56 protein-coding genes, 3 pseudogenes and 1 riboswitch (2 of these 60 cut by a window edge) are annotated in these 55229 nt (G+C 71.5%); of the genes and pseudogenes, 28 read left to right on the plus strand and 31 right to left on the minus strand.

Annotated features, from left to right (window positions below):
* Positions 1 to 366, minus strand: partial view of a DoxX family membrane protein gene (locus OG514_RS38280; RefSeq protein ID WP_266902947.1) — the 5' portion only. It extends 156 nt beyond the left edge of the window; only the first 366 of its 522 coding nucleotides appear in the window; its start codon is at positions 364 to 366; the stop codon falls past the left edge of the window.
* Between the two features lie 5 nt (positions 367 to 371).
* Complete coding sequence (locus OG514_RS38285) at positions 372 to 1034, minus strand: hydrolase (RefSeq protein ID WP_266902949.1); 663 nt, start codon at positions 1032 to 1034, stop codon at positions 372 to 374.
* 288 nt (positions 1035 to 1322) lie between these two features.
* Between OG514_RS38285 and OG514_RS38290 the strand changes: the two genes are divergently transcribed.
* The 4 genes and pseudogenes from OG514_RS38290 to OG514_RS39440 form a co-directional block, all read left to right on the plus strand.
* A complete protein-coding gene (locus OG514_RS38290; RefSeq protein ID WP_266902951.1) occupies positions 1323 to 4205 on the plus strand; it encodes a LuxR family transcriptional regulator in 2883 nt (960 codons plus the stop codon).
* Positions 4206 to 4255: 50 nt separating this feature from the next.
* Positions 4256 to 5242 carry an alpha/beta hydrolase gene (locus tag OG514_RS38295; protein ID WP_266902953.1) on the plus strand — a complete coding sequence of 329 codons (987 nt, stop codon included), beginning with the start codon at positions 4256 to 4258 and terminating at the stop codon, positions 5240 to 5242.
* Between the two features lie 129 nt (positions 5243 to 5371).
* Positions 5372 to 6328 carry a helix-turn-helix domain-containing protein gene (locus OG514_RS38300; protein ID WP_266902955.1) on the plus strand — a complete coding sequence of 319 codons (957 nt, stop codon included), beginning with the start codon at positions 5372 to 5374 and terminating at the stop codon, positions 6326 to 6328.
* A 445-nt stretch (positions 6329 to 6773) separates the two neighbouring features.
* Positions 6774 to 6909, plus strand: a pseudogene (locus tag OG514_RS39440) (NUDIX hydrolase); the annotation flags it as partial.
* Between the two features lie 184 nt (positions 6910 to 7093).
* On the opposite strand, the gene OG514_RS38305 reads toward OG514_RS39440, so the two are convergent.
* Positions 7094 to 8581, minus strand: a complete 1488-nt coding sequence (locus OG514_RS38305) for an MFS transporter (RefSeq protein ID WP_266902957.1) — start codon at positions 8579 to 8581, stop codon at positions 7094 to 7096.
* Positions 8578 to 9780, minus strand: coding sequence for a M20 family metallopeptidase (locus tag OG514_RS38310; RefSeq protein ID WP_266902959.1), 1203 nt, complete (start codon positions 9778 to 9780; stop codon positions 8578 to 8580). Before OG514_RS38310 ends, OG514_RS38305 begins: the two co-directional genes overlap by 4 nt.
* A gap of 104 nt (positions 9781 to 9884) precedes the next feature.
* On the opposite strand from OG514_RS38310, the gene OG514_RS38315 reads away from it, so the two are divergent.
* From OG514_RS38315 to OG514_RS38330, 4 genes and pseudogenes are all read left to right on the plus strand, one after another.
* On the plus strand, positions 9885 to 10985 hold the full coding sequence (locus tag OG514_RS38315) for an Lrp/AsnC family transcriptional regulator (protein ID WP_266902961.1): 1101 nt from the start codon (positions 9885 to 9887) through the stop codon (positions 10983 to 10985).
* Positions 10986 to 11069: 84 nt separating this feature from the next.
* Positions 11070 to 11354: pseudogene (locus OG514_RS38320) on the plus strand (transposase); the annotation flags it as partial.
* Between the two features lie 912 nt (positions 11355 to 12266).
* A pseudogene (locus OG514_RS38325) lies at positions 12267 to 12884 on the plus strand (hypothetical protein).
* Complete coding sequence (locus OG514_RS38330; RefSeq protein WP_266902963.1) at positions 12836 to 13348, plus strand: asparagine synthase-related protein; 513 nt, start codon at positions 12836 to 12838, stop codon at positions 13346 to 13348. The pseudogene OG514_RS38325 and the gene OG514_RS38330 overlap by 49 nt, the downstream one beginning before the upstream one ends.
* 170 nt (positions 13349 to 13518) lie before the next feature.
* Here OG514_RS38330 and OG514_RS38335 read toward each other — a convergent pair whose 3' ends face one another.
* Positions 13519 to 14094 carry a TetR/AcrR family transcriptional regulator gene (locus tag OG514_RS38335; protein ID WP_266902964.1) on the minus strand — a complete coding sequence of 192 codons (576 nt, stop codon included), beginning with the start codon at positions 14092 to 14094 and terminating at the stop codon, positions 13519 to 13521.
* Between the two features lie 118 nt (positions 14095 to 14212).
* On the opposite strand from OG514_RS38335, the gene OG514_RS38340 reads away from it, so the two are divergent.
* From OG514_RS38340 to OG514_RS38360, 5 genes are all read left to right on the plus strand, one after another.
* Positions 14213 to 14905, plus strand: a complete 693-nt coding sequence (locus OG514_RS38340) for an SDR family oxidoreductase (RefSeq protein ID WP_266902965.1) — start codon at positions 14213 to 14215, stop codon at positions 14903 to 14905.
* A gap of 56 nt (positions 14906 to 14961) precedes the next feature.
* The gene (locus tag OG514_RS38345; RefSeq protein WP_266902967.1) at positions 14962 to 16017 is read left to right on the plus strand and encodes an aldo/keto reductase; all 1056 of its coding nucleotides are present in this window, start codon (positions 14962 to 14964) and stop codon (positions 16015 to 16017) included.
* A gap of 137 nt (positions 16018 to 16154) precedes the next feature.
* Complete coding sequence (locus OG514_RS38350; RefSeq protein ID WP_266902969.1) at positions 16155 to 17159, plus strand: NADP-dependent oxidoreductase; 1005 nt, start codon at positions 16155 to 16157, stop codon at positions 17157 to 17159.
* Between the two features lie 171 nt (positions 17160 to 17330).
* Positions 17331 to 18197, plus strand: coding sequence for an alpha/beta fold hydrolase (locus tag OG514_RS38355; protein ID WP_266902971.1), 867 nt, complete (start codon positions 17331 to 17333; stop codon positions 18195 to 18197).
* Between the two features lie 56 nt (positions 18198 to 18253).
* The gene (locus tag OG514_RS38360; RefSeq protein WP_266902973.1) at positions 18254 to 19063 is read left to right on the plus strand and encodes a strictosidine synthase; all 810 of its coding nucleotides are present in this window, start codon (positions 18254 to 18256) and stop codon (positions 19061 to 19063) included.
* Between the two features lie 662 nt (positions 19064 to 19725).
* On the opposite strand, the gene OG514_RS38365 is transcribed toward OG514_RS38360, so the two are convergent.
* Positions 19726 to 19851, minus strand: coding sequence for a hypothetical protein (locus OG514_RS38365; protein ID WP_266903097.1), 126 nt, complete (start codon positions 19849 to 19851; stop codon positions 19726 to 19728).
* Between the two features lie 196 nt (positions 19852 to 20047).
* Here OG514_RS38365 and OG514_RS38370 point away from each other — a divergent pair, with 196 nt between their 5' ends.
* Both OG514_RS38370 and OG514_RS38375 read left to right on the plus strand, forming a co-directional pair.
* Entirely contained in the window at positions 20048 to 20506 is a 459-nt protein-coding gene (locus OG514_RS38370) for a group II truncated hemoglobin (protein ID WP_266902975.1), read from the plus strand.
* An 83-nt stretch (positions 20507 to 20589) separates the two neighbouring features.
* On the plus strand, positions 20590 to 21330 hold the full coding sequence (locus OG514_RS38375; RefSeq protein WP_266902977.1) for an adenosylcobinamide amidohydrolase: 741 nt from the start codon (positions 20590 to 20592) through the stop codon (positions 21328 to 21330).
* Positions 21331 to 21607: 277 nt separating this feature from the next.
* Here the strand turns inward: OG514_RS38375 and OG514_RS38385 are convergent, their stop codons facing one another.
* From OG514_RS38385 to OG514_RS38415, 7 genes are all read right to left on the minus strand, one after another.
* Positions 21608 to 22255 (minus strand): alpha/beta fold hydrolase, encoded by a 648-nt coding sequence (locus OG514_RS38385; protein WP_266902979.1) that lies wholly within the window; start codon positions 22253 to 22255, stop codon positions 21608 to 21610.
* A 233-nt stretch (positions 22256 to 22488) separates the two neighbouring features.
* Entirely contained in the window at positions 22489 to 23217 is a 729-nt protein-coding gene (locus tag OG514_RS38390; protein WP_266902981.1) for a DUF6230 family protein, read from the minus strand.
* A complete protein-coding gene (locus OG514_RS38395; RefSeq protein WP_266902983.1) occupies positions 23214 to 23846 on the minus strand; it encodes a hypothetical protein in 633 nt (210 codons plus the stop codon). Before OG514_RS38395 ends, OG514_RS38390 begins: the two co-directional genes overlap by 4 nt.
* Positions 23843 to 24238 carry a DUF6114 domain-containing protein gene (locus OG514_RS38400; RefSeq protein WP_266902985.1) on the minus strand — a complete coding sequence of 132 codons (396 nt, stop codon included), beginning with the start codon at positions 24236 to 24238 and terminating at the stop codon, positions 23843 to 23845. The genes OG514_RS38395 and OG514_RS38400 overlap by 4 nt, the downstream gene beginning before the upstream one ends.
* On the minus strand, positions 24232 to 25017 hold the full coding sequence (locus tag OG514_RS38405) for a DUF6230 family protein (protein WP_266902987.1): 786 nt from the start codon (positions 25015 to 25017) through the stop codon (positions 24232 to 24234). The genes OG514_RS38400 and OG514_RS38405 overlap by 7 nt, the downstream gene beginning before the upstream one ends.
* Positions 25014 to 25556 (minus strand): DUF6114 domain-containing protein, encoded by a 543-nt coding sequence (locus OG514_RS38410; RefSeq protein ID WP_266902988.1) that lies wholly within the window; start codon positions 25554 to 25556, stop codon positions 25014 to 25016. Before OG514_RS38410 ends, OG514_RS38405 begins: the two co-directional genes overlap by 4 nt.
* A 187-nt stretch (positions 25557 to 25743) precedes the next feature.
* Positions 25744 to 26424 (minus strand): DUF6230 family protein, encoded by a 681-nt coding sequence (locus tag OG514_RS38415; RefSeq protein WP_266902990.1) that lies wholly within the window; start codon positions 26422 to 26424, stop codon positions 25744 to 25746.
* A 191-nt stretch (positions 26425 to 26615) separates the two neighbouring features.
* Between OG514_RS38415 and OG514_RS38420 the strand changes: the two genes are divergently transcribed.
* On the plus strand, positions 26616 to 27233 hold the full coding sequence (locus tag OG514_RS38420) for a TetR family transcriptional regulator (RefSeq protein ID WP_266902992.1): 618 nt from the start codon (positions 26616 to 26618) through the stop codon (positions 27231 to 27233).
* On the opposite strand, the gene lepB is transcribed toward OG514_RS38420, so the two are convergent.
* Together lepB and OG514_RS38430 are read right to left on the minus strand one after the other, a co-directional pair.
* Positions 27230 to 27841, minus strand: coding sequence for a signal peptidase I (gene lepB / locus OG514_RS38425; protein ID WP_266902994.1), 612 nt, complete (start codon positions 27839 to 27841; stop codon positions 27230 to 27232). The genes OG514_RS38420 and lepB overlap by 4 nt on opposite strands.
* Before the next feature lie 121 nt (positions 27842 to 27962).
* Positions 27963 to 29171 carry an AraC family transcriptional regulator gene (locus OG514_RS38430; protein WP_266902996.1) on the minus strand — a complete coding sequence of 403 codons (1209 nt, stop codon included), beginning with the start codon at positions 29169 to 29171 and terminating at the stop codon, positions 27963 to 27965.
* A 106-nt stretch (positions 29172 to 29277) separates the two neighbouring features.
* Between OG514_RS38430 and OG514_RS38435 the strand changes: the two genes are divergently transcribed.
* Positions 29278 to 29679, plus strand: coding sequence for a Rieske (2Fe-2S) protein (locus OG514_RS38435; RefSeq protein ID WP_266902998.1), 402 nt, complete (start codon positions 29278 to 29280; stop codon positions 29677 to 29679).
* On the opposite strand, the gene OG514_RS38440 is transcribed toward OG514_RS38435, so the two are convergent.
* Entirely contained in the window at positions 29680 to 30351 is a 672-nt protein-coding gene (locus tag OG514_RS38440; RefSeq protein WP_266903000.1) for a cysteine hydrolase, read from the minus strand.
* A gap of 78 nt (positions 30352 to 30429) precedes the next feature.
* Between OG514_RS38440 and OG514_RS38445 the strand changes: the two genes are divergently transcribed.
* Positions 30430 to 30897: a pyridoxamine 5'-phosphate oxidase family protein gene (locus OG514_RS38445; RefSeq protein ID WP_266903002.1), complete on the plus strand. Its 468-nt coding sequence runs from the start codon at positions 30430 to 30432 to the stop codon at positions 30895 to 30897.
* Positions 30898 to 31055: 158 nt separating this feature from the next.
* Here the strand turns inward: OG514_RS38445 and OG514_RS38450 are convergent, their stop codons facing one another.
* Positions 31056 to 31958, minus strand: coding sequence for a LysR family transcriptional regulator (locus OG514_RS38450; RefSeq protein ID WP_266903004.1), 903 nt, complete (start codon positions 31956 to 31958; stop codon positions 31056 to 31058).
* 73 nt (positions 31959 to 32031) lie between these two features.
* Between OG514_RS38450 and OG514_RS38455 the strand changes: the two genes are divergently transcribed.
* A complete protein-coding gene (locus OG514_RS38455) occupies positions 32032 to 33105 on the plus strand; it encodes a DMT family transporter (protein WP_266903006.1) in 1074 nt (357 codons plus the stop codon).
* Positions 33106 to 33257: 152 nt separating this feature from the next.
* On the opposite strand, the gene OG514_RS38460 is transcribed toward OG514_RS38455, so the two are convergent.
* Positions 33258 to 34592: an aminotransferase class I/II-fold pyridoxal phosphate-dependent enzyme gene (locus tag OG514_RS38460; protein ID WP_266903008.1), complete on the minus strand. Its 1335-nt coding sequence runs from the start codon at positions 34590 to 34592 to the stop codon at positions 33258 to 33260.
* 35 nt (positions 34593 to 34627) lie between these two features.
* Here OG514_RS38460 and OG514_RS38465 point away from each other — a divergent pair, with 35 nt between their 5' ends.
* Positions 34628 to 35341 (plus strand): pyridoxamine 5'-phosphate oxidase family protein, encoded by a 714-nt coding sequence (locus OG514_RS38465; protein WP_266903010.1) that lies wholly within the window; start codon positions 34628 to 34630, stop codon positions 35339 to 35341.
* Positions 35342 to 35370: 29 nt separating this feature from the next.
* Positions 35371 to 36015: an FMN-binding negative transcriptional regulator gene (locus tag OG514_RS38470; protein WP_266903012.1), complete on the plus strand. Its 645-nt coding sequence runs from the start codon at positions 35371 to 35373 to the stop codon at positions 36013 to 36015.
* 95 nt (positions 36016 to 36110) lie between these two features.
* Here the strand turns inward: OG514_RS38470 and OG514_RS38475 are convergent, their stop codons facing one another.
* The 3 genes from OG514_RS38475 to OG514_RS38485 all read right to left on the minus strand — a co-directional run bounded on the left by OG514_RS38475 (position 36111) and on the right by OG514_RS38485 (position 39006).
* On the minus strand, positions 36111 to 37079 hold the full coding sequence (locus OG514_RS38475) for a DMT family transporter (protein ID WP_266903014.1): 969 nt from the start codon (positions 37077 to 37079) through the stop codon (positions 36111 to 36113).
* A gap of 176 nt (positions 37080 to 37255) precedes the next feature.
* Positions 37256 to 38272 (minus strand): DMT family transporter, encoded by a 1017-nt coding sequence (locus OG514_RS38480; RefSeq protein ID WP_266903016.1) that lies wholly within the window; start codon positions 38270 to 38272, stop codon positions 37256 to 37258.
* Positions 38273 to 38313: 41 nt separating this feature from the next.
* Positions 38314 to 39006 (minus strand): Clp protease N-terminal domain-containing protein, encoded by a 693-nt coding sequence (locus OG514_RS38485; RefSeq protein WP_266903018.1) that lies wholly within the window; start codon positions 39004 to 39006, stop codon positions 38314 to 38316.
* A 196-nt stretch (positions 39007 to 39202) separates the two neighbouring features.
* Between OG514_RS38485 and OG514_RS38490 the strand changes: the two genes are divergently transcribed.
* Both OG514_RS38490 and OG514_RS38495 read left to right on the plus strand, forming a co-directional pair.
* Positions 39203 to 39427, plus strand: a complete 225-nt coding sequence (locus OG514_RS38490) for a hypothetical protein (protein WP_266903020.1) — start codon at positions 39203 to 39205, stop codon at positions 39425 to 39427.
* 69 nt (positions 39428 to 39496) lie between these two features.
* A complete protein-coding gene (locus OG514_RS38495) occupies positions 39497 to 39925 on the plus strand; it encodes an SRPBCC family protein (RefSeq protein WP_266903022.1) in 429 nt (142 codons plus the stop codon).
* A 76-nt stretch (positions 39926 to 40001) separates the two neighbouring features.
* On the opposite strand, the gene OG514_RS38500 is transcribed toward OG514_RS38495, so the two are convergent.
* Entirely contained in the window at positions 40002 to 40613 is a 612-nt protein-coding gene (locus tag OG514_RS38500; RefSeq protein ID WP_266903024.1) for a PadR family transcriptional regulator, read from the minus strand.
* Between the two features lie 143 nt (positions 40614 to 40756).
* Here OG514_RS38500 and OG514_RS38505 point away from each other — a divergent pair, with 143 nt between their 5' ends.
* Both OG514_RS38505 and OG514_RS38510 read left to right on the plus strand, forming a co-directional pair.
* Positions 40757 to 41335, plus strand: a complete 579-nt coding sequence (locus OG514_RS38505; RefSeq protein WP_266903025.1) for a hypothetical protein — start codon at positions 40757 to 40759, stop codon at positions 41333 to 41335.
* A gap of 177 nt (positions 41336 to 41512) precedes the next feature.
* Positions 41513 to 42322 carry a PhzF family phenazine biosynthesis protein gene (locus OG514_RS38510; RefSeq protein WP_266903027.1) on the plus strand — a complete coding sequence of 270 codons (810 nt, stop codon included), beginning with the start codon at positions 41513 to 41515 and terminating at the stop codon, positions 42320 to 42322.
* A 77-nt stretch (positions 42323 to 42399) separates the two neighbouring features.
* On the opposite strand, the gene OG514_RS38515 is transcribed toward OG514_RS38510, so the two are convergent.
* Together OG514_RS38515 and OG514_RS38520 are read right to left on the minus strand one after the other, a co-directional pair.
* On the minus strand, positions 42400 to 43182 hold the full coding sequence (locus tag OG514_RS38515; protein ID WP_266903029.1) for a CPBP family intramembrane glutamic endopeptidase: 783 nt from the start codon (positions 43180 to 43182) through the stop codon (positions 42400 to 42402).
* 122 nt (positions 43183 to 43304) lie between these two features.
* Entirely contained in the window at positions 43305 to 44804 is a 1500-nt protein-coding gene (locus tag OG514_RS38520; protein ID WP_266903031.1) for a glutamate--cysteine ligase, read from the minus strand.
* A 480-nt stretch (positions 44805 to 45284) separates the two neighbouring features.
* Here OG514_RS38520 and OG514_RS38525 point away from each other — a divergent pair, with 480 nt between their 5' ends.
* On the plus strand, positions 45285 to 45875 hold the full coding sequence (locus tag OG514_RS38525; protein WP_266903033.1) for a hypothetical protein: 591 nt from the start codon (positions 45285 to 45287) through the stop codon (positions 45873 to 45875).
* Positions 45876 to 46207: 332 nt separating this feature from the next.
* Positions 46208 to 46414 carry a DUF5999 family protein gene (locus OG514_RS38530; protein WP_056555545.1) on the plus strand — a complete coding sequence of 69 codons (207 nt, stop codon included), beginning with the start codon at positions 46208 to 46210 and terminating at the stop codon, positions 46412 to 46414.
* A gap of 109 nt (positions 46415 to 46523) precedes the next feature.
* Here OG514_RS38530 and gcvP read toward each other — a convergent pair whose 3' ends face one another.
* Positions 46524 to 49409 carry an aminomethyl-transferring glycine dehydrogenase gene (gene gcvP / locus OG514_RS38535; protein WP_266903037.1) on the minus strand — a complete coding sequence of 962 codons (2886 nt, stop codon included), beginning with the start codon at positions 49407 to 49409 and terminating at the stop codon, positions 46524 to 46526.
* Positions 49410 to 49585: 176 nt separating this feature from the next.
* A riboswitch (glycine riboswitch) is annotated at positions 49586 to 49685 on the minus strand.
* Between the two features lie 112 nt (positions 49686 to 49797).
* On the opposite strand from gcvP, the gene OG514_RS38540 reads away from it, so the two are divergent.
* On the plus strand, positions 49798 to 50163 hold the full coding sequence (locus tag OG514_RS38540; RefSeq protein ID WP_266903039.1) for a PRC-barrel domain-containing protein: 366 nt from the start codon (positions 49798 to 49800) through the stop codon (positions 50161 to 50163).
* 122 nt (positions 50164 to 50285) lie between these two features.
* Here the strand turns inward: OG514_RS38540 and OG514_RS38545 are convergent, their stop codons facing one another.
* The 6 genes from OG514_RS38545 to OG514_RS38570 form a co-directional block, all read right to left on the minus strand.
* Positions 50286 to 51656: a DNA polymerase IV gene (locus tag OG514_RS38545; protein WP_266903041.1), complete on the minus strand. Its 1371-nt coding sequence runs from the start codon at positions 51654 to 51656 to the stop codon at positions 50286 to 50288.
* 98 nt (positions 51657 to 51754) lie between these two features.
* The gene (locus OG514_RS38550; RefSeq protein WP_266903043.1) at positions 51755 to 52414 is read right to left on the minus strand and encodes a MerR family transcriptional regulator; all 660 of its coding nucleotides are present in this window, start codon (positions 52412 to 52414) and stop codon (positions 51755 to 51757) included.
* A 192-nt stretch (positions 52415 to 52606) separates the two neighbouring features.
* On the minus strand, positions 52607 to 53080 hold the full coding sequence (locus OG514_RS38555; RefSeq protein WP_015032172.1) for a bifunctional nuclease family protein: 474 nt from the start codon (positions 53078 to 53080) through the stop codon (positions 52607 to 52609).
* A gap of 167 nt (positions 53081 to 53247) precedes the next feature.
* Complete coding sequence (locus OG514_RS38560) at positions 53248 to 53991, minus strand: MerR family transcriptional regulator (RefSeq protein WP_266903050.1); 744 nt, start codon at positions 53989 to 53991, stop codon at positions 53248 to 53250.
* Positions 53992 to 54020: 29 nt separating this feature from the next.
* Entirely contained in the window at positions 54021 to 54962 is a 942-nt protein-coding gene (locus OG514_RS38565; RefSeq protein WP_266903095.1) for an FHA domain-containing protein, read from the minus strand.
* An 81-nt stretch (positions 54963 to 55043) separates the two neighbouring features.
* On the minus strand, positions 55044 to 55229 hold the 3' portion of the coding sequence (locus tag OG514_RS38570) for a DUF881 domain-containing protein (RefSeq protein WP_266903052.1). It continues 768 nt past the right edge of the window; 186 of the gene's 954 nt are visible here — the last part of the coding sequence; the start codon falls outside the window, past its right edge; the stop codon is at positions 55044 to 55046.

The raw sequence follows: 55229 nt of genomic DNA on the forward strand, positions 1-55229 counted from the left end.
GGCGCCGGGTCCGGTGGCGGCGAGTGCGGCGGCGGTGCCGATGAGGACGAGCGGGTACTCGTACCCGTCGTTCTGCACCCAGAGGCCGTCGTGTCGTTTCACGGTGAGGGCGACAGTCATGACCCCGATGGTCCCGGTGGCGGCGAGCGGGGTCAGGAGGCCGGCGGCGAGCAGCAGACCCGATCCGATCTGGCCACCGCCCGCCGCCAGTGCGGTGAGGGCTCCGCCGCGGAACCCGTCGGCGCGGAACTCCTCCGTGCCGCCTTCGAGTCCCCTGCCGCCGAGGTGTGAGCTGATCTTCTGCACCCCGTGGCCGGCGACGAGCAGGCCCACCAGCAGACGCAGGATCAGAATGCCGGTGTCCAAGGAGGTCAGCCGGCCGCGTGCGCGCCGATGACGCTCTGCGCGTACACGACACCCAGGCCGTAAGCGCCCGCGTGGGCCTTGACGATCTCCATGACCGCGCCGTACGACTCCTGGCGCGCCCAGTCGCGCTGCAGCTCCAGGAGCACCTGCACCCAGGTCACCGGCACCGCGCCGGCGGCGATCATCCGCTGGAGCGCGTGCTCGTGGGCGGCCGGGCTGACGCCGCCGGAGGCGTCGGAGACCACGTACACCTCGTATCCCTGCTCCAGCGCGGAGAGAGCGGGCAGCACCAGGCAGACCTCGGTCCACAGGCCGGAGAGGATGATCTTCTTGCGCCCGGTCGCCTTGACCGCCGCCACGAGCGCCTCGTCCTCCCAGGCGTTCATCGTCGTGCGGTCGATGACCTCGTTCTTGGGGAACACCTCGGCGAGCTGCGGCAGCAGGGGCCCGGAGAACGACTCGGCGGCGACCGTGGTCAGGACGGCGGGCACGTCGAATGCCTGAGCCGCCTTGGCAAGACCCACGGTGCTGTTGATGATCGCGGCGCGGTCGCCGCTCCCGGTGCCGAAGAACATCTGCGGCTGGTGGTCCACGAAGAGCATGACGGCGTTGTCAGGGGTAAGGAGGTCCGCGCTCGGGGCGGCCTGCACCTTGGTGATGTCGAACATGAGGGGTCCTTTCGGAGCAGTCGGTACCGTGCCGTCCGCGTTTCGCGGCTCGGCACACCCGAAAACTACGAGCGGCCCGACCGACCGACTTTTCTCCCCGTGCCCAGGAGTTGGCACGACAGCGCACTACTGCCCGGTCGGTACGGGGTACAGCCGGTGCACTCACGCGAAGTCGACGCCCTGCTCGCCCTCGCAGCCAGTGGGGCGGGTCGGCCGAAATTACCTGCCTTATGACAGCATCCGCGTAGGGGCGGTCACCAGCCGCCTCGCGCGGGGAGTCGGAGTGCGATGACGGAGTACGAGGCGGGACGCGCGGCTGTGCCGATCGGCCGTGAGGAGGAGATGGACCGGATCCTGCGGTGCCTGGACGTGCGCTCCGGTCCGCAGGGTCTGCTCGTGCTCGGGGAGACCGGCAGCGGCAGGTCCCGGATGCTGAGGTTCGCCGAGGAGACGGCTGCGGCACGGGGGGCCCTGGTTCTTTCGGTGCGGGGCTGGGGCGGGGAGCGGCCGACCCCCTTCGCCTCCCTGCACCAGCTGCTTCTGCCGGTGCAGGACGTCCCGGACACCGTTGCGGAGGACTGGCGGCAAGTGCTCCGTTCCGTCGTGGACCGGGGTGCGGGAGCCGGGCCGGAGGAACGGCGTACGCTCTGTGCCGCCACGCTCGCGCTCATGACCCGCCTCGCCCGGTCGAGCCAGGTGATGGTGGCGGTGGACGACGCCGAGGACTGCGACGACGCCTCCTTGGAGGTCCTGCTCTCCGTATGGCGGCGGCTCACGGATCAGACGGTGACCATGCTGTTCACCGCACGTGGCGAAGCTCCCCCGGCAGGAGTTCCGGCTGATCTTCCCGTCCTCAGGCTCGGGCCGTTGTCCCGCGGGGCGGCAGCCCGGCTGCTGGACGCCCAGCCCCACGCACCCCGGGGGCGGCACCGACTGGGCCTGCTTCGGCAGGCGGAGGGCAATCCCCTGGCGATCGTCGAGCTGAATCGGGCATCGGGCGTCGGTGCCGGGTCGGCCTCACTCGACTCGGAGGCGGGCCGCACCCTGCGGACCCCTCAGGTGTTCTCCGCGCGTCTGGACCTGCTCCCGGAGGACACGCAGCGTGCGTTGCTCTATGCGTCGGCCGCGCTGCGCGACGAGGGACTCCGCATCGTCATGGCCGCCCTGGGCACGGACGACCTGACGGTGTGGGCCCCGGCGGAGGAGGCCGGCCTGATCGGCGTCGCCGACGGCAGCCTCGCGTTCGGCCATCCACTGATCCGTACGGCGGCGTTCCACCGGCAGCCCGCGAAGCTGCGGCAGCAGGCCCATCAGGACCTGGCGACGGCGGTGGGCCAGAACCCGGCCTACAGGGCCTGGCATCTGGCCGCGGCCGCGATCGGCCCCGACGAGGAGGTGGCCGATGCCCTGGAGCGGACGACCGCTGTCCACGCCCTGCGGGTCGGGGACCGTTTCGCTTCGGCGGAGGCGTTCGAGCAGGCGGCGCGGCTCAGCGGGAACGACGAGGACCGGGCCCGCCGCCTTGCCGCGGCAATGGTCGCGGTGAGCGATCTCGGGGATCCGGAATGGGTCCGCGACCTGTACGCGGAGTTCTCCCGGGTCGCCCACGACCGGGACCTGCGGTGCGTGGCGGGCTGTGCCACGGCCGCCGCACTGTCGCTTCTCTCGTACCAGCGGGAGGCCTTCGGGCTTCTGCTGGACGTGTGGCGGCACTCTCCCCCGCATACCGCCACCACCTCCCTCGTACTCACCGCGCTCGCGGCGGCGATCGCCCACCAGTCCGGTCTGCCGGAGCACCACGAGGAGTTGCCCCGCCTGTTCGACCATGCCCGCCGGGTGGCCGGGGCCGCAGTCGACAGGGGCGACGACCGTGCCGAGCGCTGGGTGGACGCCCTGCCCGCCGGGCGTACCGATCCGGTGGCCCCGCACCCGTTCCCCAGGCTCGACGGGCCCGGAGTCCTGGCAGCCCTGGACGCCTCCGTGGCGGTAGGTCTCGATGCCGACAGCCACGGCCGCAGCCACAGAACCCCCCGCCGGGCGCACGTCCCGTCGTCCGGACCGCTCGGACCGGTCGACGGGTCGGCTGCACTGACCCGGCTGCTGGCCCATGCCTCGGTGGCCTACTACACCGACGAGTCGGAGCAGTGCGCGGAGCTGCACCGACAGGCGAGCGCGCTGCACGTCGCCCGGGGGGCCTGGGGCTCGCGGCTGTGGACTCTTCCGCATCACGTGGACACCCTCGTCGCCATGGGCCGATGGCAGGAAGCCCACACCCTGATCGAGGAAGGACGCTCGGCCGCGCTCGTCCACCCGTCGCCCCGTGTCGACATGGATCTGGAGGCACTGGAGGTGACGCTGCGAGCCCTGCGTGGCGACAGCCTTCCGGACATCCCCTTCACCGGCCGCCACTGGCGCTCCGTCAACCTCGGTGAGAACCGGGCCACTCGCGTCAGGATGCTGCGCGCCAGCGGACTTCACGCACTGGCCCTGGGGGACGCTGAGGGTGCGTTCCGTCATCTCCGGGCCCTTTTCGGGGAGGACGGAACGCCACTCGTCCGCTTCCTGTCCCCTCGCTGCATCAGTGAACTGGCCACCGCCGCACAGCGCGTCGGCCGCACGAACGAGGCAGCGCGCGTCCTCGGCGCGGTGCGGGAGTCCGTGGGCGAGCGACCGACGACCCGCATGACGCTCCTCATGCACCACGCGGCGGCCCTCGTCGACGAGGAAGCGGATCCCGAGCACCACTTCCGACTGGCTCTGGTCAATCCCGAGGGAGACACCTGGCCGCTGGAGCGGGCACATGCCCGTCTGCACTACGCGATCTGGCTGCGCAGGCGCCGAAGGCCCCTGGAGGCCCGCGCCCAGCTGACCGCGGTCCTGGAGGTGGCGGCGCGACTCGAAGCCCGGGTCCTCGCGGACGCGGCCCGCGGTGAGCTGCGCGCGGCAGGGGTCGCCGACGCCTCCGCGTCCACCTCTGACGAGCGGCTGGCCGAGTTGACCGCCCAACAGCAGCAGATCGCGCGACTCGCCGCCCGCGGTCTGTCGAACCGTGAGATCGCCGAGCGGCTGTTTCTCTCGCCGCGTACCGTGGGCTCGCACCTCTACAACGTCTACCCCAAGCTCGGCGTCAGCAGCCGTCATCAACTCCGGGATGTCCTGCGCGACAGCTGACGTGTGCAAACGACTCACACCCTGTGGGGCCCGAGCGAGAGGCGGAACGAATGCAGCCGGAGCCCGACCGGGAGGCCGACCCCGAGCAGCCGCCGCCCGCGATCCTGGATCCACTGGTGCAGCGGCTCGTCGACGCCGCTTCGACGCCCCCGTACCTCCACGAGCTCGAACCGGGCGCCGCCCGCCAGGCGTTGCAGGAGGCTCAGGGCGATCGGATGGACGACTTCGACGTGGAAGCCACCTTCCACGCGGCGCCCGTGGGGCCCACCGGTCTGGTGGGCTTCTGGGTCGTGCGGCCGACCGAGGTCACGGGCCGGCTCCCCACCCTGCTCTACGTCCACGGGGGCCGCTGGATGCTGGGCGACGGGCATACGCACGCCTGGCTCATCAGTGAGCTGGTGCGCGAAGCCGGTGTCGCGGCCGTCGTTCCCGAGTACAGCCGCACGCCCGAGAGCCGCTATCCGGTCGCCCTCGAAGAGTGTTACGACCTGCTGACCTGGGCGGTAGGACAGAGCGAGTCGCTCGGGCTCGACACCGATCGGCTCGCGGTCGCCGGGGACTGCGCGGGGGCCACTCTTGCCACGGCGCTCACGCTGCTGGCGCGGGCGCGCGGGGGTCCGGAGATCCGCGCCCAACTCCTGTACTACCCCCTTACCGATGCCCGTTGCGACAGCCCGTCACAACGGCTCTTCGCCACGGGGTATCCACTCACGCGGGAGGCCGTACAGTCATACTGGCGGCAGTACGCGGCAGATCCCCGGCAGCGGGACGAGGCGACCGCGGCCCCGCTGCGTGCGAGTACGGACGCGCTTGCGGGACTGCCGCCGGCGCTGGTCGTCACGGCGGAGGCCGACGTCGCCAGGGACGAGGCTGAGGAGTACGCGGGCCGGCTGCTCCGGGCCGGCGTCGCCGCGACCGCGGCACGGTTCCAGGGCACGGTCCACGACTTCGTGTCACTGACCGCACTGCGCAACAGCCCGTCGACGCGGGCGGCCGTACGGCTCGGCGGCCGGTTCCTCCGCGCTCGCCTGCGGTGAGAGCGGCCGGGGACGACAGAGCACCAGTCGGGTGACTGATGGCGACGACGGCAGATGGTTCGATACTGGATTTCCTGCTGTTCCGACGCTCTCCAGGTAGCGTCCGCACGACCATGACAAGAGGTCATGATGCCCGTCGTACTCTCCGTCCTGCCGCTGCCTCCGTCCGAGCGGGCCGACTACTGGCAGAGCATCGTCTCCGACACCTTGGTTCCGATGGACGTCACGCTGTACGAGCGCGAGCCCGCGACGGGGACGATGACCGTCGATACGCTCGGCCCCCTCCAGATCTCGGTCGTCGAGGCCGGCCCCGCGCGCGTGTCGCGCCACGCCCCCCTGATCTCCAGGGGCGGAGCGGAGTACATGACCATCACGCTCCAGCACCAGGGAACCGGGCGGCTCACCCAGGACGGGCGCCAGGCCCTGGTCCGCCCCGGTACCTTCACCTGCTCCGACGCCGGCCGGCCCTACGGCAGGGAACAACCGGAGAACTTCCGGTTCACATCGATCCGGGTGCCGAAGGAGGTGCTGGCCGTGACGGACACCGAACTGCGGGCGATCACAGGGACCGTCTTCGACAGCCACTGCGGCACCTCCGGAGTGGTCGCCGGCCATCTGGAACGTCTGGCGGACCAGGCGGCCGGGTTCGACCCGTACACAGGCCGGCAACTCGCGATGACCGCCGTCGATCTGCTGACGGTGCTTGTGCGCGAGCGACAAGGCCTACTGAACCCCCACGCGTCGGAGGTGGCCCGCGGGATGCTGGCCCGCATCAAGGAATACATCCTCCGACACCTGACCGATCCAGGTCTCTCTCCGGAGATGATCGCGGGCGCGCACCACATGTCCGTCCGGTATCTGCACAAGATCTTCGAGGCGGAGGGGACCACGGTGAGCCGTTGGATCCATCGCGAGCGCCTGGAGAGGTGCCGACGGGAGCTGTCCAGGCAGTCGAGGTCCGCACCTACCGTCTCGGCGGTGGCTCAGCGCTGGGGCTTCGTGAACCCGTCCCACTTCAGTCGGGCCTTTCGCACCGCGTACGGGATGTCGCCCCGGGACTGGCTGTCCAGCACGCGCCGCGTGTGAACCGGGGCGATGCTCGGCCGGGCCGCACCGAACGGACGGGCCGGCCGCCCCGTGCGAGCGCGTCGATCCCGCCCTGGCGGGTGGGCGGGATCGCACGGACCCGGCCCGGGGAGCGGGTCAGCGAGCGGTGGATCGGACCGCGTCCTGGATGAGCTCGAACATGATCTGACTCCGCTGTGGGGAGTGCCTGGGGCGTTTCCCCGGCTCCCGGGAAGTCTGTGGGGAGTTCCAGCTGCACACATCAGAAAGCCCCTGAAAGGGCCTGACATCCCTGCAGGTCAGGGGTGCCGTGGGCACTAAAGCGCCAGGTCAGCGGCCCGATCCCGTGCCTTAGATGTCGAAAGTCTGCGCGTCGCCGTGAAAGCCTGCCCGCGCCACCCCGTCGCACCGTCACTCTCAGGGGTGAATTCATGCGGAAAACCTCGGCATTTCCGCGCCATAGCCGGCAGCCCTACACCGCGAGGTGTTCGAGGAGCTGGGGGGGCAAGGTGGAGCGGGCCGAGCTCGTCCACCTGATAGCCGATGAGCTGGAGGGCGGCATCGGCGTCCAGCACATCTTCGCCGCGCGTCTGGAGTCGATGGGGCGTCGTCGGCAGCCGCCGCGCTAGCCATCCCCGCTCGCTACGTCCGCGAGCAGGCACGCGGCCTCGCCACGCGATCCGCGTGCTCCTCGATGCCGGGCCCCGCCCGCTCCCCAGCTCGGGGTGAACCAACGTGTGTGGTCTTCAGGTCGCCAGAGTGCCGCCACGCGGCGGAGCGTCGCGTTCAAGCCGCCCGAGTGGGGCCCGGCGTGGCCGCGCCGCCCGTCGTAGGCGCACCGGAGCCGAGGGCCTCCGTCGCACCCGGAACATGCACGTCACGTCCGGTCAGCATCTGGAGGACCAGCGCGCCCACGCACAGCAGCGCGCTCAGCCCCCAGATCGTCAGATACGCGGAGAGCGCCGGGACCTCCGTACCCCCGACGACAAGCGAGCCGAGGACGACCGCCGAGCCCGCGCCCGCGACACTGCCGCCCAGGGTCTTCAGGTTGTTGTAGACGGCGGTCGCACTCGCCGTCCGGTCCGTGGCGCTGCGTTCCACGATCAGAGTGGGCAGACCGCCCAAGGCCAGGCCCATGCCGAAGCCGGCGACGGCGGACGCCAGGGCGAACAGTGGCAGAGCGGTGTGAGCGGCGATCAGCCCCACGTTCCCCGCCGCCATCAGTGCGAAGGAGAGCAGCAGCACACGACGGTAGCCCGTTCGGGCCGCCACCCGGGCCACGAGGCTCGCCCCGGCGAAGGCCAGCACATGCGGCACCGCGCCCCACGCGCTGATCTCCCAGGTGGTGAGCCCGAACCCGTACCCCTCGTCGGCCGTGGACGCGGCCAGATACGAGATGCCGACGGCCTGCCCGCCCAGCATCACGGCGCCGAAGAGGAAGCCGGAGACGTAGTACAGCGCGGACTGGCGGCGGGCCACAGCCCGGACGTCGACCAGGGCGTGTGGCCGGTCCCGTTCGAGCCGGACCCACCAGGCGAGCAGGGCCAGGGAGAGCACCAGACCGCCCAGGGTGAGCGGAGAGGTCCAGCCCCAGGTCGCGCCGCGCGCCGTCGTGCCGAGGAACAGCAGCAGCGAGAGCCCGAGCAGCAGCGCCCCCGACCAGTCCATCCGGCCCGGTGCGCGCGTCCGGGACTCCGGGATCGCGCAGTACGACAGGGCCAGGCATGCACACGCGAGCGTGGCAAGGACCGAGAGAGTGGCCCGGACGCCACCGGTGAGTGCGAGCAGAGGGCCCACCAGAGCGTGCCCGAGAAGCGATCCGAGGGTGAGCGCGCCGACAAGCAGCCCCACCGCCCGTCGCCCGCCCTCCAGGTCGAGCCGGTCCCGTACGAGACCGATCTCCAGCGGCAGCAGCGCCGCCAGCGGACCCATCAGGGCACGGCCCACCAGCAGCACCGTCAGATTCGGTGCGAGGGCCACCAGGACGGTGCCCGCCGCGACGCAGACCAGCGCGATCCGGGTCAGCCGACGGTGCCCGTAGAGATCTCCGAGCCGGCCGAACACGGGCACCGCGACCGCTGCCGCGAGGAACTGCACCGCCATGTACCACTGCGCCTGTGACGCGCTGATGGACTGCCAGTCCTGAACGGCCGGTACCAGCGCCGGCGCCGAGCCCTGGAGGAAGCCGCTGAGCAACTCGAAGACGACGAGCAGGCCGACTACGGCGGTCACCCGGGGCGCCGCCGCCTCCGCCGTCCCGCGCGGGGCCGTCATACTGACGCGCCTGCGGCGAGCCGCTGCTCGGCGAGCTCGCCGAGCAGCGCCGCCTGGCGGTGGAGCACCCGGTCGTCGAAAACCGCTCGCGGGGAGTGGTTCTGGGGTGCCTTCTCCACGTCCACGCCTTCGGGCGCCGCGCCGACCAGCAGCATCGCGCCGGGCACCTTGTTCAGCACAAGGGAGAAGTCCTCCGAACCGCTGGCCGGCTGCGGCGCCTCCCACACCTCGCCCGTGCCGAACAGCTCGCGCGCCGCGTCCAGCGCGAACGCCGTCGCGGCCGGCTCGTTGACGGTGACCGGATAGAGCATCTCGTACTCCACCTCCACGTCCAGCCCGTGTGCGGCCGCGATCCCGCGCACCAGACGCGGCAGCCCCGCGGCCAGCCGCTCGTGGTTGGCCTCGGAGTAACTGCGTACGGTCGCCTCGAACTCGGCCGTGTCCGGGATGACGTTCTGCTGGGTACCGGCGTGCAGCCGCCCGACGGTCACCACCACCGGGTCGAAGATGTCGAAGGTGCGCGTCACCCAGTTCTGCAGCGCGGTCACCATCTCGCAGACGGCCGGCACCGGGTCCTTGGCGTGGTGCGGAGCCGAACCGTGCCCGCCCTCGCCGCGAACCGTCACCCGCAGGACGTCGGACGCCGTCATGACGGTGCCGGGCCGGGACGCGACCCAGCCGCCGGGCAGCCGATTGGCCGAGACGTGCAGGGCGAAGGCCGCGTCGAGCGGCTTGCCCGCCGCGCCCAGGACACCCTCGTCGATCATCGCGCCCGCCCCGTTGTGCCCCTCCTCGCCCGGCTGGAACATGAACACCACATCGCCCTGGAGGCTCTCCCGGCGGTCCGCGAGCAGCGTCGCCGCGCCGACGAGCCCGGCGGTGTGCAGATCGTGCCCGCAGCCGTGCATCCGGCCCGGCATCTCGGAGGCGTACTCCACCCCCGTCAGCTCGTCCACCGGCAGTGCGTCCATGTCACCCCGCAGCAGCACCGCCCCGCCGGGACGGCCACCGCGCAGCACGGCCGTGACCGAGGTCAGCTCCCGGCCCAGCGTGATCTCGAGAGGGAGACCGTCGAGCGCGGCGAGGACCTTCTCCTGCGTGCGCGGCAGCCGGAGGCCGAGCTCCGGCTCACGGTGCAGCGAGCGGCGCAGCCGCACAAGATCGGGCTGGAGTTCCCTGGCGCGTTCCAATACGGACATGCTGCGTCAACCTCCTGATACGGTTCCGGCCATCGGTGCGGCAAGACTGAAGTCCTGGCCCGCCCAACCGACCCGAATCGCAGGAAACGCGCAAGGGACATCGAATGACGCAGTATTCCGGCCACGGACCGGTACGGAATTCCGCGCACGGGCCGGTACGGGCACTCGACGACGTCGACCAGGCCCTGGTGCACGCGCTGCAGATCGCCCCACGCGCCGGCTGGAGCGAGATCGGCGCCGTACTCGGATTGGACGCCGTCACCGTGGCCCGCCGCTGGCACCGGCTCACCGAAGCCGGCGCTGCCTGGATCAGCTGCTCCCCCTCCCCCGCCCTCGCCGCGAGCGGACAGGGACTGCTCGCCGTCGTCGAGGTGGACTGCGCCAGCGGCAACCTGCTGACCGTCGCCCGGGCCCTCGCCGAGCTGCCCCACGTCACCGCCGTCGAACACGTCAGCGGAGACCGCGACCTCCTGCTCACAGTGATGGCCACAGACCTCGCCGCGCTCACCCACTGGGTGACTCGCGGCATCGGCGCGATGCAGGGCATCGTCGCCACCCGGACCCACCTCGCGAGCACCGTCTACACCGAGGGCAGCCGTTGGCGGCTGCGCGCCCTCGACCGCACTCAGATCGCCCGCCTTGCCGACACCGGCGCTCCCCGCAGCGACACGCCCGTCTTCCCCCTCACCGACCTGGACCACGCCCTCGTCGGAGCCCTGTCCATGAACGGCCGCGCCACCTACCGCGCCCTCGCCGACGCCTGCGGAACCAGCCCGGACACCGTCCGTCGCCGACTCGGCCGGCTCTTCGCCGCCGGCATGCTCCAGCCCCGTTGCGAGGTCGCCCGGCCCTTGTCGGAGTGGCCGGTCACGGTGATCCTCTGGGGGAGGGCTGCCGCAGCGGAGTTGGAGAGCGTCTCCCGGGCCGTCACCGGCGCCCGCGAAGTACGACTGTGCGCCGGTCTCACCGGCCGGAACAACGTCCTCGTCGTGGCCTGGGTGAAGTCCCTCGCCGACGCCCAGCGCTTCGAGGTACGACTCGCCCAGCGCGCCCCCGGCCTGGACATCACCGACCGGGCCGTGGCCCTCTGGCCGCTGAAGCTCAGCGGCCACCTGCTCGACGAACGCGGCTACCGCATCGGCGGCGTCCCACTGGACGTCCGCACGGCCGGCGCCACCCGGCGAGATCCGGAAGACACTCCCTAGCTAGGGCTGTGACCGGGAAGTTCGCCGGGTTGCTCGTTGTGCTGGTTGGCAGTGACGACGCTTCCGACCAGGAGGGGAGTCGGGATGGCACCACCGGTCAGGGTCCGCAGGCTGACCGAGCAAGAAGGGCAGAAGCTTCAGCAGATCGTGCGGCGGGGCAGTACCAGTTCGGTGCGGATTCGGCGGGCGATGCTGCTGGCCTCGGCCGGCGGCAGCACGGTCCCGGTCATCGCCCGGCTGGTCCAGGCGGACGAGGACACCGTCCGCGACGTGATCCACAAGTTCAACGAGATCGGGCTTGCATGCCTTAACCCTCAGTGGGCGGGAGGCCGTCCCCGCCTGCTCAGTGCTGACGACGAGGATTTCGTCGCCACCCGCCTGGACCAGCACCTGAGCGCCGTACGCACGCGCGTGGCGGCGGCCATGCCGCCGGGCCAGGACAGAACCGAGGCCGAAGCATGTACCAGTTGGGCGACAGCCACGGTGGAGCGCCTCGATCCGCTGAACACACCACCCCCGGCTGCCCGACGTTCCCGAACCACGCGCGGAAGACCTGAAGCCCTTCCTCGGCGGCTGGAGCCCCTACGAGCCCTGATACGCCGCTCGGCCGTAGGGGCCCCGTTCCTCCTGAGCCCCAACGCTGCCAACGACCCTTGAATTCGCACCGAGAGACGGTAAAGCGAGCCCCGGTGCAGGCGGCGCTCCATCCACCGTCACCTGCACCAAACTCGACCTGACAATCCATCAGAACGAGTGTCAAATGAGCGACACGAGCGTCATTTCAGCGTCGATATATCGCCCGTAACGCCCACACCGCACATCATGCGCACTGGTAAAACCGCAGGTCAGGCGTCCTTCTTGACCGGCTCCAGGATCGCCACGCGCTCCACGTGGTGCGTCATCGCAAAACACGTGGAACAAAAAACACGTGAAGGGAAACCGCAGGTCAGCGGCGCGTGCGACGCAAATCGGGCTCAAGATCAATGTGCATTGCGGGCACTATGGGCGCTACGTGCCACCTTCGACGCACGCTGGCAGCCCCCCTTCGCGGTGCGTGACGTGATCAGCCCTTGATCGTTTGAGTTGTCGCCGTCGGAGACCCGGCGGTGGACCCCTGTCGTGAAGCAGGCATCCGCGAGGGTGAGGCAGTGCGGGCCCACGACGTTCAGGGCCGCCCCTCCTGCTGGACCTGGGAAGTTCTCACACATGTGCGGTCTGGTCGGGTACGCAGGTTTCGGGGACGCTCCTGCGGCCGCCACCGAAGGTTCCACACTCAAGGAGATGACGCAGACGCTCGCCTGCCGGGGACCGGACGCCTCCGCGACCTGGCGTGAGGGGCACGCGGCGCTGGGGCACACCCGGCTGGCCATCGTGGATGTGGAAGGTGGCCGCCAGCCACTGCTCCTGGAGCGCGACGGCCGGACCGTGCTGGCCGTGGTGTTCACCGGCGAGGTCTACAACCACGGCGAACTACGGCGCGAGCTGGCCGGGCTCGGCCACCGGTTCCGTACGCGTGGTGACGGCGAGGTGGTGCTGCACGCGATCGACGCCTGGGGCCCCGATGCCCCCGGGCGGCTGGAGGGAATGTTCGCCCACGTGGCGTAGGAGCCAGCCCGGCGGCGGCTGACCCTGGCCCGGGACCGGCTGGGGATCAAACCGCCCTGTTACGCCCGGACCGAGGCCGGGACGGTGTTCGGGTCGGAGCCCAAGGCCGTACTCGCCCACCCCGACGTCCCGGTGGCACTGGACCACGACGGGTTTCGTGAACTGATGCTCACCGCCCACCCCATGATCAAGACCCCGGGACGCAGCGCCTTCGCCGGACTGCGCGAGGTGGCCCCGGTACCACCGTGGTCCTCTCTGCCAAAGGTGAAACCATTCACCGCTACTGGACACTGACGCCGGCCGAGCACCGCGACGACCTGCCCACCACGGTGGAGCGGGTACGAGGGCTGCTGGGCCGGGCCGTGCGAGGGCAACTGGCGGCCGACGTCCCCGTCTGCATGCTGCTGTCGGGCGGCCTGGACTCCAGCGCGCTCGCCGCACTCGGCCGCCCTGCCACCGGGAACCTGCACACCCTGTCCGTCGACGTCGGCGCTCGTGCCGCAGACGACGACGCCATGGGCAGGAACCCGGACGGCCCCTACGTCGACCTGATGGTCCGGCACCTCGACACCACTCACCGAACGGTCGGGCCGAGCGCGGACGACCTGGCCGACCCAGGGGCGTCGCCGCACCGGGCCGTGCCGGGCGGCTCAACGAGAGCATGTCGCGACGCTGGCGCGCGTCGTGTCCGCCGCACTCTTCCTCGCGAGGGCCGCGAGCGTAAACGCGACCGCGAGCGTCGACGAGATCCCGCGTGACATCCGAGACCAGCCGGCGGTCGTACTGCCGCGCTGACGCCGGTGACGCTTTGGCTGGCAGCGCTACCGCCGACGGGGGTGATCACAGCCCCTCGCGGGTGCCCGCGGTGTTCGACTGTGGGTGCGACCGGCGCGCACACGCCGCGCGGTGCCAGGGGCTTTGGCCCCGGTCAGCCGGCTTCCGCCAGGGCCGCGTGCGCGGCGGTGAGGATCTCCTCGGAGAGTGGGGAACCCGCGGTTGCCCGGGACAGCACCAGCGCACCGAACAAGGTGCACAGCCGGGCGATGCCGTCCTCGCCCTCCCCGGCGGCCCCGACCGGGGCGAGGAACGCGGCAAAGTCGGCCACCCCCTCGGTGTAGGTGCGACGGGCCTCGCAGTCCTCATCCCCGCGTGCGACGTCGACGGCGAGGGCCGCGACCGGGCAGCCGCCCGCCGGGTCGTCACGGTGCTCGACGGAGAGGTAGGCGTCGATCAGGGCCCGCTGAGCGGTATCCCGCTGCCCGTCGTACTGCTCGAGCCCGGCCGTATGGCGCCGGGCGAGCTCAGCGAAGGCGTGGGCGGTCGCCTCGTCGACGAGCGCCTCCTTGGAGGCGAACTGCTTGTAGAAGCCGCCGTGGGTCAGGCCGGCCGCCTTCATGAGGTCGGCGACGCTCACCTGGGTGCCCTGCTCCCGGAACAGCCGGGAGGCGGTGTCCACCACCCGCCTGCGGTTCTCCTGCGCCTGCGCCTGCGATACGCGGCCCATGGCCACCTCCCATTTGGATGTCGACTGGCATCTATCGTATCCCCATGTTTAGATTGGGTTCGTAATCTAAACATGGGGCGTGCGACTCGACGGCGCCCGCCGAAGACCAGGAGCAGGCATGGAACTGAAGAACGCGGTCGCGGTCGTCACCGGCGCCAACCGGGGCCTCGGACGGCACCTGGCCGCCCAGCTCGTGGAGCGCGGCGCGAAGGTGTACGCGGCGGCCCGCCACCCCGAGACGGTCGACGTGCCGGGCACCGTCCCGCTGCGCCTCGACGTGACGGACGAGGCATCGATACGGGAGGCCGCCCGCATCGCGTCGGATGCGACCCTGCTGATCAACAACGCGGGCATCTCCACCGGCGCGACGCTGATCGGGGGCGACACCGATGAGGTGCGCCGGGAGATGGAGACCAACTTCTACGGCCCGCTCGCCGCGACCCGCGCCTTCGCCCCCGTCATCGAGGGCAACGGCGGCGGCGCCGTACTCAACGTCCTGTCCGCCCTGTCCTGGTTCCACCCGGCCGCCCTCGGCTCCTACGCCGCATCCAAGGCCGCCGCCTGGGCACTGAGTGACGCTACTCGCGAAGAGCTGGCGCCCCGGGGCATCGCCGTCTCGGCGCTGCACGTCGGCTACATGGACACCGACATGGCCGCCGGTGTCCCCGCCGACCAGAAGGTCGCCGCCGCCGACGTCGCGGCTCAGGCCCTGTACGGCATCGAGACGGGCCTGCCCGAGATCCTCGCCGACGAGACCAGCCGGTACGTCAAGCAGAGCCTGGCCGCGGCACCCCAGCCGAACGCAGGCTGACGCTCACCCCGCCACCGCGGCGCGCCCCCTTCCCACCCCTCGTGCAAGGACCTTTCATGCGTTATACGACCTTCGGGCGCCTGACCGGACTGCGCGTGTCCGAGTACGCGCTCGGCACCGCGAACTTCGGCACCGGCTGGGGCGCGGGCGCCGAGCCGGACGAGGCACGCCGGATCTTCGACCGGTTCGCCGAGGCCGGCGGCACCTTCCTCGACAGCGCGGACGGCTACCAGTTCGGCGAGTCGGAGGAACTGACCGGAAAGCTGATCTCCGCCGACCGCGACCATTTCGTCCTGGCCACCAAGTTCGCCCTGGGCTCCGCTCCGCAGCCGGACATCTCCAAGACGGGCAACAGCCGCAAGAACATGGTCGCCTCGGTGGAGGCCAGCCTGAAGCGCCTGGGCACCGACTACATCGACCTGCTGTGGGTGCACTTCCCCGACGAGCTCACTCCGATGGAGGAACTCCTGCGCGGGCTCGACGACCTGGTGAGCGCCGGCAAGATCCACCATGCCGCGCTGTCCAACTTCCCCGCCTGGCGTGTCTCGCGCGCGGTCACCCTCGCGGACCTGAAGAGCTGGACCCCGATCGTGGGCATCCAGCACGAGTACAGCCTCGTCGAGCGCACCGCCGACCGTGAACTCCTGCCCATGGCCGAGAGTCTCGGGCTCGGTGCCGCCCTGTGGTCCCCGCTCGGCGGCGGACTGCTCACCGGCAAATACCGCAGCTCCGCCGAGGGACGTCTGAGCGACCTGGGCATGGTCATCCACACCGAGAGCACCGGCCAGAAGACCGCCGTCGTCGACACCGTCCTGGCCGTCGCCCAGGAGACCGGCGTGACACCCGCCCAGGTGGCGGTGGCCTGGGTGCGCGAGCGCGCCGCCCGCTCCCTGGCCACGCTCGTCCCGATCATCGGCCCGCGCACCCTTGCCCAGCTCGACAGCTACCTCGGCGCCCTCGACGTCCAGCTGACCGACGCGCAGTACACCCGGCTGACCGAGGTCAGCGCGATGCCGCTCGGCGCGCCCCATGAGGGGATCGGCGCCTCCCTGCACCGCCTCCAGGGAGGCGCGGCCGACCGCGTCACCGCCCCTGTCGTGCCGGTGGCCTGATGGGCGAACGCGGCTGAGGACGCGGTGCGCCCAGCCGCAGCCAGGAAAACAACGCAAACTATCCCGTACTGGGAGAAGCCCGGGGCGAGCACGGACCCCGCCCCCTTCCAGGGACGGGACACGGAACGGAGACGACGATGAGGGCCTTCATGGTCGAGAAGTACGGCGGCCAGGCCGGGATGCGCGCCGCCGAAATGCCCGACCCGCAGGTGGGCGCCGACGACGTCCTGGTCAAGATCCACGCGGCGAGCGTCAACCCGCTGGACCTCAGGATTCGCAACGGGGACTTCAAGGCGTTCCTGCCCTACCGTCTCCCCCTCGTCCTGGGCAACGACCTCGCCGGAGAGGTCCTGCAGGTCGGGTCCTCCGTCACCCGCTTCGCGGTGGGTGACGAGGTCTACGCCCGGCCCGACAAGGACCGCATCGGCACCTTCGCCGAACTCCTCGCAGTCCACCAGGACGACCTGGCGCCCAAACCCGCCGCCCTCACCATGACCGAGGCCGCCTCCCTGCCCCTGGTCGCCCTGACCGCATGGCAGGCACTGGTCGAGCGCGCCCGCGTACAGCCGGGTCAGAAGGTCCTCATCCACGCGGGCGCCGGCGGCCTCGGCTCCATCGCCATCCAGCTGGCCAAGGAACTCGGCGCGCACGTGGCCACCACCGCGAGCACCGCCAAGGTCGACCTGGTCAAGAACCTCGGCGCGGACGAAGTCATCGACTACCGCACCCAGGACTTCACCGAGGTCCTCGACGGCTACGACGTCGTCCTCGACAGCCTCGGTGGCGACAACCTGGCCAGGTCCTTGCGTGTCCTCAAGCCCGGCGGCATCGCCATCAGCGTCGCGGGCCCGCCCGACCCGGCCTTCGCCCGTGAACTAGGCGCGAACCCGGTCCTCCGCCTGGCCATGACCGCGCTCAGTTCCAAGACCCGCCGCCAGGCCAAGCGCCTGGGCGTGACGTACTCCTTCCTGTTCATGAAGGCCAGTGGAGACCAGTTGCGGGAACTCACCCCCCTCATCGACACCGGGAAGATCCGCCCCGTCGTCGACACCGTCTTCCCGTTCGACGACACCCTCCACGCCATGGAGTACGTCGAAAAGGGCCGGGCGAAGGCCGGCAAGGTCGTCGTCTCCATGACGTAGGACAGACCCGCCGACACCGGCCGGCTCCACCAGCTCACCGTCCACGCCGAGCAAGGCGTGATGCGCCTGGTCACGGGCCTGGCACCCGGCTTCGGCAGGGCCGTCATCAGCCCCAGCGGACCCGCCACCACCCCGCGGCGCGCGACCAGAAACACACCGGGAGAAACCACCATGAGCAGCACCGGCACCCCGAACGAACCCGTCATCACCTCGTACGCCCACGCCCCGACCCGCACCGTCACCGCCGGCGGCGTCACCTACGCTTTCCGCGAGCTGGGACCCAAGGGCGGCGTCCCCGTCGTGTTCTTCGTGCACCTCGCCGCGACCCTGGACAACTGGGACCCGCGCATCATCGACCCCATCGCGAAGGGCCGTCACGTCATCGCCTTCGACCAGCGCGGTGTCGGGGCCTCCACGGGCCAGGTGCCGGACAGCATCGAGGCGATGGCTGATGACGCCTACACCTTCATCACGGCGCTCGGCTTCGACAAGATTGACGTCTTCTCCTTCTCCCTCGGTGGCATGATCGCCCAGGCCCTGGTGGTGAAGCACCCCGAGCTCGTCCGCAAACTCGTCCTCACCGGCACAGGCCCCAAGGGCGGCAAGGACATCGACAAGGTCGCCGGCACCACGTACTGGGACATGCTGCGCGCCACCCTGACCCGGTCGGACCCCAAGGAATTCCTGTTCTTCAACCGCAACACCACCGGCAAGCTCGCCGCGCGCGCGTTCGTCAACCGGCTCAAGGAACGCACTGCCGACCGCGATGCGAAGATCAAGATCAAAGCGTTCCAGACGCAGCTGAAGGCGATCAAGAAATGGGGGCGCTCCACCCCCGACGACCTGTCGCAGCTCGCCCAGCCCACCCTGATCGCCAACGGCGACAACGACCGCATGGTGCCTTCGGTCCTCTCCGAGGACCTGCACCGACGCATCAAGGACAGCGAGCTGATCATCTACCCCGACTCCGGCCACGGCGGCATCTTCCAGCACCACCAGCAGTTCGCCCCCCTCGCGGTCGAGTTCCTCGCCCGTTGACCTCTGGCGAACACCACAACTGCACGTTCGGCGACCAGAAAGAGAAGAGCAGCATCATGAGCGCCTCACCGTCCGCCGCTCAGCTGGGCGTGGAGAAGAAGCACCTCACTTCCTCGATCCTGCTGTGGGTACGCACCGACCAGCCCCGCCAGACCGGCATGGACCACTGGAAGGGACCGCACTCAGAGATCATCTCCGTCACCCCGGGCCTGGAGGAGTACCGACAGATCCACCTCGCCGAGCACAACCCGGGCCGGTGGCCGGCGACCGACGGGGTGCAGACCTCGATCCCCGCGGACCGGAAGATCGACGGCGTCGCCGAGGTCACCTTCCAATCGGCGCTTGCGCCCCTGAAAGGGCGTAAGCAGACGAAGCTGGCCCACGCCGACGAGATCAACGTGTTCCGCCGCACCCTGCTCTATGCCGGCCCACCGAACTCCTCCCGCTGGTACGACGTCGCCGGCCCCGACGAGACGGTCGGTGCCCGCACCCTGATCTACCTGCGCCGCAGAGACGGGGTCGGCGCAGGAGAGTTCCGGAAGTTCGTCAACCAGCAGCTCGTTCCCGCGCTCGCCGACGCCGCAGCGTTGAAGGAACTGCGCACGCAGACGTTCCTGCCCTGGAGCGAAAAGCTCTGGGACACCCCGAACGTCGCCCACGACAACCCCCATGACCAGCGATTTCATGCCTCCCTCGTCCTCGGGTTCAGCGACAGCGCAGCACGGGACGCATTCTTCACCGGCAACGCGATCGAGGGCCTGACCAACCAGCTGGCACCGCTCGCCTCCGCGATCCACGCATACGACGTCGCCGCAGCCTTGACCTTCGTCAAGAACGGAGACATCCTCCCGCGCTACCAGGAGTGAACGGCCGGCCAGAGCATGGAGCAGATCCGACGGACCGGCCGAGCAATCACTCCACCCCCCGGACCGGGCGCTACCCGGTGCTCGGGAATATGGCTTGTCTCGAATGACGCCCGCTGCCAGCTGGGGCCTCGAACTGGGATACGAAGCGGCGCCTCGTCCTCCAGGAGCAGGACCGGACTGAGCACGTCACCACCGAGAAGGAACTCGCCGAGGCCAAGAAGAACTCCTGGATCAGGATCCCCCGCTTCGACTACGCCCCGTCCGAACGCCTCCGCTTCGTCCTCAGCGGCGGCCAGCCGCACCGGGCGAGCGAATGGGCCGACACCCCCGGACGCTCCCTCGAGGACCAGCTCGCCGAGATCGCGCAGGAGGTCACACTTCGCGGCGACGCCGCCGAACGCAGACGTCTCGACGAGATCGAAGCAGCGCACCACGCTTCTGCCCTGCCCTCACAGGCAGTCACTCAGCGTGCCCTTGGCGGCACCTCAGATGGGATGACGTCCCGTGCCACCTCGGCCCGCCGCAACGGCACTTCCTGGGGAGGATCGACGGTCCTGGGGAGCGCGTGGGGAGAATCGACCGCATGACGCAGCACGATCCTGAAAGACGCTGAAAGACCGATCCGCTCAGGTCAGGGGTGAGTACAGCCGCATCGATGCAGGTCAGCACCACCACGTAGACAACTTCATGACGTAGGTACCGAGGTCGTCGGCCTCGACGATCCCGGGGAGCGAGCCGCCCTCACGCAAGGGGGTGACATAGCGGGTCGCTGTCACTTCTGTAAGCATCCGCCCAGGCTAGGGCCTGTCCGGCCCTGATCCGCCGGACAGGCCCCAGGCGTGCGCCCGCACGGTGTCGACCAGCGCCGGCGGTACGGGCGGCGCACGCCTGCGACTCCTCGCCCCGCCGAGAGCGAACATCCTTGGATCCGGGCCGTGTTGTGTGAAAGCTGGGAGGTCACATCCCGGATCCCGGAGGCGCGCCATGACCGCCGAGCACGCGAACACCCTGTACGAGGCCGTGGGCGGAGCCGACGCGCTGCGCCGGCTCTCCGAGACGTTCTACGAAGGGGTCCTGGCCGACCCCCTCCTCGCCCCCGTCTTCACCGACTTCACCGCCGCCCATGTGGAGCACGTCGCCGTGTGGCTGGCGGAGGTGTTCTCGGGACCCGCCGAGTTCACGGCGGAGCTCGGCGGCCACCAGGCCCTGCTCCGCGCCCACCTCGGACTCGGCATCACGGAGGAACAGCGGCTGCGCTGGATGGAGTTGATGGCGGCGGCCGTGGAGAAGGAACTGCCGGACGACGCCCTGCTGCGCCGCCGGGTGGTGGAGTACTTCGACTGGGGCACGCGGATCGCCAAGGACGTCTCGGCCTCGGCACCCGGCACGGACCTCGGCGAGCCGGGCCCCACCCCGCGCTGGGGCTGGGACGGCCTCGCCTGACCGACAGGGCACCTCCTAGGGGTGTCTTGTCGATCACGCCGCGAGCCCGGCCTGATCGACAAGACACCCCCTAGGGTGTGGGGGTGCCTTCGCGAACCCTCCTGACCAGCGCGTCTCTCTCCGATGCCGCTCTCCTCACCCACACGGAACAGGGCCGTGACCGGCCGCTCCTCGTGTGGGCCCCGGGGCCGGGCGTCCGCATGGTGTCGAGCGCGGTGCTCGGCGGCGGCATCGGCGAGCGGCAGTGGGTGATCAACGCCCAGGTCCCGCCCGGCTACGACCGGCTCGACCCGGTCGCCCACCTCCGCGACCTGGCCGCCGGAGCGGGGCTCGTGGGCGCGGGCGTGGGCTTCATGACGGCGGCTTCGGTCGCCGACCGGTGCCACGCCGAGGACGGCGGTGTGCGGGCCGTGGTCACCGCCGGGATAGGGGTACGGGGCTGGGCGGCGGCGCCGGGAGAGGGCGGCGTCGCGATCCCCCGCCCCGGGACGATCAACATCATCGTGTCGCTGCCGGTCCCCCTCACGGACGCGGCACTCGTCAACGCGGTCGCCACCGCCACCGAGGCGAAGGTCCAGGCCCTGGTCGAACTCGGCGCGGACGCCTCGGGCACGCCCACGGACGCGGTCTGCGTGGCCGCGCCTTCACCCACCGGATCCGCGGCCGAACCGTTCGCCGGCCCGCGCTCCCTGTGGGGCGCGCGCCTGGCCCGGGCGGTGCACGCGGCGACCAGAGCCGCCTGCGCGGACCTGATCGCCGCCGAGGCCGCGAAGCCCGCCGACGGCCCGCCGCCCGTCACGTACGCCTCGATCGCATCCCTTTGATACGCGGCGAGGCCCGGCGCGATCGCCTCGCACGCCTCGGCCAGCCGGCTCATCCGAGCCGTGCGCTCGCGCTGCCCCGCCTCGATCCGGTCCTCGCTCAGCGTTTCGGTGTACCGCTCGACGGTCTCGGCCGGCTCCCGGAACTCCCGCAGGTTCTCCCCGTACTGGGAGGGCCGGACGCCCTGGGGAGGAGCTTCCGCTGCGGCAGCGTCAAGCCCCGCGTCCAGGTTTCCGGCTCACCGCCGCACCCGCACCCGGAGCGGCACCGGGGGGCGGTTCAGCCGTGCGACAGCAGCGCCGCCGTGAGTTCGGCCGCGCGACGGTGCCAGAGGTGGGCGCCGCGCAGCATCGAGTGGCCTCCCGTCGGCATCGGGATGCCCGCCGCGTCCGCGCCCGCCGCGCGGGCCCTGCGGACGAAGTCCCAGGAGGCGCGGGCCGAGGTGACGCGGTCGGTCTCGTCGTGGAGCAGGTAGAGCCGCCGGCCGCCGAGGTGGTCGACGGGCTCGTCGGTGGGGCACCAGGGCGCGAGGGCGACGACGCCACGGACGGCGGGGTCGCCCGCGGCGGCGAGTGCCGCGCGGCCGCCCATCGAGTGGCCGAGGAGGACGACGGGGACGGGTCCGGCCTGTTCCCGGAGGCGTACGAGTGCGCTCTCGGCGTCGCGGGCGGCGTCGGCGCTCTCCCCGTTCCAGCCACGGTGTCGGTAGCGCACCTCGGCGACCAGTACGTCCCGGCCGCGGACGGCGCGGGTCACGGCGGTGGCGAAGGGGCGCATGCGCAGCGCGGGGAGGTTGAGCGCGGGCGGCGGCTCGGGGCCGTCGGCGCGGCCGCCGTGGAGCAGCAGCACGGCCGCGGTGGGTACGGCGGGTGCGCTGCGGACGACGAGGGAGCCGGGGTCGGCACGCCGGGTGCGGCAGAGGGTCATCGGGCGTTCGCCCCGCTCCCGCGCCGGTGCGCTGGCCGGCGGGAACATCCGCTCAGGCGGACCGTCGCGTGTCCGGGCTGCTGCGCCATGGGTGGCCTCCAGGAGTCGCTTGCCGCCTCCCCGGTGGAGCGGTCCGCTCACGACACGGGGGAGACGACCGTGAGGCCCGCAGTCTGCCAGGTCGCACGGGCCGTCAGATACGGGACCCGGCGGACGGGAAGGGCGCCCCGGACTCACGGCATGCCAGGTGTGCCGGTGGGCGCGGCCGGGGCGGGGCAGGCGACGGTGCCCGGGAGTACGGAGAGCTTGAGTTTCGGGGTGGTGAGGAGGCCGGGGATCTGGAAGTCCTGGGCGGTGCCGACGATCCGGTCGAACTTGGCGTACCGCGCCTGGATGCCGAAGCGGTGCTGCGGACTGTTCAGCGGATTGACGACGTATGCCCCGCCGGCGTCCTTCACGGTCTTCACGTCGGCGCCGTTGGTGTTGAGGTCGACGATGCCGTCCATGTCGAGGACTCCGGTGGCGTCGCGCAGGTCGAGGACGGTGTTCTTCGTCCTGATCTCCCAGGAGCCGGGGTTGTCGTCGCCGAGGGTGAGGAGCAGGGTGTACGTGGCTCCCGCGATCTGCTGCCGCTGGCTCAGGCAGAGGCCGTTGAGCATCCCGTCCGCGAAGCCCATGCGGAGCACCCGTACGGTTCCGGTCGAACCGTCGGGCCGTACGACGGTCTGGTCGACGACGGCGGCGCCGTACTGCGTCCCGTACAGGCTGCTGGTGGTGAAGTCGACGGGCCGGTCCTGGATCCGGAGTCCGACGGCCAGGGCGCCGCTCGCCATCGCGGAGCCGAGGCCACCGGCCGCCAGGAGCGCGGGCACGGCGACGGCGAGGGAGCGGCGCCAGTGGGTGCGCCCTTCCGGCCCGCGGTTCTCGGGGCTCAACACGGGCAGGCGGGGCTCGGGGCTCATGGGGTGGTCACCGTGATGGTTCCGGGGAGGTGGACGGGGTTGTCGGTGGAGTCGAGGGCCGCGTGGTCGTCGACCGTACGGATCGCGTAGATGTCGCCGACGAAGTCCTCGGCCCCGGCGGTGAGCGGGATGAGGGAGCCGAAGAGGTCGAGGAGTCCCTGCACTCCGCAGATCTTGACGAGGACGCGGACGCAGACGTTGGAGATGCTGCCCCACATCGTGGTCGTCTCGGGCTTGCCCGCACTGTCGTAGCCGCCGAGGGAGCCGTCGGCGGGGACGTCGATGGTGACGGTGTGACCGGCCGCCCGCTGGACGACGTTCATGTGCGAGCGGATCTTGAGCTTGGTGAAGGTGTACTGGGTGGTGACGCGCGTCGTGCCGTCGGAGAGCCGGATGGTGACGTTCTTCTCCACGGTCATGGAGACGGCGACCATGCTGGCGATGGTGACGTGCAGCGGGTCCGGGGAGGGCAGGAAGGGCGCGCCCATCGGCTCGACGGCGGCGGTCGTCCCCGCGGCACGGCTCGGCTGTCCGGACCAGAGGGCGGTGACGACGGCGAGGACCAGGGCGGCGGTGACGGCGACGGCCTTGCGCCGCGCCCCGGCAGACGGCTTCGCGTGGCCCCTCACCCCTCCGCCTCCGCCGCCGCCCGGCGGCGGGGCCGTTTGGCGCCCCAGCCGACCGTCATGGAACCGCCGAGGACGCCGAGCGTCATGCCGAGCAGGAAGCCGCCGAGGTTGGAGACGACGAGCGAGACGACCGCGAGGACCACGCCGATGAGCCCGAAGGTGTACCGCTGGCCGGGCAGGGCCAGCGGGATGAGGCCGCACAGGATCATCCCGCCGCCGACGAGGTAGCCGGCCACTCCCCCGAAGCCCGTGCTCACGATCAACTGCAGGGAACCGAGGGAGAACTTGAGGACCGTCCAGCCTCCGGCGACCAGCCACACCCCGCCCCAGAACGGGCGGGTACGGCGGAAGGCGCGGAACCACGCGAAGGCGGACCTCAGCCGGGTCAGCATGTGGTGGCCGTTCCGGCGACGACCCTGATCTTCAGGTCGGGCAGGACGAGCGCGCCCGCCATCTCGGCGTCGTACGCGGTGGCGTTCAATCCGTGCAGCTTGATGGAGCTGCCGCCCTCGCCGCCCGCCGAACCGAGCCCGAACCCGCCGGGCAGCGCGCCCGTGAGCGGTTTGCCCGCGACGGTGACCTGGTCGGCGGACTGGCCGAGCACCGCGTTCTGGAGGGTGGTGGGTCCGTACGCCTGGAGTTCGGTCGCCTGGATGTAGAGGTTCGAGGCGTCGATGTCGGTGGTGAAGGTGCCGGGCGGGGTGGCCGTCACCTTCTGGCCGCCCGTCAGGAGCAGCGAGTACGGGACTCCCGCGATCGTCTGGTGGACGATGCCGCAGAGCCCGGCGAGCCCGGCGCTGGCGAAGCCGACGCGCGCCATGGCCGTGTGGGTGGTCGTGGTGCCGTCCGGGCGTCCGACGGCGGGGGTGTTGACGATGGCGCCGAAGCCGCTGCCCTCGACGCCGTTGGACGTCAGGGTGAACGGTTGCCCGGCGACGCTGAAGTTGGCGGCGAGCGCGCCCTGCGCCAGCGCGGTGCCGAGGGCGCTGATGGCCAGGGCGGAGGGGACGAGGGCGAGCGCGCCGCGGCCCCAGCGGGTGCCGCGCCGGGTGCCGTCGGCCGCCTCGGCGAGCATCCGGGCGTTCCAGTCGGCGGCGGCTCGGGTGCCGGTCGTACGCATCCGGGCGAGGGACGGGCCGATGCGGAGCGTACGGAGCAGGTTCTGAGTCATACGGTTCCGCTCCCAACGGACACAGGGGGTACGGGGGTTACGGAGGTGCCGGCACCCGGTCGGGTACGGCGGAGGAGGCCGCCGTGCCGTTTGGCCGGCTTCTCGGGGAGCCAGGCGAAGGCCATGGATCCGCCGAGTACGGAGAGGACCATGCCGACGAAGAGGCCGCCGAGGTTCGACAAGGGGAACGAGGCGACCCCCGCGATGACGGCGATGACACCGGCGGTGTGGCGCTGGCTGGGCAGGAGCAGCATGAGCAGGGCCATCGCCATGAGGACGACGCCGCCCGCCATGCCCGCGATGCCGCCGACGCCGACCTGGAGGATCTTGCCGAGTGGCGCCATCGGCAGGAAGAAGATGACGAATCCGCCGAGCGCCGTCCAGACGGTCGCCCAGAACGGCCGGGTGCGGCGCCAGCGCCGGAAGGCCGCGCGGGCGCCTCGGGTCCGCGCGGCCGGGTCGGCGGCGGGCAAGTCGGAGGCGGGCGGGACGAGCTCCTCGGGGCCGGGGGTCGGCTCGGGCGGCGGATCCGTGGTCATGGGGGCCTCGCAGGTGAGGTTCGGGGACGGGTGGGGGCGGCGGGCACGGCGGCGAGCAGGGCGTCCGGCGCCCGTGCCCGTCCCGGGGCACGGGCCCCGGCCGGGTCAGGGCGCCGGAGTGGTGCGGGACCGGTCGGCACCGGGGCCGACCGGTCCCTGACCGTGCGGTTGCGCGGGTCCGGTCGGCTCAGCAGCTCTTGTCGCCGTGGGCGATGCCGATGGCGAGGTCCGGCAGGGTGATGGCGCCGGAGATCGTGGCGCCGTTGGCGTCGGCGTTGAGGTTCTTGATGTCGGTACGGCCACCGGTGGCGTCCAGACCGAACTGGCCCGGGGTGCCGTCGGAGATGCCGGTGCCCTTGATCCCGGCGCCGTCGGCGGCGGCGCCGATGACGTTCGGGGTGGTGTCGCTCGCGTTGAGGGTGGCCGTGGCGGCCTTGAGCGATTGGGCGTCCAGGACCAGCTTGTTGGCCTGGAGTCCGGCACCGGCGACGAGTTGGTCGCTGGTGAGCGGGGTCGCCGCGGCGGGCGAGGAGATGTTGAGCGACCAGGTGCCGAGGCTGCCGATCACCGGGAGGTCGACGGACTGGACGGCGTGGACGCAGATGCCGTCGAGGCCGGCCTTGGCGATGCCGACCTCGGCGGCGCCCTTGGCCCCGCCGGCGTCGATGGTGTGCATGACCGCGCCGATGCCCTGCGGCGCCGCCACGGTCTTCGAGCTGAGGGTGAAGGGGACGCTGGTGAGCGAGAGGTTCGCGGCGAGCGCGCCCTGCACCATGGCCGTGGCCATGGCGGTGACGGCCGCCGTGGCGGGCACGGCGAGGAACGCCGATCTGCGCCAGCGGGTGACGCCTCTGGTCTCGTGCTGCATGTGATCTCCAACCGTCGTCCCGCACGAGCCGCGCGGGTTGGGGATGTGTACACAGCCGTGCGTCCCGCGGCCGGATGGTCGGAGACGTATGACACTTTGCGGCTGCCTGTTTGAGAATTGGACACTCTTTGATGGAGTGTCAACACCTCGGACACTCCTGGGAAGAATTCCCGCTGGACTAGGCTTGGCCGATGCCACGGTTCAGGGAGACGGTCCGGACACTGCTGCGCGAGCGCCTGCTGGACGCCGCGTACGAGGCGGTCGCAGACCGCGGCTTCGACAAGCTGCGCATGGCGCACCTGGCGGGCGCGGTCGGTGTCAGCCGCCAGACGCTGTACTCGGAGTTCCCTTCCAAGGAGGCGGTCGGCGAGGCCCTCTTCCAGCGCGAGCTGGAGCGCTGTCTCGTCGGCATCCAGGCGGGCCTGGACGCGCACCGGGACGATCTGCGCGCCGCCGTCGAGGCCGCCGTCGGCTTCACGCTCACGCTGGCCGGCCGGAACCCGCTGATCAAGGCCATGCTGACGAGCACCGGCGAGGACGGACTCCTCTCCTATCTCACGACCCGCTCGGCGGCGGCCTTCGACCTGGCGACGGCGATGGCCGACGCGTACGTCACGGAGGCCTGGCCGGGGATCGACCCGGTGGCGCGCGAACTCGCCGTCGACGCGGCCGTCCGGCTCACGGCCAGCCACATCGTCCAGTCCACCTCCTCGCCGGAGGAATCGGCCCGGCGGATCGCGGACACCGTGGTCCGGGTCGCACTGAGCACGGGCGACGAGAAGATGCCGCCGGGCCCCGGTACGACCTAAGGGCTCGGCCCCGGGGGGTGGTCCTCCAGAACGGGCCGGTTGCCGAGGTCCCGTGACGCGGAGACCGGGAAGGCCCGCATGCCGACCCGGCCCTCGATCCGCGCGATCTCGCCCCAGCCGTACGCCCGCGAGTCGTCCGACAGGTCGGGGTTGTCGCCCAGATAGAAGAACGAGCCCTCGGGCACGGTCCGCAGCTCGGACCGCGCCGACCGGGTCCCGTCCGGACCGCAGCACGCGCCCGTACGGGAGGCCTGCGCCGTCCACTGGGGCGCCACCACCCGCCGGACCGGGCCGACCCCCTTTTCCTGCAACAGGACCTGGAAGGGCTCCTCGGGCGTGGAGACGATGCCGACCCGGTCACCGGCCAGGCCGATCACCCGCTTGACCAGCAGGGCGTCCTTCCCGGCGACCCGAAGCAGCACCACGTCGAACCGGCGCGCCTCCCCCGCGGAACCCGGCGCGACGAGTATCCGGTCCCCCTCATGAAGCGTCGGAGCCATGCTCGTCCCCTCGACGCGTACGCCGAGGGCCGTCACGGCCACCGCCACGACGAGGCAGAGCACGACCCCGGTCCCGAGAACGGCACCGGCCGCCCGGCGCACGTTCACCGGACCCGATCCCGGGCCCGGACGCGGATGAGGTCCGGGGGCCACAGCGCGCCGGACCGGTCGATTTCGGTCATGGCGGGACGGTAGGACGGGCGACGGACGGCGGCTGTGACCGTACCGCTCAGGGTTGTTGACCGGGATCGCCCGACGCCGACGGCGGTGCACCCCGGTGGCCACGGGCCCGGGCCCTGGCCCGGTAGGTCCGGGGCGTCTCACCCGTCCAGCGCCGGAACGCCCGGTGGAACGCGCTGGGTTCGGAGAACCCGAGCCGGCGCGAGAGCCGCTCGATGGAGATCCGGCCGCCGGCCAGCTCGGCGATGGCGTGGTCGCGCCGCACCTGGTCGCGCAGGCGTTGATACGTGGTCCCCTCGGCGGCCAGTTGACGGCGCAGGGTCTGCGGGCTGACGGACAGCCGGTCGGCGAGCTCCTCGGGTGTCGGCACCGGCCCGGTGGGCAGGGCCCGCCCCAGGAGATGCCGTACGCGGCCGGTCACCGTACTGCCGTAGTCGGCGCAGACGAGCACGTCGACGGGGGCGCGGCGGAGGAAGACCTGGAGCGCGGCGGCGTCCCGCAGGACCGGTTCGTCGAGGTCCGCCCGGTCGAAGACGGCCGATGTCCGAGCGGCGCCGAAGACGCAGGGCGCCCCGAACAGGAGGGCGTACTCGCGCGCGTGCCGGGGCTCGGGGTGGACGAACTCGACCCGGCGCAGGCCGATCCGGCGCCGGACGAGCCAGCCCGCGAAGCGGTGGGCGACGAGGACGGTGGACTCGGCGCCGAAATGGAGGGGGTCGTCGTAGCCGGAGACGTCGAACTCCAACCGGGCCTCGTCGACACCATCGGCGCAGGTGACACCGTCGACCCGGGTGACGCCGGTGCCCTCCGCCCCCGTCCCGCCCCTCCCCGGTTCCACGAGGCGGAAGCGCGGTCCGCCAGGGAAGAGGGAGTAGAAGGTCCCGGCCCGCCGGAGCGCCTCGCGCAGGTCACGGCTGCCGTGGACCACGACATGGGCCATCATCGCGAAGGTCCCGACCTTGCTGGGCGCGCCGCCCAATCCGATGAGTTCGTCGTCGAGGGTGGCCCACAGCATTCTGACGAGCTGTCCGAACTGCTCCGCCGGGACCCGGGCCGGCGCCCGGTCCTCGGTCCGGGGTTCCTCGATCAGCGCCGAGGGCAGTCCGGCTCGGGCGAGCAGCAGCCCGGCGGCGATGCCGCGCCGCTCGGCGGCCAGCAGCACGGCCCGTACGTGATGGGCGCTCACCGACCGCGTCAGCATGCGCGTCGCCTCCACTCCGGTGGACAGTTCCATCACCAGATGTCCAGGATCAGACACTCTACTAAGAACTGTAAGGAGGCGAACGCGCGATCCTGTGAACGGGACACAGGTCACAGCCGTACCGTCGGGCGCACGGAGTTGACCGAGGAAAGAGGGGCAGCACATGAGCGGAGTGGCACGCCGGACGGTCGTCGCGGCGGCGGGCGGCGCGGGTCTGGCAGCGGCACTCACCGCATGCGGGGGCGGCGGCACGAACGACAAGGACTCGGCGGCGGAGGGCGAGACGCTCGCACGCACCGCGGACATCCCGGTGGGCGGCGGGAAGATCCTCGCCGACAAGGGCCTGGTGATCACCCAGCCCAAGGCCGGCGAGTTCAAGGCCTTCTCCTCGAAGTGCACTCACGCGGGCTGCGCCGTGAGCAGCATCAAGGACGGGGTCATCGTCTGCCCGTGCCACCAGAGCCACTTCGACGTGTCGGACGGCAGCGTGAAGTCCGGCCCGGCCGGCTCCCCCCTGCCGCCGGAGCCGATCCAGGTGGTGGGCGACGCGATCAGCCTCGGCTGATCACGCTCCCGCTCCCGCCGGCGCGGACCGCCTGGGGAGCTTCCAGCAGGCGAGCACCTCGTCGGTCGTGGTGATCGTGGCGACGAGCGCGAGGGTGTGACGGATCATCGCGGGGGTGTAGTCGGCCGGCACCCCCGCGATGGCGTCCCCGGGCACGACCACCGTGTAGCCCAGGTTGACGGCGTCGAAGACGGCGTTGGGCACGGCCACGTTGGCCGAGACGCCGGTGACGATCAGGGTCCGGCAGCCGAGGTTGCGGAGCAGCGGGTCGACATCGGTCCCGGCGAGCGGCGAGAGTCCGTGCAGGCGCCGTACGACGAGGTCCTGCTCGGCGACCTGGATCGGTTCGGCGATCCGTACCGCCGCACTCCCGCTGTGCTGCTGTACGGGAAGCCGGGCGGCGGCTCGGAAGAGCCGGGCGTTGCTGTTGGCGCCGCGCCCGTCGGGCCGCCGTTCGGCCACGGCGTGGATGACCTGGACGTCCGCCTCGTGGGCGGCGGCCACGAGCCGGGCGACGTTCCTCAGGGCACCCGACGCGCGTGCCACCGCGGCCAGTTCGGGCAGCGCGCTGTCCGGCCCGACAACCCCCTGCTGGCATTCCACGGTGAGCAGCACGACCCCACCGTCCGGACGGATCCGCTCGTCGAGCCGTTCTCTCGCACTCCGACCCATGGTCTCTCCCCTTGCGTGCGCGCGACTGGCCCCCCATGCTTTCTGACGTCTCATCAGAAATCCAGAAGGGTGCGGACGATGACCGTCGCGCAGCGCCGCGGACGCCGGATCATGATGACCCCGGCCGAGCTCGACTCCTACCTCGCCGAACAGCGCACCTGCCGCGTCGCGACCGTCTCCGCCGACGGCCGCCCGCATGTGAGCGCGCTCTGGTTCGCCTGGGACGGATCCTCGCTCTGGCTGTACTCGCTGACGCGCAGCCGCCGTTGGGCGGAGCTGCGTGCCGACCCGAGGATCTCGGTGGTGGTGGACGACGGCGTGGAGTACGGCGAACTGCGCGGGGTGGAGCTGTCGGGCTCGGTCACCTTCGTCGGCGAGGCACCTCGTACCGGCGAACCGCACCCCGAACTCGACGTGCCCGAGCAGCTCTTCGCCGCCAAGAACTTCGGCCTGGACGCCATGCCGCACGACGGCCGCCACGCCTGGATGCGCCTGACGCCGGACGCGATCGCGTCCTGGGACTTCAGCAAGCTCGCCGGACTCTGACGGAGGGCGGAGGGCGGAGGGCAGAGAACGGAAGACGGAAGGCACGAGGCTGGAGGCTGGAGGCGGGGCACCGGGGAGCCGCCCGAGCGAAATGGGTCAGCTCCCCAGCGAAACGGATCAGCCTCCGAGCGAACCGGTCGACTCCCGAGCGAACCGGGTCAGCTCCCGAGCGAACCGGCCGCCGCCCGCAGTGCGCCGACGACCGCCCGCACGGAAGGCCGGCGACCCGCGTCGACGCGCCAGGTGGCATAGATATGGCGCCGCACCTGCTGCCGTACGGGCACGAAGACGACGCCCTCCGGCACGGGCCGGCCGAGCCTGGGCGTGACGCACACCCCGAGTCCCGCCGCGACGAGCGCCAGCTGCGTGTGGTGCTCCCCCGCCAGGTGCCCGATCCGGGGCTCGATGCCCTGCGAGCGCAGCGTGAACATCAGCCAGTCGTGGCAGAACTCGCCCTCGGGCCAGGACACCCACTCCTCGTCGGCGAAGTCCACCAGGTCCGCCACCTCACGCCCGGCCAGCGGGTGCCCGGCCGGCAGGGCCACGTCGGCGGTGTCGTCGAGGAGATGGGCGCGCTCGAGGCCGCCGGGCACCGGCGCCCGCTTGTTGCTCCACTCCAGGACGAGCGCGAGGTCCGCGTCGCCGCGCAGCACGGCGCGCACCCCGCGCTCGGGCTCCAGTTCCGTCGTGCGGACCCGGAGGTCGGGGTGCCCCTCCCGCAGGGCGGCGAGCGCGGCCGGGAAGAGCCCGCGGGCCGCCGTCGGGAAGCCCGCCACCCGCACCTCGCCCACGACCTGGCCGCGCTGGGCCTCGATGTCGGCCTGGGCCACCTCGACCTGGGAGAGGATCCGGGCGGCGTGCTCGGCGAGCAGCAGGCCGGCATCGGTGAGCCGCACCCCCCGGCCGTTCTTGGCGAGCAGTTGCTGCCCCACCTCGCGCTCCAGCTTGGACAGCTGCTGGGAGACGGCGGAGGTCGTGACGTGCAGTCCGTCGGCCGCGCCACCGACCGAGCCGTGCCGGGCGACGGCGTCGAGGGTGCGCAGGCGCTCCAGGTTCAACATGTAAGCGATACTAAGGGAAGGGGTCGAGGAAATCTCGCTTGTTCTAAGACATGAGGCCGGTCACCCTGAGTGCATGAGCCCCGCAGCCCCGCCCTCCGCGTCCCCCGCCCCCGGCGTCGCCTCACGTCTGCTCGACTGGCGCGTCCGGTTCGGCGTACTGGCCCTGATCTGGGGTTTCAGCTTCGTCTTCATCAAGGTGGGCACGGAGGGCTTCGCGCCGCTCCAGGTCTCCTTCGGGCGGCTTCTGTTCGGTACGGCGGTGCTCGCCGTCGCTCTGGTCGTGAAGCGCGACCGGCTGCCGCGCGGCGCCCGCGTCTGGGGTCATCTGACGGTCGCCGCCTTCCTCCTCAACGCGCTGCCGTTCTCCCTCTTCGCGTACGCCGAGCTGACCATCCCGTCGACGCTCGCGGGCATCTGCAACGCGACGACCCCGCTGTGGGGCATGCTGCTCTCCCTCGTGGCGCTCTCCGAGGACCGGCCGACCCGGGTCCGCGCGGCCGGCCTGGGCATCGGGTTCATGGGGGTGCTCACCGTCCTCGGCGCGTGGCAGGGGTTCTCGGGGGTCGACGTCACGGGCACGGCGCTGGCCCTGCTGGCCTCCTTCAGCTACGCCGTCGGCTGGATCTACGTCCGCAGGACACTCAGCGGCACCGGCGTCTCGAACCTCTCGCTGGCCGGCTCGCAGGTCGGCGTCGCGACCCTGCAACTGGCCATCGTCACCCCGCTGTTCACCTCACTCCCGGAGTCGGTGGAAGTACTCCCCCTGCTCGCCGTGATCGCACTCGGCGCGCTCGGCACGGGGTACGCGATGCTGCTCCAGTACGGGGTGGTCGCCGAGGTCGGCCCGACGACGGCCTCCATGGTCACGTACTTCATCCCGGTCATCGCGACGGCGGCGGGAGTGGCCCTCCTGAACGAACAACTGACGTGGAACACCCCGGTAGGCGCGATCGTGGTCCTGGCAGGCGCAGCCCTCACCCAGACCCGCACGTCCCGCCGCACGCCACCCCCGGCCCCCGTTGTGAGCGTTCCTTCCGCAGGGGCGGAAGGAAGGGGCGCAGCGGACGGCGCCACCCCTGTGGTGCCCACCCGTTCCGCAGAGGCGGAACGGGTGGGCACAACGGACGGCGCCCCCAGCCGGGCCTAGGGGGTGTCGCGCCTGGACCCGCACCCAGGCGCACGCCGCGCTATGGGTGCGGGTCCAGGCACAGGGAGCGGAGGCACCGCACAAGGCGCTGCCCCGTGCGCCAACCCTTGCCCGCACGGACCGGCGCGCCAGGCACCGCACAACCCCCAGGCTCACCCATAACTCCGCGCCACCACCGGCCCCGCCGCCCCCGCCACGGCATCGGCCAGCGGCTCGATGTCCGCCACGGCGAGGCCGGACACGGTGACCCGGACGGCCGGCCCGGCGGCCATCCTGAAGCGGGCACCCGGCGCGACCGCCCAGCCCGCGGCAAGGAGCCGGGCCACCGCTCCGGTCTCGTCGGGCACCGGCACCCACACGTTCATGCCGCTCCGCCCATGGGCCTCGACGCCCCGCCGGGCCAGCGCCCGCACGAGTCCGTCGCGCCGCTTCCCGTACGACCGCGCGACGGTGGCGGGGTCCACCGCCTCGGCGGCCCAGAGGTGCGCGACGGTCCGCTGGAGGAGCCGGCTGACCCAGCCGGGGCCGAGCCGCTGCCGGCCGAGCACCCGGTCGACGGTCTCGGCGTCGCCGGTGAAGGCGGCGATCCGCAGGTCGGGCCCGTAGGCCTTGGCGACCGAGCGGATCAGCATCCAGTGGTCGGTGCCCCCGGCCAGCGGGTGGAGCGGCTGCGCGACGATGCCGTGCCCGTGGTCGTCCTCGATGAGCAGCACGCCGGGGTGTCCGGCGAGAACCCGCCGCAGTTCCCGCGCCCGCTCCTCCGTCACACACGCGCCGGTCGGGTTCTGCGCCCGGTCGGTCACGATCACCGCCCGCGCCCCGTCCTTCCGGATCGCCCGCTCGACCTCCTCGGGCAGCGGGCCCTCGTCGTCGACGGCGATCGGCACGGGACGCAGCCCCAGCGCGGGCACCAGATCGAGCAGGCTGCCCCAGCCCGGGTCCTCGACGGCGACGGCGTCGCCCTGCCGGAGGTGGACGGCGAGCACGCGCTCGACGGCGTCGAGGGACCCGGACGCGACGCCGATGGGCCCGTCCGGCACCCCGTCCGCGTCGAAGGCGGCGCGCGCGAGGCGGCCGAACTCCTCGTCGACGGGCGCCTCTCCGTACATGCCGGGTTGTTCGGCGTACCTCCGGGCGACCTCGGCGAAGGCCTCGCCGAGGGGCGGCAGGAGGACGGGGTCGGGGCTGCCGTTGCTCACGTCGCGGACACCCGCGGGGGCCTCCACCCGGATCGAGCCGCGCGCGGTCGTGGCGGGGCGCGGGCGCACCCGGCTGCCGCGCCGCCCGTCGGTCTCGATGACCCCGCGCTCCCGCAGGGTGCGGTAGGCGGCGGCGACGGTATTCGGGTTCACACCGAGTGTGGCGGCCAACTCCCGCATGGGTGGCAGCAGTTGACCAGGCTGCAGAGACCCGTCACCCACCCCCCTCTCCACGCTCGCGGCAATGTCCGATGCGCGACGACCTTCGATCCGATACTCTCCTAGCACAAACCTCAGTATGCACTAGTGCAATGGAGTACGCAATGAGCACCGCCGCCGACACGACCTCCGAGAAGACCTCCGAGACCGCTGCCGTCGCCGACACCTACGCGCCGACCGACCGGACCGTGCCCACCCGCTCCCGCGAGCGCGCGTCGTACGACAAGGCGCTGGTCCACTCGATACTCGACGAGGCGTACGTCTGCCACCTCGGGTTCGTGCGGGACGGCGCGCCGGTCGTGCTCCCGACGCTCTTCGGCCGCGTCGACGACCGTCTCTACGTGCACGGCTCGACCGGCTCGCGGCCGCTGCGCGCGGCCGGCGACGGCGTCGCGGCCCCCGGTCTGCCCGTCTGCCTGACCGTGACCCACGTCGACGGCCTCGTGCTCGCCCGCTCCGCCTTCCACCACTCCCTCAACTACCGCTCGGTCGTGGTCCTCGGCACCGCCCACCAGGTCACCGACCCCGAGGAGCTGCGCATCGCCCTCGACGCCCTGGTCGACCACGTCGTTCCCGGCCGCTCCGCCGACTCGCGCCCCGCGAACGCCAAGGAGCTCGCCGCCACGGCCGTGATCCGCCTCGACCTGAACGAGGTCTCGGCGAAGGTCCGCACCGGCGGCCCGAACGACGACGCCGAGGACCTCGCCCTCCCCTACTGGTCCGGGGTCGTCCCGGTGCGCGGCGGCTACGGCACACCGGTCCCGGCCGACGACCTCGACCCGGCCGTCGCCCTGCCCGACTACCTGACCTCGCTCTAGAGAAGCCACCGACGACGGAGGGACGGACGATGCTGATCCACCCCTGGGACGCCCCCCACGACGAGGGCGAGTGGCGCGACTGGCTCTCCCGGCACGACTTCGGCCAGCTCGCCGTGAACGGCCTGCCCGGAGATCCGCCGTGGATGCAGCCCACGCATTTCCGGTACGAGGCCGAGCCCGGCCCGTACGGCCGGGCGCTGACCCACCTGGCCCGCCCGAACCCGTTGTGGCGCGCCCTGGAGGCGAACCCGGCGGTGCTGCTCAGCGTGGTCGACGACTACGTCTTCGTGCCGGGCACGTGGACGGCCCCGGAGGGCACGCCGACCACGCACGGCACGCCCACCTCGTACTACGCCGCCGTCCAGCTGCGCTGCACCGCGCACGTGGTCGACGATCCGGCGGAGAAGGCGGAGCTGCTCAACCGCCAGGTCGCCCACTTCCAGCCGGAGGGCGGCACGGCCCTCGCCGTCCCCGGCGAGGCACCGTTCGGCCGCATGCTGTCCGGAATCCGGGGGCTGCGCCTGGAGGTGACCGAGGTGCGGGCCAAGTTCAAGTACGCGGGCAACAAGCCGCACGAGATCCAGGACCGGGTCATGGACCGCCTCGCCGAGCGCGAGGGCCCCGGCGATGCGACGGCACGGGCCCACCAACTGCGCCGCCGCACCACCGCCTGACAGCGGCGGGGGCGCGAGCCCCCACCGCGGGCGACGGCCTACACCACGGGCGACGGCCCCCACCACGGGTGACGGCCCCCACCGCGGGTGACGGCTTACACCGCCACCGCCTCCTCCCGCCGACGCTCCGCCACCGCCGTCCGTGCCTCCGCGAACGCGAGGCCCGTGACGGCGGCGAGCAGCAGCAGCGTGCCGAGCACGATGGCCGCGGTGAGCCGCTCACCGAGCAGCGAGACGGCGATCACCGCCGCGCTCACCGGCTCCAGGAGCATGATCACGGAGACGGTGGCGGCCCGGACGACGGCCGCGCCCGCGAAGTACAGCGCGTACGCGAGGGCGGTCGGCACGGCAGCCACGTAGACGAGCAGCAGCAGCACGCTCACCGGCGCGTCGGTGTGCGGTACGAGTCCCTCCGCGAGCGCTGCGGGCAGCAGCCCGACCGCCCCGATCGCGAAGGCCCAGGTCGTGGTGGAGAGGGCGTCGGTCCGGCCGCCGTCACGGCCGAGGTAGCGCGTGAGCAGGGTGATCGCCGCGTATCCGGCCGCCGAGACGACCGCGAGGACGACGCCCAGCGGCCGGACCTCCGCTGCCCCGCCGCCGAGGACGAGGACGACGAGGCCGGCGAGGGCCCCGATGACGGCGGTGATGCCGCCGCGGCCGAGGCGTTCGCCCATGGTGAGCCGGGCGCCGACCGCGATGAGGACGGGTCCCGCGCCCAGCGTGACGACCGTGCCCACCGCGAGGCCGGTGGCCTGGACGGCGGCGAAGTAGGCACTCTGGAAGACCGTGAGGCCGATGCCCGTCCCGAGGATGCGGGCCGTCCTGCGCCCGCGCGATTCCCCGGCCGTACGGGCGACGTCCCGCCGCGGCCTCAGGGCCAGCGCCCCGAGCAGGAGGACCAGGCCGCCGACGCAGCGCCAGAAGGAGAGGGCCAGCGGGCCCATGTCGCTGATGCGGAAGATCAGCGAGGCGGCGGCACCGGCCGTGCCCCAGGCGATCCCGGCGACGATCAGATAGAGCAGGCTCCGCCCGACGGACAGGGCGGATTCCGAAGAGTTCGACACGTGACTTCTCCGTGAAAGACAGGAGGGAAAGGTGGTCGCTCGGCTCCGCGCGCGGGCAGCGACGAACCGCTCGGGGGCGAGGAGTCGCCCGGCCGAGCCCGGTCTTCGTCGAGGAGAGTCTCCGCGCGCGCTAGGCGGCGGGAGGCGGAAGCACGGTCGAATGCATGATCGGCACCTTACGGGGCGGTCCGCCGGCCGGACAACTCGCTATCGCGGCCCGTCGCACCCACCGCATCCGCCACACCGGCATCCGCCGCCGAACCCGCCACGGGTCCTGCCGCGGGCGCCTTCGGCGTCGAGGACTGGGCGATGAAGGCCCCCACCAGGACCACCGCACCGCCGATGATCTGCGGCGCGTCGAGGTGCTCACCGAGCAGCACCCAGGCGAGGACGGTCGCGATGACGGCCTCCAGACAGGCCACGACACCCGCCACCTGCGGCGAGAGCCGCCGCACCGAGACGACGCCGGTGACGTACGCGAGCACGGTCGCGATCAGCACGATCCAGCCGAGCAGCAGCCACGCGGGCACGGCACTGCCGTCCATGTCGGCGCTGCCGCCCAGCAGCGCCCAGTCCATGCCCCACGGGCGGGCGACGACGGTGAGGACGACGGCGCCGATGAGCAGCCCGTAGGCGATGACGCCGATGGGATCGGCCTGCTCGGCCTCGCCGGAGCCCTGGTCGGAGAGGACGAAGTAGCCGACCTGGCAGCAGGCGGCGGCGAGCGCCAGAAGCAGTCCGACGAGGTCGAAGGTGAGCCCGGACCAGACCTGGACGACACAGGCGAGGCCGCCGACGGCCAGGACGACGCCGAGGGCGGCGGCGCGGGTGACGGGCCGGCGCTGGACGAAGCGGACCCAGCCGAGGACGAGGGCCGGTGCGAGGTACTCGATGAGCAGCGCGACACCGACGGGTATGCGGGAGATCGAGGCGAAGTAGAAGGCCTGGACACCGGCGACGGCGAGCAGGCCGAAGCCCACCAGGAGAGCGGGTTTGCGGCGCAGGAGGTCGCGGTGGCGCCAGGCCACCGGGAGCATGACGAGTGCGGCACCGGCGACCCGGAGCCACACCACATGGAGCGGGTCGAGTCCCGCCTCGATGAGCGGCTTGGCCGCCACTCCTGAACCACCGAATGCGAAGGCCGAGGCCAGGGCTAGTCCCAGGCCGGCGCTTCTCCCCTGAGACGCGTGCATCGGGCCATGATGACAGGACGCGGTCAGGGGCGTAACCCCCGTTACACCTGTTGAGACGGCTCGCCCTCAGACCTCGGAACGGAACCTTCCGCCAGAGGGGCCGTACCGACGTCGACCCGGTCGTCAACACACGGGTCGATACGCGGATCCACACCCGGGTCGATACGCGGATCGGCAGCGGCTTCGGCGCGGGCGGCCAGCGCGACCGGATCGACCCCGGCGCGGCGCAGCACCTCGACGGCCCGGCTCTCGGGATCGGCGGCGATGACGGCGAGGAGGTCGAGGCCGCGCGCCTGGGTCTCACCGCGTTCCGCGGCGCGCCGGAAGGCCTCCTCCAGGGCGGCGGACGCCGCGGGCGACCAGCCGGAGGCCCGGGCGTCCTGGGGCTCGGCCTCGCGTGCGGCGGGCAGCAGGCGCCGGGCGCCGGAGTCCTCGACCGAGCGTTGCCAGCGGAGCCCGTATCCGATGGACCGCTGGGCGAGGTAGCCGAGGACGCGGGCGGGCTGATGGCCGCCCTCGAAGACGGCGCCGACGTCGGAGTCGGACTCGATGAGCGAGTGCAGGAGGTGCGCGGTGTCGATCTGGCGGTCCCCGTCCCGGAGGGCTCGGCGGCGCGCGCCGGTCACGACCGCCCTGAGGGACGGCGCCAGAAAGGGCGCGAGCTCCGCACGCGGAGCGGCGGGGGCGGCGGGCTGCCGGAGTGGCTGCTGGGGAATCGGGACGGGATGGTGCACCCTCCCACCTCATCAGGCCCGGACGGCCGGGACATCGCCAGGGAGAAGCATGTCCGCATCCCACCGGAGTTGGGCACGTGCGCACGGTTCCTCCTCCTTACGGATGAGATCGCGCGCGTTGCCCCCGCGGGGCGCGCGCCGCCTTGCTTTGCGCCCCCGACGCAACCACAGGCCCTCCCTCGTACGTCTTCCGGTCGTGTTCTGGATGGTGGCCCTGCTCGCGCTCGACGGGCGGCAGTACGTGTACCGGGTGTACGCACCCCGGGAGGCGCTGCCCGCCGATCTGTTCTGGGCGGCCTTCCACTGCCACGAGGAGGACGGGGCGCCACGCGCCTCCGACAGCTTCGACGCGTCCGAGATCTGGTGGATCGGCGACGGGGCGGGACCGACCGCAGCAGAACTGACGGTTCATCAGTATTGAATGTTCGCGGCCACCCGGCTACGTTCCGCGACACCGGAACCCAGTTGGTACGCGTGAAGGGGTGGTCTCATGGCCGAAGTCAGCGCGGAGGCACGGATCGAGGCACCGGCCGGAAAGGTCTGGGCGCAGCTCGTGGACTTCCCCTCGTACGGCGAGTGGAACGCCACCCACACCAACTTCCCGAACGGCGGCCCGGAAACCCTGGAGACGGGCGCCACCTTCACCGAGAACATGAAGCTGATGGGCTTCCCCGCCGAGGTGCTCTGGACGGTCGAGGAGCTGGAGGCCGAGCGCGCCTTCGCCATCAAGGGCAAGGGCCCGATGGGCGTCCTCGTCACCACGCGCTACTCGCTGGCGGCGGACGGGGACGCGACGACGGTGCGCATCGACGGCGAGTTCACCGGCGCGGCGGTCTCGCTGATGGCGGGCAAACTGAAGGACTCGGCGACGGCGGCGCTGACCGAGTCCCTGCGCAAGCTCTCGGGCCTGGTGGCCTGATCCGGACGGACGAAAGGGCCCCGTGGCGGTCGCCACGGGGCCCTTCGACCGCTCCCGGCCCTTCACGGGCACGGGCTCAGTCCTCGTCGGCCAGGATCAGGTAGAGCTTCTTGCGGGCCTCGTTGATCACGCCGACGGCCTTCTTCCGCTGCTCGGCGCTGCCGGCCTTCCAGACCTGCCCGAACGCCTCCATCAGACCGAAGCCGGCCTGCCGGATCTCGTTCATGGCCTCCCAGTCGACGCCGCGCCCGGCGTCCTCCCAGGGTGCGTCGGGGCCCTGTTCGGCCTCGGCGCGTCCGGTGTCGGTGAGCGTGAACAGCTTCTTGCCGCCCTCGCTCGCGCTGGCGATCAGGCCCTCGTCCTCCAGCATCTGGAGGGTCGGGTAGACCGAGCCGGGACTGGGCCGCCAGGCCCCGTCGCTGCGCTCGCCGATCTCCCGGATCATCTCGTAGCCGTGCATCGGGCGGTCCTTGAGCAGCGCCAGGATCGAGGCACGCACGTCGCCGCGCCGCGCCCTTCCCCGGCCGCCCCCGTGACCGCGTCCGCCGCCGAAGGGGCCACCGCCACCGAAGCCCGGCCCGAAGGGACCGAACGCCCGCCGCCCCTCGAAGTCGCCACGAGGCCCGGGGCCGCAGCCTCCACGGCCGGCTCCGTGTCCGTTTCCGTACTCGTGTCCATGTGAACGCATCGCAACGCTCCTTCCATCGGGTTTCATTCGCTGAACTGTCGCGATGCGTCAACGATATATCGGAACTGTTCGCCGAGCAAGCATGCCGACTGCCCTGCCGATCCCCCGGCGACCGGCCCGCCGGGATGGTGCAGGGTGGGGGCATGCTTGCCGATCACGAGAAGCACGACGGTTTCGTCGCGTCGCTGGAACGCCTCTGCCCACCGCCCGACGACGTCCGGACCGTGCGGTGGGCCGCCACGGAACAGTCACTGGGCACCGCCCTGCCCGCCGACTACAAGCAGCTCGTCGAGACGTACGGGGGCGGGGTCTTCGCGGGGACGATCCGGCTGCTGGAACCGGACTGCCCGGATCCCATGTACGACCTGATCACCCAGACCGCGGAGCGCGACGAGATCCTCGCCGACCTCTGGGCGGTCGGCGAGGCGAAACCGGCGGAGATCGAGGAGGGCGACGTCAGGCTGGTGCCCTGGGGGTACGTGGAGGGTGCGGGGCGCTTCCTGTACTGGCTGGTCCGGCCCGGTGCCGAACCGGAGGAGTGGCAGGTCGTCCTCAACGAGGGCCGCGGCCCCCTCTGGGAGGCCCACCCGGTTTCCTGCAGCCGATTCCTCCTCGACGTGGTGGCCGGCACGACGACGTCGTTCTACTTCACCGATATCGACGACTCGGTCGACCCGGAGGACAGGTACCGCTTCAGGCCCACCTCCCAGTTCCTCCGCTGACAGGCGCGGGGCGCAGGGCGCGAAGTCGGGTCGAGTCGGTGCGGCGCCAGTCGGGTCGGGGACGACCTCGATCGGCCGGTCCCACCCCACCCACCCCACCGAAAAAACACCCACCCGGTCCAGTTCTCCGCGATTGGCCTTGGCCCGCCGGATTCCGCCCCCGGTACGGTCGGCGGCATGCGGATCCGAATCGTCGACGCCTTCACCGACCAGCCCTTCTCCGGCAACCCGGCCGGAGTCCTGCTCCTGGACTCCTTCCCGGACGACGCATGGCTCCAGAAGGTCGCCGCGGAGGTCAACCTCTCCGAGACGGCCTTCGCCCACCCGCTGCCCGCGGGCGGCGAGGCGGACTGGGCACTGCGCTGGTTCACCCCCACCACCGAGGTCGACATGTGCGGCCACGCCACGCTGGCCACGGCCCACGTCCTGCACTCCACCGGTACGGCCGGCGGCGCCGTCCGCTTCACGGCCCGCTGCGGGATCCTCGGTGCCACGGCCGAGCCCGACGGCACCATCACGATGGACTTCCCGACCTCCTCCCTGACCCCCGTCCCCGTCCCCGACGGCCTGGAGAAGGCGCTCGGCGCCGAGGTCGTCGCCGTCCACGACACCGCCGACCACATCGGCGACCTCGTCGTGGAGCTCCGCGACGAACCGACGGTGCGCGCGCTCGCACCGGACTTCGCCGCGCTCAAGGGGCTCTCCTCGCGCGGCATCATCGCGACCGCCGCCGCCGAACACCCGGACGGTGGCTACGACTTCGTCTCCCGCGGCTTCTTCCCCGGCGTCGGCATCGACGAGGACCCGGTGACCGGCAGCGCCCACACCGCGCTCGCCCCCTACTGGTCGGCCCGGTTCGGCCGCGACGACCTGGTCGGCTTCCAGGGCGGCGCCCGCACGGGCATCGTCCGCACCCGGCTGCGCGGCGACCGCACCCTCCTGAACGGCCACGCGGTCACCGTCATCGAGGGCGACCTGCACGCCTGACCCCACGGCCGCGGAACGAGCGAGGGGCGTACGCAGAACCCGTACGCCCCTCGCTCGCACTCACGAAGGCCAAGACCTCACACGGTGGGCAGCCAGTCCACCTTGCCCGCGAGCAGCCCGTATCCGACGAAGGCCACGATGTCGAGCAGCGCGTGCGCCACGACCAGCGGCCCGACCCGCCCCCAGCGCCGGTACAGCAGGACGAAGACCACGCCCATCACCACATTGCCGAGGAACCCGCCGATCCCCTGGTAGAGGTGGTACGAGCCGCGCAGCACCGAGCTCGCGACCAGGGCGGCCATCGGCGTCCATCCCAACTGCCCCAGCCTGCGCAGCAGATAGCCGACGACGATGACCTCCTCCAGGACGGAGTTCTGGATCGCCGAGAGGATCAGGACCGGGTACTTCCACCACACCTCGGGCAGCGACTCCGGCACCACGGTGAGGTTGAAGCCGGTCGCCCGCGCCGCCAGGTAGAAGGCGAGGCCGGCGCTCCCGATGCCCGCCGCGACCAGCGTCCCGCGCCCGAGGTCGGACCACGGCCGGGTCCGGTCGAAGCCGATGGCCCGCAGTCCCGAGCCCTCGCGCAGCAGCAGATGGGCGACGAGGAGGACCGGAACGAGGGCCGTGGCGATGCCGAAGAGCTGCCAGGACAGGTCGAGCCACGGACGCCCCGGCGCGTACGAGCCGTTGAGCGTCGCCGCCTGCTCCTTCAGCGCCCCGGACTTGGTGAGCGAGCCGATGAAGCTGATGAGGGACGACAGCGCGCTCGCCCCGAGCGAGAGCGCGAGGACGATGAGCGTCTCGGAGCGCAGCACCCGGCGCGGCAGCCCCTCGGGGGGCAGGGAAGCGTCACTCACTCGTTGCTCCGACACCACACCTGTCTCCACTTCCCGGTCGCGGACGGACGCCGTTCCGGCGGCATCACGATCACTGTGCCATGATCGGCCACCGCACCCGCCCGCGCCCCCGGGAGCCGAGCTCAGTCGATCCCCACCGGCCAGGCGTGGACCGGCTCCCCCGCGTACATCAGGGTCCGGTAGCGGCGTGTGGTCGCCGCGAGCGCCGCCTCGCGGTCGAGGCCCGACTCCAGGGCCTGGTGAAAGGTGTCGGCCTGCCAGGAGGCGCCGTTCACCCGCCGCAGACAGCGCTGTTCGATCACCCCGAGGTAGAAGTCCCGGTCGGCGGGCTCGATGTGCCAGGCGTCGAGCCCGGCCGCGGCGAGCGGCAGCAGTTCGTCGAGGACGAGCCGTACCGCGGGGACGGTCGCGACGCCGCCCGCGCGCCCCGAGCGGGGCCAGCGCAGCTCCGCCTCGATGCCGTGCCGGCAGGCCGTGTCGAAGTTGGCCTCGGCGTCCTGGAAGGTCATCCGCTTCCAGATGGGCCGCGGGTCGTCGGCGAGTGAGCGTACGAGCCCGTAGTAGAAGGCCGCGTTGGCGATGACGTCGGTGACGGTCGGCCCGGCCGGCAGCACCCGGTTCTCGACGCGCAGGTGCGGGACGCCGTCGACCCAGCCGTACACGGGCCGGTTCCAGCGGTAGACCGTGCCGTTGTGCAGGACGAGTTCCTGCAGCCGCGGCACCCCGCCCTGGTCGAGGACGAGGAGCGGGTCCTCCTCGTCACAGATGGGCAGCAGCGCCGGGAAGTAGCGCAGGTTCTCCTCGAAGAGGTCGTACACCGAGTCCACCCAACGCTCCCCGAACCAGGTGCGCGGCCGGACGCCCTGGGCCTGCAGCTCGGGCGGCCGGGTGTCGGTGGCCTGTGTGAAGAGCGGCGGCCGGGACTCGCGCCACAGTTCGCGCCCGAAGACGAAGGGGGCGTTGGCGCCGAGGGCGATCTGGACGCCCGACACGGCCTGGGCCGCGTTCCAGACGGCGGCGAACCGGGCGGGCGTCACCTGGAGGTGGAGCTGGACCGAGGTGCAGGCCGCCTCCGGAACGATCGACTCCGAGGTGCAGAGGAGCCGTTCGACACCGTGGATGTCGAGGGTGAAGTCCTCGCCCCTCGCGGCGAGGATCTGGTCGTTGAGGAGCGTGTAGCGGTCGGCGGACGACAGGTTCCCGGGGACCAGGTCGTCCTGCGTGAGGGTGGGCAGTATGCCGATCATGACGACGCCCGCGTCGAGTTCCGCGGCCTTGCGGTCGGCATAACCGATTCCGGTGCCGATCTCCTCCGCGAGCCGGTCGAAAACGCGCCCGCCGAGCTGGTGGGGAGCGATGTTCACTTCGAGGTTGAACATTCCGAGTTCCGTCTGGAAATCTGGGCTCGCGATCTTTTCGAGAACCGGCCCGTTCAGCATCCGGGGCAGTCCGTCGGCACCGGCGAGATTGAGTTCGATCTCCACGCCCATGAGATTGCGCGGGCGGTCGAACCTCTTCTCCGCCAGCAGCCTCGCGAGCCCCGCGAGGCACTGCTGGAGCTTTCTCCGGTACTGCTGCCGGTCGGACGGGCCGAACCCGTCCGCCACGACCTTCTCCCCCATCGAAGCGTCCCTCCCCAAGTGGGCAGCCGCCACGACGGCCGCGCGTCACGGACGATGATGCCCACCCCGCTGATCCACAACGCCTGCGAAGGAGGGCTGTCGGAGGATAGGCTGGATGCTGCGCCCCACCGTCACATCCCGAAGGCATGGAACAAGCGACATATACCAATGTCCTATTGTCCCGTAACCGGGGGTGTGAATTCAGCCGTACACCTCTGAGAGGAATACGCAGGTGGGAGCCCCGGCACCACGTGATTCCGCTTCTACGGCCCTTGCTTTAAGGCTTGATGACGCCTTGTCAGGAATATCGGCGGCGTCTAGCGGAAACACTCTGTGAACACGTGTCGTATAAACTCCGCGGACGAGGCAGAGTGTTGGCGCCCGGCCATGGTCCCTTGGCCCTCCTCTGGCCCCGCCGCCGACAGCGCCGTCGTACCTGCCCACGCATCACCGTGTCTCCTGAGCGAGAGGCGACCCACCATGCTCCGACCCTCCCCGGCCCCTGCGCCGGCCCTCCGCAGCGTCCTCGCGGCCCTCGGTTCCCCGACCGCCGTCCGCGAGGCACGAACTCCCGCCCTGCGGGCCGCGCAGGGACCACTGAGCCCCGAACTCCCCCTGCCCGTGCATGTCCTCGGCGTCGCCGGGACACCCGGGCAGGCACCCCGCACCCGCCTCGCCGGCTGGCGTTTCCTGATCAGGAACGGGGGCCGGGCGATCGCCGCCGCGGACACCATGCTGACCCCGGACGGCTGGTCCTTCTCGCACTTCTTCGAGGGGCCGTACGTCACCGCCACGGAGCAGGCGCTGCTCCAGGCCGAGGCGCTGCCAGGCCCGTACCAGCCCCGGCTGCTCTCCGTACCGGAGCTCTACATGCTGACCCTCTGGCTGCACGCCGAACCGGAGGCGGACGGCGCCACCACCACCCCGGCCGCCGCGGATCTGATGGTGCCACTGGCCCCCGCCCCGCCGGGAATCGCGGCCCACCGCCCGTACCAGGTCGCCGACCTCCTGCCCGTGCTCAGTACGCGCCTCGCGCCGCCGCCCCTCCTGGGCTCGGCGGCGCCCGCCTGATCCACCGCGCGAACGTCGCCGCCCCGTGACCCGCCCGGGTCACGGGGCGCACTGCTGTCCGAGCAGTGCGCCCGAACGCTCCGTCCGAACACCCCTCCCGTACGGACTAGCCCGCTGGGACCATCCCGAACCACCCGAAGAGACGGTGCAGTTGACCTGAACCGCCCCTGCGGGTGATGCGTCTTCCCAGGAAAGGACGAGCTGCCGCGAAATCCCTGCGGAAGAGCGTCCATGGGGCAAGACTGGGATCGGAACCGAACCGACCGACGGGGGCGGCGATGAGCGCGAACAGCCGCAGGACATCCACTACGACGCAGCGAGAGAACCCACCCATGTGCCAGCACCAGCCTGCCTGTCCCACCGCCGACTCCGCCGACCGGGAGGCGGCCCGACTGACGGCACATCACCCGGAACAGGGCTGGAGCCTGCTGTGCAACGGCGTCCTGCTCTTCGAGGACACCGGTGAACTGCTGCCGGACGGGCAGATCATCGCCCCGCATCGGCCGCTGACGACGGGCCGGGTGACGACCGCCGCCTGAGGGCGCGGCATCGGCACCGCACGAGGGAAACGCCGAGGGCCGGCCCGGAGAGAATCTCCGAACCGGCCCTCGCACCATGCTCAGCGGCCGTACCCGACCGCCCTCGTGCTCAGTGGTCGTACTCGTCCATCGGCGGGCAGGAGCAGACCAGGTTCCGGTCGCCGAAGGCACCGTCGATGCGGCGCACCGGCGGCCAGTACTTGTCGGCGGCCGAGACCCCGGCCGGGAAGACGGCCTCGTCCCGCGTGTACGCGTGGTTCCACTCGCCGCCCAGCGCGGCCGCGGTGTGCGGGGCGTTGTGCAGCGGGTTGTCGTCGGCGGGCCACTGGCCCGAGGAGACCTTCTCGATCTCGGCCCGGATCGCGATCATCGTGTCGCAGAAACGGTCGAGCTCGGTCAGGTCCTCGGACTCGGTCGGCTCGATCATCAGCGTGCCGACCACCGGGAACGACATCGTCGGCGCGTGGAAGCCGTAGTCGATCAGGCGCTTCGCGATGTCGTCGACCGTGACGCCCGTCGCCTTGGACAGCGGACGCAGGTCCACGATGCACTCGTGGGCGACCAGACCGGCCGGACCGGTGTAGAGCACCGGGAAGTGCGGCTCCAGGCGCTTGGCGATGTAGTTCGCCGCGAGGACGGCGACCTGGGTGGCGCGCTTGAGGCCCTCGCCGCCCATCAGACGCACGTACGACCACGAGATCGGCAGGATGCCCGCGGAGCCCCACGGGGCGGCCGAGATCGGGCCGACGCCGGTCTCCGGGCCCGCGGTGGGCTGGAGCGGGTGGTTCGGCAGGTACGGGGCGAGGTGCGCGCGGACACCGACCGGGCCGACGCCCGGACCGCCGCCGCCGTGCGGGATGCAGAAGGTCTTGTGCAGGTTCAGGTGCGAGACGTCGCCGCCGAAGTGGCCCGGCTTGGCCAGACCGACGAGCGCGTTGAGGTTGGCACCGTCGACGTACACCTGGCCGCCGGCCTCGTGCACCTCGGCGCAGATGTCGGCGACGTGCTCCTCGAAGACGCCGTGCGTCGACGGGTAGGTGATCATCAGCACGGACAGCTCGTCGCGGTACTGCGCGATCTTGGCGCGCAGGTCCTCGGCGTCGACCTCGCCGTCGTCGGCGGTCTTGACGACGACGACCTTCATGCCGGCCATGACCGCGGAGGCTGCGTTGGTGCCGTGCGCGGAGGACGGGATGAGGCAGACGGTGCGCTGCTCGTCACCGTTGGCGCGGTGGTAGGCGCGGACGGCGAGCAGACCGGCCAGCTCGCCCTGCGAACCGGCGTTCGGCTGGATCGACACCTTGTCGTAGCCGGTGACCTCGGCGAGACGCTCCTCCAGCTCGGTGATGAGCGTGACGTAGCCCTGCGCCTGCTCGACCGGGGCGAAGGGGTGCATCTGACCGAACTCGGGCCAGGTCACCGCCTCCATCTCGGTCGTCGCGTTCAGCTTCATCGTGCAGGAACCGAGCGGGATCATGCCGCGGTCGAGCGCGTAGTCGCGGTCGGCGAGCTTGCGCAGGTAGCGCAGCATCGACGTCTCGGAGCGGTGCGCGTGGAAGACCGGGTGGGTCATGAACGCGTCGGAGCGCAGCAGCCCGGCGGGCAGCGTGTCCTCGGTGACGGCGTCGAGCGCCTCGACGTCGGCGGTGACGCCGAAGGCGCCCCACACGGCGGCGAGCTGGGCGCGCCCGGTGGTCTCGTCGCACGACATGGACACCTGGTCGGCGTCGACGCGGTAGAGGTTCACGCCGGCCTCGCGGGCGGCGGCCACGACCTCGTCGGCCTTGCCGGGCACGCGGGCGGTGAGAGTGTCGAAGAATTCACCCTGGGTGAGCTCCACGCCACCGGCGGTGAGGCCGGCGGCGAGGATCGCGGCGTACCGGTGGGTGCGGCGCGCGATGCCCTGGAGGCCCTCGGGGCCGTGGTAGACGGCGTACATGCCGGCCATGACGGCGAGCAGCACCTGAGCGGTACAGATGTTGCTGGTGGCCTTCTCGCGGCGGATGTGCTGCTCGCGGGTCTGCAGGGCCAGGCGGTACGCACGGTTCCCGTCGGCGTCGACGGAGACACCCACCAGGCGACCGGGCAGGGAGCGGGCGTGCTTGTCCTGGACGGCCATGTAACCGGCGTGGGGACCGCCGAAGCCCATGGGGACGCCGAAGCGCTGCGTCGTACCGACGGCGATGTCGGCCCCGAGCGCACCGGGCGAGGTGAGCAGGGTGAGCGCGAGCAGGTCGGCGGCGACGGTGACGATCGCGCCGATCTCGTGGGCGGCGTCGATCAGCGGCTTGATGTCGCGGACGGCACCGGAGGCACCGGGGTACTGCAGGAGCACGCCGAAGACACCGCGCTCGGCGATCTCGGCCGGAATGCCGTCGCTGAGGTCGGCGACGACGACCTCGACGCCGGTCGGCTCGGCGCGGGTCTCGATGACGGCGATCGTCTGCGGCAGGGCGTCGGCGTCGATGAGGAAGACACCGTTCTTGACCTTGCCGACGCGACGGGAGAGCGCCATGGCCTCGGCGGCCGCGGTGCCCTCGTCGAGCAGGGAGGCACCGGAGGTCGGCAGCCCGGTCAGGTCGGCGACCACGGTCTGGAAGTTCAGCAGCGCCTCCAGGCGCCCCTGCGAGATCTCCGGCTGGTACGGCGTGTACGCCGTGTACCAGGCGGGGTTCTCCATCACGTTCCGCAGGATCACCGGCGGGGTGAAGGTCCCGTAGTAGCCGAGACCGATCATGGGCGCGAGGACCTGGTTGCGGTCGGCGAGCGTGCGGAGCTCGGCGAGCACCTCGGCCTCCGTGCGCGCGGACGGCAGGCTCAGCGCCTCGGTGTTCTTGATGACGTCCGGCACCGCGGCGGCCGTGAGCTCGTCGAGGGAGCCGTAACCGACCTGGGCGAGCATCTTGGCGCGCGCCTCGGCGTCGGGCCCGATGTGCCGCTGCTCGAACGGGATGCCCTGTTCGAGTTCGGAGAGCGGAATGCGGTTGGCGGTCATGTACGGAGGCCTCCTGGTCGTCACGACCTGCGAGGGGCACCACGGCGCGGGTACCCGGACGGCCTCCCCCTCTGTCATCTCAACCTGAGAGTTTCACCGGCACGCCTCGCGGCACGCCGGCTTTCACCGTCGGTGAGAGCGCATGCCGTGGACACCGCTCTGCTTTCCAGAGTGACCTCGTCCGCGCGGTACAGGGGCCTGAGAGATTCCGGGGAGGATTTGCTCCTTCGGCGCCCTCCGGAAGGTTTCTCCGGGGGACTCTCCCGCACAGGGTCGACAGCCACAGCCAGCCTACCAGCGAGGTTGCGGCTCCCATCGCTCAAGTGGCCGACATCCCAGATGTGCACTTTCGTAGGGTGTAGAGCAGTTGCGACCAGTTGGAGGGACCGTGCAGACCGATATCGATCCGCGCAGCCTGATAGGCCGCAAGGCGTACGACCGGAACGGGCACAAGATCGGAACCGTGGACGAGGTGTACCTGGACGACGCGACCGGCATCCCGGAATGGGCGGCGGTCCGCACCGGCCTCTTCAGCCGGGACGCGTTCGTCCCGCTGGAGCCGAGCGAACTGGTCGAGGACCGCCTCCACATCCCGTACGAACGCGCCCTCATCAAGGACGCCCCCGACTTCGGCGTGGGCCGCCACCTCTCCCCGGAGCAGGAACTGCAGCTCTACCGCCACTACAGCCTCGCCCTCCCCCCGCCCCCCACGGACACCCCGGACACGGACTTCGGCCACCTGGCAGGCCAGTAGCGACAGGAGCGGCGCGGGTAGCAGCAGGCCCGCACCTCTGCCCAAGCGCTCGCACGATGGTGCGGGTGGGAACCCGGGCCCGGCCGCAGGCCGGGCGCACCACGGCCCACCCGCACCTCCACTCAGCCCCGCCCCACCAACGGCAACGCCTCCCCCGGCTCCAATTCCGGATCGTCCACCGCGAACGTCCGCACCCGCCCCGGCTCCGACCCCGGCTCCTCGAACCGCACCGTGACGCGCCCCACCCCGCTGCCCTGGACCCACCCGGCCCCGTACACCGCGTGCCGTACGTCGTGGCCTGGCGACCAGTGCCGCTCGACGGGCTCTTCGGCCGCGGGCTCGACAGCGGCCACGGCGGACGCGGCCGCCGTGGCATCACCCGGCGCCCCCTCCTCCGCAGCGGCAGCGGCAGCGACCCCGGCTTCCGCCTGAGCGAACAGATCCTCCTGCGTGTAGTCCGCGAGCCCGCTCACGCCGACCCCCAGCAACCGCACGCCCCCGGTCGTGTCCACCGCCTCCAGCAGCCGCCCCGCCGCCTCCCGCACCACACCCGGATCGTCCGTGGGCCCCCGGAGCGTCTCGGACCGCGTGAGCGTCGAGAAGTCGTACCGCCGCACCTTCAGCACGATCGTCCGCCCGGAGTGCCCGGAGGCCCGCAGCCTCCCCACGCACCGCTCCGCGAGCCGCTCCACCTCGACCCTGATCCGCACCCGGTCGTGCAGGTCCACGTCGAAGGTGTCCTCGACCGACACCGATTTGGCGTCCCTCTCGGCCACCACGGGCCGATCGTCGTACCCCTGGGCCATCAGGTACAGCGAGGCCCCGTGCGCCCGTCCGAGGAGCCGTACGAGCTCGTCCTCGCCCGCTTCCGCGAGATCGGACACGGTGGTCATCCCGGCCCGCCTGAGATGCTCCCCGGTGGCCGGGCCGACGCCGGGCAGAATCCGCACCGAGCGCGGTCCGAGGAGCTCCCGCTCGGTCCCGGGCTCGATCAGGACGAGCCCGTCGGGTTTGGCCTCCTCGGAGGCGATCTTCGCGATCATCTTGGACCCGGCGAGCCCCACGGACCCGGTGAGTCCCGCCGTCGCGAGGATGTCGACCCGCAGCCGCTCCCCGGCCACGCGCGCGCTCGCACTGTCGTCGGCCACGCCGCCGGCCTCCAGGTCCACGAAGGCCTCGTCGAGGCTGAGCGGCTCCACGAGCGGGGAGAGCCGCCCCAGCAGCTCCATGACCTGCTCGCTGATCGAGCGGTAGAAGGAGAAGCGGGGCACGAGGTAGGCCGCGTTCGGCGCGAGCCGCCGCGCCTGGCCCATGGGCATGGCCGAATGCACTCCGAAGCGGCGTGCCTCGTACGAGGCGGTGGCGACCACGCCCCGCGGGCCGAGGCCCCCGACGATCACAGGTTTTCCGCGCAGGCTGGGCTTCGACGCCTGCTCGGCGGCGGCGAAGAAGGCATCCATGTCGAGATGCAGGATGGTGGGCGCGGCTCTCACACGTCCGATGCTGCCTCACACCACTGACAACGACGCCCGCCGCCACACACGGCACGACCGCACCACCGGCGCAACGGCACCAGCGGCGCGACCGCCCCTCAGACCGCCTTGTCCCGCCGCCTTCGCGCGAGCTCGTCCCCCGGGTTGTGCCCCACGAGCGTCTCGCCCGTGTCGACCCGCTCCCCGTGCAGCTGCGAGAGCGCCGCCTCGACGTCCCGCCAGACCACGCCGACGGCGATGCCGAAGACGCCTTGTCCGCCCTGGAGGAGATCGACGACCTCGTCCGGCGAGGAGCACTCGTACACCGTGGCACCGTCGCTCATGAGCGTCATCCGCTCCAGATCGCGGAAGCCCCGCGCGCGCAGGTGCTGCACTGCGGCCCGGATGTTCTGGAGCGCCACCCCGGTGTCGAGGAAGCGCTTGACGATCTTCAGCACGACGACGTCGCGGAAGCTGTAGAGCCGCTGGGTCCCCGACCCGTACGCGGGCCGCACGCTCGGCTCCACGAGCCCCGTACGCGCCCAGTAGTCCAACTGGCGATAGGTGATCCCGGCCGCCGCACAAGCCGTGGGACCGCGGTAGCCGACCACCTCGCCCGCCGTGCCGGGACCGGCACCCGAGACGCCCGAAGGCCCCGTCCCGCTCCCCGCACCGGCGTCCGCACCGAAGTCGCCCACACTGCCGTGAAGCGGATACGGACCGCTCTCTCCGGACACGCGTCCGAGCGAGCTCCCTGCCGTACCGTCCGCGCTGCTCATCACGCCGACCCTCCGTCCTTGACCTGCCCACACGAAGGTAGGCAGTCACTCGGGGTGCGTCAACGATCGCCACACTCGGCACGCCGAGTGATAATCACCCTGAGAGTGGTTTCCCGTCTCTCTCGTCGGGGAAAGGCTACTCGAATGCTCTGACAGCACCCCGCGAACGGCCTGCGGCCGCGCCGCGTCGACTCACTGACTGTTGGTCCCGAAATCCTCCGGTGAGATCTGGTCGAGGAACTCGCGGAACTTCTCCACCTCGTCCTCCTGCTCGTCCGGAATCGCGATGCCGGCGTCGTCCAGCACACCGTCACTGCCGTAGATCGGCGTTCCGGTCCGAAGGGCCAGTGCTATCGCGTCCGAAGGCCGCGCGCTCACCTCGACGCCGCTGGCGAAGACCAGCTCGGCGTAGAAGACCCCGTCACGCAGATCCGTGATGCGGACTTCGGTGAGTTCCTGTCCCACGGCTTCCAGCACGTCCTTGAACAGGTCGTGCGTCAGCGGCCGCGGCGGCGCCATCCCCTGCTGGGCGAAGGCGATCGCGGTCGCCTCCCCCGGTCCGATCCAGATGGGGAGGTACCGATCGCCTCCCACTTCACGCAGGAGCACGATCGGCTGGTTGGAGGGCATTTCCACCCGGACACCCACAACGTCGAGCTCGTTCACACAGCAACCCTAGGACGTGCCCGACCGGTTTGGATAGTCGGGCCCTCCCAAGCCGGTCCCCGAGCCCTCACCAAAGCCCGCGCCGAAGCCCCACCGGACCCCGCCCCGGAAGCCCTCCGAGGTCGCTCACGAGCTCGCCGGTCCCAGTGGCTCAGCGACTCGACGGCTCACTGGAGCCGAATCCCCAGAGCGGTCTGTACGAGGGCGGCGTGCAGCCGCACCGACTGCGCCGCGAGCTCCTGCGCGGTGGCCTCCGCATGCGCCCTGGTCTGCGGATTACGGTGCCGGCGCAACGGCGCGACGACTTGCTCGATCAGACCCGCCTCCCGGTCCGCGGCGGCCTTGACGGCCCGCAGATGCCGGGGTTCCAGACCGAACCGCCCCAAATCCGCGACGAGCCGCGCGACGGTGACGGTCTCGGCGTCGTAGCCGCCGGCCTCCGTCTCGGAGATCAGACCGTAGGACTCCCACTCGACGAGTTCGGTCTCGGTCACCTCGGCCGCGGCCAGCAGTTCGGCCCGCCCGATCCGCGTGGCGGTGGGCGGCTCGGCGTCCTGCTCCCAGGCGCCCTCGATGAGGTCCCGCCGGCGCCCGGGGGCCGGGAGCTTGATCTCCTCGCCCCTGGCGAGGGCATCGAGGTGCTCGCGGATGACCTTCAGCGGAAGGTAGTGGTCCCGCTGCATCCGCAGGATCTGAGCGAGCCGCTCGACATCCTGCGGGCTGAACTTCCGGTACCCGGAGGCCGTACGCCGGGGCTCCACAAGCCCCTCGGCCTCCAGGAACCGGATCTTGGAGATGGTCACTTCGGGAAATTCGTCGCGCAGCTGGTTCAGCACCGTGCCGATGCTGACCAGCCGGTCGCCCGCGGTGGCGGTGCCGGATCCGGCACCGCCCGTCGGTGTTCGCAGCATGGACCTTCCCTGAAGGCTTCTCCGAGGCGTTACACGCCCCGCTGGCTCGAGTAGAAGACCAGGCGGTACTTACCGATCTGCACCTCGTCGCCGTTGGACAGAACGACCGAGTCGATCGGCTCACGGTTGACGTACGTGCCGTTGAGGCTCCCGACATCCGCGACGGTGAAGCTGCCGTCCTGGGCCCGCCGGAACTCGACATGGCGGCGGGAGACCGTGAAGTCGTCCAGGAAGATGTCGCTCTGCGGGTGACGACCGGCCGTCGTCAGCTCACCGTCGAGCAGGAACCGGCTGCCGGAGTTCGGCCCGCGGCGCACCACGAGGAGCGCGGAACCGGACGGCAGTGCCTCGACGGCCGCCAGCGCCTCGGGAGAGAGCGAGGGCAGCTGGGTCTGGCCGGTGACCTCCGCGTCATAGGCCTCGAGACCCGAGATGGAGATCGTGGACGTCGTCTCGGAAGCACGCTCCGGAGCGACTCCGCCCCGCAGCGGCGTGCCGCAGTGGGAGCAGAAGCGACTGTCGGCCGCGTTGCGGTGACCGCACCTCGTACACACCGGCATGGACGCATCCTCCTGCCGCGGCTGCCCCGCCGAGGTCTGTGTCGCGTACGGATCGGAGGCAAACCCTCCACCCGTACTTGAGGTTGATGGTTCTCCGAAACCTATGCGCGCGGCCCCGGCGGGGTCAACAGACGACGCGCCCTGAGTGCCCGGAATGTCACCGCCCTGGCCGCCGACCTCGTCACGGAAGAGCGGGCGCTCGCCGCCCTGCTCCTCGCTCTGGGCATGGCGCGGCGCGCGGTGCCTGGCGTTGCCGCCGTCCTCGCGTGCGCTCTTGCCGAACAACTTCGCAAACAACTTCACGGGCGATTCCCCTTGACCGAAACAGACCCGCCCGTGGGGCAGGACGAACCGAGATCCATCACACCTGCCGACCCGGACACCTTCACAACGTCCGTATCCTCCGGACAGTTTCCACCACGCACCACCGTTGTGGTGCGCCGACCCCCCGCAACGTCGTGCCCTTGTCGCGGGACCCCCCTCGTCCCCCTCTCACTGCGAGGACGACTGAGCGTAGTCAGGCCGCTTCGCGGGTCGCAAGGCATCGACGACGATCTTCGCCGACCGCTCCACCGTGGCTGTGGCCTGCTCCTTCTCCAGGGTCTGCACGACACCACCGGGGATGTTGAGCGCGGGCTCGAGATCCTCCGGCTTGCCGATGACCTTGAAGACGTACGG

This window comes from Streptomyces sp. NBC_00572 (genome assembly GCF_026341815.1).
Taxonomy (GTDB): domain Bacteria; phylum Actinomycetota; class Actinomycetes; order Streptomycetales; family Streptomycetaceae; genus Streptomyces.

Bases quoted from the DNA above. Each gene is read 5' to 3' on its own strand.
- OG514_RS38365 (WP_266903097.1), bottom strand. From the start codon at position 19,851: ATGCTTACAGAAGTGACAGCGACCCGCTATGTCACCCCCTTGCGTGAG.
- OG514_RS38455 (WP_266903006.1), top strand. From the start codon at position 32,032: ATGAGCCCCGCAGCCCCGCCCTCCGCGTCCCCCGCCCCCGGCGTCGCC.
- OG514_RS38310 (WP_266902959.1), bottom strand. From the start codon at position 9,780: ATGTCCGTATTGGAACGCGCCAGGGAACTCCAGCCCGATCTTGTGCGG.
- OG514_RS38390 (WP_266902981.1), bottom strand. From the start codon at position 23,217: ATGAGCCCCGAGCCCCGCCTGCCCGTGTTGAGCCCCGAGAACCGCGGG.
- OG514_RS38525 (WP_266903033.1), top strand. From the start codon at position 45,285: ATGCTCCGACCCTCCCCGGCCCCTGCGCCGGCCCTCCGCAGCGTCCTC.
- OG514_RS38295 (WP_266902953.1), top strand. From the start codon at position 4,256: ATGCAGCCGGAGCCCGACCGGGAGGCCGACCCCGAGCAGCCGCCGCCC.
- OG514_RS38315 (WP_266902961.1), top strand. From the start codon at position 9,885: ATGACGCAGTATTCCGGCCACGGACCGGTACGGAATTCCGCGCACGGG.
- OG514_RS38405 (WP_266902987.1), bottom strand. From the start codon at position 25,017: ATGACTCAGAACCTGCTCCGTACGCTCCGCATCGGCCCGTCCCTCGCC.
- OG514_RS38480 (WP_266903016.1), bottom strand. From the start codon at position 38,272: ATGCACGCGTCTCAGGGGAGAAGCGCCGGCCTGGGACTAGCCCTGGCC.
- OG514_RS38385 (WP_266902979.1), bottom strand. From the start codon at position 22,255: ATGACCCTCTGCCGCACCCGGCGTGCCGACCCCGGCTCCCTCGTCGTC.
- OG514_RS38335 (WP_266902964.1), bottom strand. From the start codon at position 14,094: ATGGGCCGCGTATCGCAGGCGCAGGCGCAGGAGAACCGCAGGCGGGTG.
- OG514_RS38495 (WP_266903022.1), top strand. From the start codon at position 39,497: ATGGCCGAAGTCAGCGCGGAGGCACGGATCGAGGCACCGGCCGGAAAG.
- OG514_RS38350 (WP_266902969.1), top strand. From the start codon at position 16,155: ATGAGGGCCTTCATGGTCGAGAAGTACGGCGGCCAGGCCGGGATGCGC.
- OG514_RS38345 (WP_266902967.1), top strand. From the start codon at position 14,962: ATGCGTTATACGACCTTCGGGCGCCTGACCGGACTGCGCGTGTCCGAG.
- OG514_RS38520 (WP_266903031.1), bottom strand. From the start codon at position 44,804: ATGGGGGAGAAGGTCGTGGCGGACGGGTTCGGCCCGTCCGACCGGCAG.
- OG514_RS38360 (WP_266902973.1), top strand. From the start codon at position 18,254: ATGAGCGCCTCACCGTCCGCCGCTCAGCTGGGCGTGGAGAAGAAGCAC.
- OG514_RS38560 (WP_266903050.1), bottom strand. From the start codon at position 53,991: ATGCTGCGAACACCGACGGGCGGTGCCGGATCCGGCACCGCCACCGCG.
- OG514_RS38285 (WP_266902949.1), bottom strand. From the start codon at position 1,034: ATGTTCGACATCACCAAGGTGCAGGCCGCCCCGAGCGCGGACCTCCTT.
- OG514_RS38340 (WP_266902965.1), top strand. From the start codon at position 14,213: ATGGAACTGAAGAACGCGGTCGCGGTCGTCACCGGCGCCAACCGGGGC.
- OG514_RS38290 (WP_266902951.1), top strand. From the start codon at position 1,323: ATGACGGAGTACGAGGCGGGACGCGCGGCTGTGCCGATCGGCCGTGAG.
- OG514_RS38370 (WP_266902975.1), top strand. From the start codon at position 20,048: ATGACCGCCGAGCACGCGAACACCCTGTACGAGGCCGTGGGCGGAGCC.
- OG514_RS38530 (WP_056555545.1), top strand. From the start codon at position 46,208: ATGTGCCAGCACCAGCCTGCCTGTCCCACCGCCGACTCCGCCGACCGG.
- OG514_RS38440 (WP_266903000.1), bottom strand. From the start codon at position 30,351: ATGGGTCGGAGTGCGAGAGAACGGCTCGACGAGCGGATCCGTCCGGAC.
- OG514_RS38400 (WP_266902985.1), bottom strand. From the start codon at position 24,238: ATGCTGACCCGGCTGAGGTCCGCCTTCGCGTGGTTCCGCGCCTTCCGC.
- OG514_RS38465 (WP_266903010.1), top strand. From the start codon at position 34,628: ATGAGCACCGCCGCCGACACGACCTCCGAGAAGACCTCCGAGACCGCT.
- OG514_RS38550 (WP_266903043.1), bottom strand. From the start codon at position 52,414: ATGAGCAGCGCGGACGGTACGGCAGGGAGCTCGCTCGGACGCGTGTCC.
- OG514_RS38435 (WP_266902998.1), top strand. From the start codon at position 29,278: ATGAGCGGAGTGGCACGCCGGACGGTCGTCGCGGCGGCGGGCGGCGCG.
- OG514_RS38300 (WP_266902955.1), top strand. From the start codon at position 5,372: ATGCCCGTCGTACTCTCCGTCCTGCCGCTGCCTCCGTCCGAGCGGGCC.
- OG514_RS38420 (WP_266902992.1), top strand. From the start codon at position 26,616: ATGCCACGGTTCAGGGAGACGGTCCGGACACTGCTGCGCGAGCGCCTG.
- gcvP (WP_266903037.1), bottom strand. From the start codon at position 49,409: ATGACCGCCAACCGCATTCCGCTCTCCGAACTCGAACAGGGCATCCCG.
- OG514_RS38510 (WP_266903027.1), top strand. From the start codon at position 41,513: ATGCGGATCCGAATCGTCGACGCCTTCACCGACCAGCCCTTCTCCGGC.
- OG514_RS38505 (WP_266903025.1), top strand. From the start codon at position 40,757: ATGCTTGCCGATCACGAGAAGCACGACGGTTTCGTCGCGTCGCTGGAA.
- OG514_RS38470 (WP_266903012.1), top strand. From the start codon at position 35,371: ATGCTGATCCACCCCTGGGACGCCCCCCACGACGAGGGCGAGTGGCGC.
- OG514_RS38415 (WP_266902990.1), bottom strand. From the start codon at position 26,424: ATGCAGCACGAGACCAGAGGCGTCACCCGCTGGCGCAGATCGGCGTTC.
- OG514_RS38450 (WP_266903004.1), bottom strand. From the start codon at position 31,958: ATGTTGAACCTGGAGCGCCTGCGCACCCTCGACGCCGTCGCCCGGCAC.
- OG514_RS38410 (WP_266902988.1), bottom strand. From the start codon at position 25,556: ATGACCACGGATCCGCCGCCCGAGCCGACCCCCGGCCCCGAGGAGCTC.
- OG514_RS38305 (WP_266902957.1), bottom strand. From the start codon at position 8,581: ATGACGGCCCCGCGCGGGACGGCGGAGGCGGCGGCGCCCCGGGTGACC.
- OG514_RS38500 (WP_266903024.1), bottom strand. From the start codon at position 40,613: ATGCGTTCACATGGACACGAGTACGGAAACGGACACGGAGCCGGCCGT.
- OG514_RS38445 (WP_266903002.1), top strand. From the start codon at position 30,430: ATGACCGTCGCGCAGCGCCGCGGACGCCGGATCATGATGACCCCGGCC.
- OG514_RS38355 (WP_266902971.1), top strand. From the start codon at position 17,331: ATGAGCAGCACCGGCACCCCGAACGAACCCGTCATCACCTCGTACGCC.